Consider the following 57,671-nt stretch of genomic DNA (forward strand, 5'->3'; position numbering starts at 1 on the left):
ATTAGAGAGGCAGGATAACCCTTACTCTGAGTCAGATACATCAAGAAATTTTGACGCACCCATTCCTCCGGGGTAAGCACAACCATCTTTTTTCTGATGGGATCAAATATCATCCTTCGCCCATTTACCTGCTTAATCGTGAAATCAAAACGGGGCAGATTCAACTCCTGCATCATTTACTTTTTATGCAAATATAAATCAAAAACAACATTCTATCGCTATTTTATAAATCCCCCTAAAAAAACTATATTCGTAGTTATGAAAACTAAGCAAGATATTGTTAACAATTGGCTGCCCAGATATACAGGAAGGGCACTGAAAGACTTTACTTCACATGTATTATTAACCAACTTTCAGCACTATGTTGACCTGTTTGCCGAATGGCATAATGTACCCATCATAGGAGAAGATCACAACATGCCCAACGCAAGTGCCGATGGCATAACCATTATCAATTTTGGGATGGGTAGTCCAAACGCTGCCACTATAATGGATTTATTAAGTGCCATTCAACCCAGGGCCGTTTTGTTTTTGGGCAAGTGTGGCGGTTTAAAAAAGAAAAACCAGCTTGGCGACCTGATCATCCCCATTGCAGCCATCCGCAACGAAGGAACATCTGATGACTACCTTCCTGCTGAAGTTCCGGCACTTCCGGCATTTAGTCTGCAAAGAGCTGTTTCCACCACTATCAGGGACAATGCCCGTGATTATTGGACCGGAACGGTTTTTACCACAAACAAACGAGTTTGGGAATATGATGAACGTTTTAAAAAATATCTTGAAAAAACAAGGGCCATGGCCATCGACATGGAAACTGCCACCATATTTACAGTAGGATTTGCCAACGAAATACCAACAGGTGCCCTGCTATTGGTATCCGATCAACCTATGATTTCCAGCGGTATAAAAACTGATGCCAGCGATAAAAAAGTAACAAAGGAATATGTAGAGCAACACCTTCAAATTGGGATCGGCTCCCTAAAGGAAATTATTAATGGAGGGAAATCCGTGAAACACCTACTGTTTGATAATTAGCTATTAATTGTATTTTTGCAGCAAAGCAAATAAAATATGAACGAGTTTCAACAAATTATGGCGGGCTTAAAAAACCGCCAGTTTAAGCCCATTTACTTTTTAATGGGAGAAGAAACCTATTACATTGATGAAATAACCAATTACATCATAAACAACGTTTTAACAGAAGAAGAGAAAGGGTTCAACCAAACCATCTATTATGGCAAGGATGTGGACGCCTCAACCGTTGTTATGGCTGCGCGCAGATATCCTATGATGGCACAACATCAGGTTGTTGTTGTGAAGGAGGCCCAATATCTTGACAAAATAGAAGAACTTCAGCATTACGCAGCCGCCCCGTTATCGTCAACAATTTTAGTAATAAACTACAAATACAAAACGCTTGATAAAAGAAAAAAGCTAGGCACGATACTAAAAAAAGACAATTGTATATTCGAGTTTAAAAAGCTTTACGACAACCAGGTTTCAGCATGGATTACAGGATATTTGAAAGATAAGCAAATGACCATTGACTTGAAAGCCAGTATGCTTTTGGCTGAATCGTTAGGAACTGACTTATCTAAAATTGTTAAGGAACTTGACAAATTACAAGTTGCTATAGGTGCAGAAATCAAACATATTACACCGGAACATATTGAAAAGAACATTGGGTTAAGCAAAGATTATAATAGCTTTGAACTTCAAAAAGCCATTATCAACAAGGATATATTAAAGGCAAACAAAATAATCAAGGTATTTTCTAAAAACCCCAAGGACCACCCTATTCAGGCGACCATTACAGTACTCTTCAATTACTTTTCAAAACTAATGGTTTATTATTACCTGGCAGACAAAGGGAAAAACAACGTGGCCAAGGAATTGGGGATTAATCCATACTTTGTTCAGGACTATACACTGGGAGCAAGAAACTATTCGGCAAGAAAGGTTGTTTCTGTTATTTCCATTTTACGCGATTACGACATGAAGAGCAAAGGATTCAATAATGTTTCTGCCGACATGGGGGATCTGCTTAAAGAAATGCTCTTTAAAATCATGCATTAATACAATACTAACACCCCAAATATTAATTTTAATGAATGTATTAATTATACTTATCGCTGCTATTATCATTATCAGCGCTACCGCCTTTAGTCAAACCACCTTATTGTACCGCTATCAGTTTAACGCATATCAGATTATCCACAGAAAACAATATATCAGATTAATATCGCACGGTTTTTTACATGGAAGCTGGACACACCTTTTGGTAAACATGTTTGTTCTGCATTCTTTCGGCAGGGCAGTTATTTACCATCTGAACGATAACTTTGAAGGCAGAGGCATTCCCATGTTTTTGTTACTTTTCTTTTCTTCTTTGATATTTTCAAGCCTGTATTCCCTGATTAAAGAAAAAGACAATCCTCATTACAATGCCATCGGTGCCTCCGGAGCTGTATCTGCAGTAGTTTTCACTTCTATATTCTTTAGTCCGTACAGTTTGTTATATATCTTTTTTGCCATTCCTGTTCCAGGTATTGTATTTGGCGTAGCTTACCTTATTTATTCAAGAGTAATGGCCCAACGAAATGTTGATAACATTGGTCACGATGCCCATTTTTGGGGTGCCGTATTTGGTTTTATCTTCCCTATCCTTTATAAGCCATCATTATTTATTGACTTTATTAATAAACTGATGCCGTTTTTATAGAGATAAAAAGTGAGAGGTAAGCTCGAGTATAAAAGGTAATCTTAAGCAATGCAAAACAAACTGCACAATGAACAAAGCAATATATATTGACAGGGATGGGGTGGTTAATAGTGACGAAGGGCATTATTACGTATACAAAACAGAAGATTTTGTATTTAATACTGATATAGAAGAAGCTTTAGCCCTGCTGAAAAAGCATGGCTTTCTATTAATACTGATTACCAACCAGGGAGGAGTAGCCAAGGGGGAGTATTCAGAAGATGATGTAAAAAGTGTTCACCAACACATGCAAAAACACTTAAAGCAACATCAGGCTGATTTTGATGCTATTTATTATTGTCCGCACCATGATGCCGTTTCAACATGCCATTGCCGCAAACCCAAACCCGGAATGATCCTCCAAGCCCGGAAAGACCATGATATTGATATCAAAAAATCTTTTTTAATAGGAGATTCCCAAAGAGATATTGACGCCGGAATTGCTGCAGGAATAGAAACCTGCTACAAAGTACCTAAAAACACTTCAATTTTAAGCATTGCACAACAAATCATCAATAAAAAGCAATAATCAATGCATGACTTGGTAAACTATAACGGCAAGATATATCCCTCTAACCAGGTTCCTGTAAGCTATAAAAACAGGGCATTTAAATTTGGAGATTCCTTATTTGAAACCATAAGGGCAAATGGTCATTACCCACTTAGCTTCAACCTCCATTACAAAAGGCTTAGAAAAGCCATGCTTAGTTTAAAAATGAACCTGGCATCCATTCCTGCAGAAGAAGAACTTAATGACCAAATAGTAAAGTTATTGCAAAAGCAAAAATCATATGGTGCATCAAGAGTCCGTTTAGAGATATTTAGAAGTGGCGAAGGATTATACACACCTGCTACCAATTCTGCAGACTTTATCATAGAAACCTCTCAGCTACAATCCCCCAAATATAGTTTAAACAGCAAAGGGCTTTTAATATCCGTCTATCCGGAAATGAAGAAATCATATAATCCTATATCATTTTTTAAATCAGGGAATTCTTTACATTACATTCTGGCAGCCCTTCATAAAAAGGAGGAGGCGCTTGATGACTGTCTGCTTATTAACGAGAAAAACAAAATAATTGAAGCAACCAGTTCAAATATATTCTGGATTAAAAACGGCATTGTTTATACACCTTCTGTGTTTTCAGGATGTGTTGACGGGGTTATGAGACAAACAATTATTGCCCTGATACAAAAAACTAAAGATTTACAGATAGAAGAATGCAACGGAGCTACAGAAGAAGAGTTGCTTGATGCCGATGAAATATTTTTGACCAACGCCATTCAGGGAATCCAATGGGTAGTAGGATACAAAGACAGAAGATTCTTTAACTACAACACCAAACTGCTGTTGGATGCCCTAAACAAATATACTTTTGATTAGCTAATTTCTTGTGGGATCATTGGGAAACTTAGACCAGGTTTTATAAACACCACCCAGGTTTTTCAGGGTATCTTCCCATATATCTTCAACTCCTGATTCCATAATCACTTTATCGCCCAATTCAGCTACAATCCATGACTTTTCTTTGATTTCATTTTCAAGTTGACCCGGAGACCATCCCGAATACCCGGCAAAGAATTTCACCTGCTTAAAGGTTGCCTCATCATTGTTTATCATCTCCTTTAGCCTATCAAAATCACCACCCCAAAAAATATTTTCAGTTACCCTAACTGCCCCTGGCAAGGCCTCTCCTATGGTATGGATAAAATGCAAAGTATCCGATGCTACAGGGCCACCAATAAACAACTCCCCTTTAAATGAAAACAAGTCATCTATCACTTCATCAGGATACACATTGCTTGATTTATTAAGGACAAAACCTACAGCCCCCTGTTTACTATACTCTGTTAACAATACAATTGACCTGCTAAAATAAGGTCCCTTCAAAAAAGGCTCGGCAATAAGTATCCTACCTTTCGAAGGCTTGATAACAGGAACATCAGTCTCAAAAATATTAAAATCTAACTGCCTCATAATTGTGCTTTATTATAAACAAATTAAGCATTAATTGTTTTCAAAAAAAATAATTCAAATAATTTTTCACGAAACATGTGTCTATAGTAAACAATGCCATCCCAAAAGATTAAATTATATTTGCGGAATCAAATGCCTGAAAATATATACAATGAATTTAAAGAGTACACTGTTTTTAATAATCACACTCCTGTTTTTAAAGCCTTGCAGTGCAAAAAACACCTCTATTGAAGTTACATTCCCCGATTTGATTGTTTCTTCAATCAAGCATGAGTTCAAAATTAATTTAAACAGTACAGCACCGGACTATAAGGATATAAAAGTTTATCGAAACGATTCGGTATTAGAAACTACCTTTTCAAACAACTCGCTGCTTTTCGAAGCCTCTTTTAACAAAGGAGATACTTTGGAAGTTTATAAAGATAAAGAGGTTATCTATTCAAAAAAAATTGATCCGATACCTTTGTGGTTTTCAGTGCTACCCCCACTTATTGCCATTATTATGGCGTTAATAACCAAAGAAGTGTTTTCATCACTTTTTATTGGACTTTTAGTTGGTACTACCATCATATACAAATACAAAGGTTTCGGCCTGTTCATCAGTTTTTTCAAAGGTACTTTTGCAGTTGTAGATACTTATGCACTAAGCGCCCTAAACAATCCCGATCATCTATCCATCATTATATTTTCCATGCTTATTGGTGGAATGGTTGCGTTAATTTCTATGAACGGCGGTATGAAGGGAATCGTATCCCACCTGTCAAAATACGCCAAAAGCCCACGCTCCGGTCAGTTTATTACATGGCTCATGGGACTCATTATCTTTTTTGATGATTATGCCAACACCCTTGTTGTGGGCAATACCATGCGCCCCGTAACCGACAAATTAAAAATATCCAGGGAAAAACTGGCCTACATAGTTGACTCCACCTCAGCACCCATAGCCTCAATTGCATTTATCACCACATGGATTGGTGCTGAATTAAGTTACATAAACGAGGGAATTTCAAACCTGGGCATTAACCAGTCTGCCTACCAGGTATTTTTAAATTCGTTAAGCTACTCGTTTTATCCGGTTTTTACATTGTTTTTTGTTTTGATGCTTATTATCAAAAAACGGGACTTTGGCCCCATGCTAAAAATTGAAAAAGAAATCAGAAAAAATGGGATACCACAGGAAAACCTCAATACATTTAAGGATTCGAAAATCCCCGATGAGCTAGCCTTAAACAACAATATTGAAGGACGATGGCTAAATGCCTTTATTCCTGTAATGGTAGTGGTTTTTGGCACCCTTGCCGGCCTTCTATATACGGGATGGGATAACGAGTTATGGCAACAGCAACAAGTTAGCTTTGGGACTAAACTATCGCAAACCATTGGAAACGCCGATTCATTCAAAGCCTTAATGTGGTCCTCATTAACAGGTGTTATTGTTTCTTTAATATTAACAACCTCTCAAAGGATTATGGGATTCAGAGAGGCCATGGAAGGATTGGTAAATGGCTTTAAAACGATGTTCAATGCCGTATTGATTCTGGTTTTGGCCTGGAGCATTGCCTTAATAACAGAACACTTGCATACGGCAACATTTATAACAAACGTATTAAGAATTATTGAACTCAGCCCTTACTGGATACCTGTGATGGCATTTGTATTTTCGGCATTTATTGCCTTTAGCACAGGCTCATCATGGGGAACTATGGCCATCATTTATCCTCTGATACTTCCTGCCTCATGGAAAATTGCTGTAGAATATGGATTCTCAACAGATGAGATCCTACCCATTTTTTATAATGTGGTTTCAACTGTTTTGGCAGGTTCTGTATTGGGCGACCATTGTTCTCCAATATCGGACACAACCATATTGAGTTCGTTGGCCAGCTCGTGCAATCACGTAAACCACGTTAAAACACAGATGCCATATGCATTAATTGTAGGAGCTGTATCACTCATTGCAGGAACGATACCCGGAGCTTTTGGAGAACCAAACTGGATATTATTTATAGGTGGTTTTGTTATTTTATATTTAATTATCGTAAAAGCAGGGAAAAAAGTTGACTTATAAAACAATAGGGTGCTCTAAGATTTATAAAATACAAGAACACCCCATTTTGCTAAAATATCAAGTCATTTTTTGTTAGCCTACCTCTTAATAAGCTTTTTATATTGGGTTTCCCCGCTTTCGACAGAAATTTCCACAAGATAAATTCCTTTGGGTAACTGCCCCGTTTCAAAAACAGCTCCGTGTTCATTAATACGGTTACGGTGTATCAATACCACACCACGGGTATTAAAAACCTTAACTGAAATTATGCTATTATTGGCTTTTACATAAACCTTGTCTTGAAAAGGATTTGGATAAACACACACACCCACAGCATTCCTGTCTGAATTTGACGTTTGATTTCCCGCCGAACTGGCATTGACAACAATATTATCAATTGCAAACTCATCCCTTGAATCTGTACCTGAAACATCATCGCTGAACCACTTCAGGTAAACACATTGGTTATCTGCCACCAAAGCAGAAACAGAAACACTCACTGTATTTTTAGTCCAAACAGGTGTTCCGGCCTGTACTTCAGGTGAAATAAATTCACTTTCTGACAACACGGTATACTCAATATTATCTAACGAATAGGACATTGTCAGGCTATTACTTCGGTCCTGGTCATTAAAGCACCACAAATCATAAGTCACCCCAAACTCCCCAATATTTCCGGCTTCATTATTCATTACCTTCAATATAATTTCCCCTGGAGTAAAATCGGTTTCCCCGGGTTGAAAACCCAAGGCATAATTGCCCTCTTCAACTTCAAAGGCATATAATCCCCCATACCTGACACCCCCAACAGAGTTTCCCCTGGTCATGTCATTTGAAATATTTTCTTCTCCAAAACCAACATCCCCGTCACTAAATCCTTTTACGATAATTCCGTTTGAATTTAATTGACCTGTAGCCGGAACAGGAGAAAACCCGGCTGCACTAAAAACTTCATTATTAATCCCATCTACAGTATGATCAAAATCAATAATATAATCTGTATTAACATTAGCGATATTCAACTGTGCGTTCACAAAACAACACACACAGAAAGGTACTATGAAAAGTATCTTTTTCATGCATAAAAAATTTATAGGTTATAAAAAAATAAGAAGAGTAGTGTTGTTTGTAGTTTTAGTTTAGATGATAGATTTGTTCATTGGCAAAAATTTAGGAAACACTTGATATTTAACTCACGCTAATTTACCATACTAAATTGCCAATGTCAAGTTTGATTTTAAAATCTATCAAGTTTTTTAATTTTCTGGCCAATGGTATACTGATATTCCCCTTCATTCAGGGCCTTTGCTTTTTGTATCATTTCAGCACCCTTTAGGGTATCATTCCTGCTTAGATATATCTCTGCCGCATAAAGGGCAGCATAAGGTCTAAAATACCGCTTATCTTTATCTGGTAGCGCAATGGTCTCACTAAAACAATTTAGGGCATTTAAAGTATCTCCCATTGCATAAAAACTCCTCCCTAACCTATAATGGAATTCAGGATATTTTTTTACACTCCCATTATTCTGAGAATAACCAATCAACGCCTTTTGAGCTTCTTTATACGCTCCTATATCAAAAAGCATTCTTGCTTTAAGAAGTAAAGTATCCTGTTTACCATCAAGCTTTGCTTCATATCTTGCCTGACGATCCTCGCTTGTTGGAAACTCAGTTAACACTCTTATTGAATCCCGATAGTTTTCATATTTTATTGGCTGCCCATTCAAAAGGTAGTGCCACGACAAATAGCGATAAGCATCTGCCCTGAACTCCTCATTATGAATCATATTCAAATAACGATTCAAGATTTTGGGTGCCCCATCATATCCCTTTTGAACCGCATACTTTCCTTTCAGATATACGAGTGGAGGAAAATCGGATCGCTTTTCAAAAAAGGAAGCACATAAAAAAGGATCACGTATTTTATTTGCACAACGAAGCAGGATCGACTGCAAAAAATCGGGGATTTTTGTTGAAGCATATTTTTCCACAAAGGATTTAATGACCTTTTCATCCTGCCCGAATTTCAGATATGAAAAACTCAAATAAAGCAATGCTTCATATTGATCCCCGGTATTGGGATGTTGCCTTCTCAGGTAATTCTCCAGATACTCAAAACCCGTTTGGGTGTCCCCATTAAAACCAAACCAACTCACCCACTGGCTATATGGCTGGGGCAGGTTCCCAATCAATAAATTAAATATCCCGGCCAGCTTATCATATTCCGGCAAATCGTAAGACTTACTGTTACATTCTTTCCAATAACTATAGGCTGTTGAAAAATTACGAACTGCTTTAAGGGTGTTGTCGTGCTGGTAATCCACAATGCCTTTTTGCAGGTGCAGCTCCGATAAAAACAAAAGGGACTTATACGCCCTTTCTTTTTGATTAAGAAGTCTTTTTACTCCTTTATTAAATTTTGAGGTATAGGAGGCATAGTCTTCAGTATTTAAAACCATATTGGAAACAAAACTCCTGTATAGCCCCAAATATACTTTCTCTTCCTCCTTTTCAATGTGGCTGATACACGAATCTGCACCTTCCGGATCCAGTTCAAATATCAGCCTTTTGCATTTTTCATACCTATTGCTTTTAACCTGGGAAAAACAATCAATCCATAATACAACCAGGAAAAAAAACACCAATAATGTATTTAATGCAAAACGTACCATAGAACAAAGGCCACTCCGTTAGAAGCAGCCTTATTATGTTATAAAAACAGGTTTAATCTATTCTGCTGATTGATCCATCTCGTCATCAACCAATATTCTTCCACAATACTCACAAACAATAACTTTTTTGCGAGATTTGATATCCAATTGGCGCTGAGGTGGAATTTTATTAAAACAACCTCCACATGCATCACGCTCAACTGTAACCACAGCCAGTCCGTTAACGGCGTTTGACCTGATTCTTTTAAAAGCGGTTAATAAGCGCTCATCGATTGTGCTTTCGATCTGCGAAATTTTATCAACCATTTTCTCCTCATCAACCTGAGTTTCACCGATAATATCAGTCAGCTCCTTCTTTTTTGCAGCAAGATCTGCCTTTCTATCTTCCAGCAATTGCTTTGAAGAATCAATCACTTCCTGCTTATTGCTTAACTCAGCACTAAACTCTCTGATTCTTTTTTCGCTCAATTCAATTTCCAGTTTTTGAAATTCAATTTCTTTCGACAATGAATCAAATTCGCGGTTATTGCGAACATTCATTTGCTGAGCTTCATATTTTTTAATTAAAACGCCAGATTCTTTTATCTCATTTTTTTTACCTGTAATAGAATCATTTAATGTTTTAATTTCGCCTTCGTAATTGGAAATACGAGTTTCAAGACCTTCTATTTCGTCTTCCAAATCCTGTACTTCTAGTGGTAACTCACCTCTTAAAGTTCTAATCTTATCAACTTCAGTTGCCACTTTTTGCAAGTCGTACAATGCCTTTAACTTTTCTTCTACAGACATTTCAGCGTTTTGATTTGTTGTTGCCATTATGCTACAAATATTTAATAGGATTTGTATTTACTTTTGATAAACGAATCGCAAAATTAGGGATTTTTTTTGTAAGTAACTCAAAAAAAACTTCTTTAGTAAATTGTTCGCTTTCAAAATGCCCAATATCGGCTATTAAAATTTCATTTTCAGCATCAAAATATTGATGATATTTAAAGTCGCCGCTTATAAAAACGTCTGCCCCTGCGGCCTTGGCTTTTCCTAACAGAAAACTTCCAGCCCCCCCACAAACAGCAACTTTTTTGATTGGCCGGTTATTTAATGCAGTGTATTTTATTGTGCCACAACCAAACACTTCTTTTATCCTGTTTAAAAAAGAAAGCTCATCTTCCGGCTCCTCAAGATCTCCATACATCCCCGACCCTGCACTTTCAAAATTATTTGCCAAAGGGTAAATATCATAGGCAACCTCTTCGTATGGATGAACTTTAATCAGGGCAGAAATTACCTTACCCTTTAAATGCGAAGGAAAAATGGTTTCTATCCTTATTTCCTTTTCTGTATGCAATTCGCCTTTAAGGCCAACAAACGGATTGGTATTTTCCCCTCCCCTGAAAGTTCCATTGCCATTGATGCTAAAACTACAGGAATCATAGTTCCCGATATGACCTGCCCCTGCGTTAAATATTGCATTACGAACTTCGTCTGCATTTGCTTCGGGCACAAAGGTTACTATTTTAAATAAAGTATCTGTTTTAGGAGCCAGAATCCTGCAATTTGTTAATCCTATTCTTTTACAGATTTCTCCGTTTACTCCAGCCAATACACTATCGGCATTGGTGTGACAGGCATAAATCGCAATATTATTTCTAATTGCTTTGATAACGCAACGTTCCACATAATTTTTACCGTTCAGGCGCTTAATTCCTCCCATTACAATAGGATGGTGAGATACAATCAGATTATATCCAAGCGCTATCGCTTCGTCAACCACTTCTTCTGTCACATCCAGGGTAATCAAAACCCCGGTAACTTCATCACTTTGGGTTCCAATGATTAAACCTGAATTATCGTAACTTTCCTGATAAGCAGGAGGGGCAAACTCCTCTAATATTTGAGTAATGTTTTTTATCTGCATGCTAATTTTTGAACTAGTATTAAAATATAGATGATTAGCGAACTGCATACCAAATTGGTATTGATCGCAACACTTCAGGTTCCACACAAAAGCAATCCGCTATAAGCCATGCGCTATAAGCCATAAGCTATCAGTTATCAGCCATAAGCTATCAGCTATTGGCTATAAGCTATAAGCCTATTCCTCCTCTTGATTTTCAGATTCCAAACTTTCCTTCATTTCTAAAAGCATTTCCCGAATGCTCTTTAGTTTAGAAACCACTTCAAAGTTATTTACGGTATCATCATGATTCTCTTCCAGTTTTTTTTGTGCCCCTTTCAAGGTCATCCCCTTTTCTTTCACCAGATGAAAAATCAAATGGAAGTTTTCTACATCCGCAGGAGTAAAAAGCCTGTTGCCTTTCTTGTTTTTATGGGGTTTTATAATATCAAACTCCTTTTCCCAAAAGCGAATTAATGAAGTATTCACCTGAAACATTTCAGCTACCTCGCCAATGGTATAGTATAACTTCTCAATTTTTGGTTCCTTATAAGGCATTGCGCTTCTCTTTTTGTGAAATTGGTTTTACAATATTAAGTCATTTGGGTTAAAAACCCGCAATATACAACAGAAAATATAGTGTTTCAGACCATTCTATTGCTCGCTCTACTTATATTTGTAAAATGAAGACAACACTTTATATTATTCTGTCAGTATGCTTTTGTTTTTATGCTGAAGCACAGGAAAAGGATTCATTAATATCATTTATTGGGGTTGGAGACATGATGTTGGGAACTGATTTCCCAAAGAAAGAATATCTGCCCCCTGACAACAACCCTTTACCTTACTTATCGGAAGCGATTCCTTATTTAAAGGATGCTGATATTACTTTTGGAAACCTGGAAGGAAGTTTCCTTGACGAAGGACCTGTATTCAAAAAATGCAGGGACACAACCAAATGTTACGCATTTAAGATGCCCGAAATATACGCGCCCATTTTTAAAGAGGCTGGTTTTGATTTTTTGAATCTTGCCAATAACCACATCAGGGATTTTGGTCCTGCAGGATTAGAGACAACCCGTTACCATCTTAATAAACTGAATATTGCATGGGCCGGCTTATTGGATAAGCCCACAGACACGGCATCCGTAAAAAATCTGACAATTGGGCTGGCAGGGTTTTCACCCAATACCGGGACTGTTGACATCAACGATTTGCCAAACGCCATAAAAATTGTACGCGACTTAAAAAAGAAATACGATATAGTTATCGTTTCCTTTCATGGTGGAGCCGAAGGAGCAAAACACCAACACATCACCCGTGAAAATGAAATCTTTTATGGAGAAAATCGTAGCAATGTATATGAATTTGCACATGCCATGATTGATGCCGGAGCAGATATTATATTTGGTCATGGCCCCCATGTTTGCAGGGCCATTGAGGTTTACAAAAACCGTTTTATTGCCTATAGCCTTGGGAACTTTGCCACCTATTCGCGTTTCAACCTATCAGGTCCAAACGCTTTAACTCCAATTATAAAGGTGTACACCAATAAAAAAGGAGAATTTATTAAAGGCCAGATAATTCCTTTCAAACAAATTAAAAATGTTGCATTGACCTATGATAACAGTAACGCGGTTATACATAAGATAAAAGATCTCACCCGAATAGATTTTCCGGAACTAAACGACCGGCTGATGTTTGAAAACAATGGGTGGTTTAGTATGCCTTTTGAGAGAAAGATGAACTCAAAACCGATTGTCTCACCAGGCAAGTCATCTACTATCGACAGCAAAACTCTACATAAAATGGAGGAGCGATAATTGTAACTGCAATTGATGTTTTAAAACCCAGGTCAGAAAGCTGTCCTAATTTTTATACATTTGCAACAAAGTATTTGCCATGAGATTTTCAAAAATAAAAATTCCATCTTATTTGAAAAACAAATACATACTTACATTGGTTGTATTTGGTGTTTGGATAGGATTTTTTGATCAGAACAACCTATGGGACAGGAGCAAACTCTCATCACGTATCAATCAGCTTGAAAAACAAAAGCAACATTACGAAGTTGAGATAGAAAACAACCTTCGCAACCGAAATGAAATTGAAGAAAGCGCTGAGAGTCTGGAAAAGTTTGCCCGGGAACAATATTTAATGAAGAAAAAAAACGAGGATATTTTTGTCATTGTTGAAGAGGAGGAATAATGAATTTATATAAAACACTAAGCTTTACCTATTATTTGGGAATGGCCGGAATTATTTTAGGCGTATTTTTAAAACTGAACGATTCTTCTTTAGCATTACCCTTTTTAATTGGAGGCTTTATCCCATTTATGGGCATCCGCCTTTTCAACTTACTAAATGCCAAAGAAGACAGACGAAGATTGCATGCCATACTTACAGTCAGTGCCCTATTTTTAGCGGCCGCCATTGTAGCCATATATTTTCAACGTTCTTACTGGATCATAGGTATTTTACTCACTGCAACACTTGATTTTTATGTAAGTTTCAGAAAGTACTCGTGAGAAACTAGTGAATAGTTAAAAGTTGAAAGTTGAAAGTTGAAAGTAGGGAAGCTGAGTGGGGATTATTACCGTTTCTGGAATATTTAATGATGGAGCTTTTGCATTTCCCTGTATTTTAGCAATAATTCTTTCTCGTCAAAATAATCAGCGGTATCAACACCTAAGCGCTGCAGCAACTCAATAGCCGCATCAAAAGCTGTTGTTTTTTCAATAAAATGCTCATGAACATAGTTGAGATACTTTACAACCTTAAACGCGTTAAAAATATGGTAAAAACGCTTTTTAAAAACATCGGCCGTAGTACAGTTGTTATATAAATGATTCAACTCTTCCCAAAAATCAGAGTTTAGTAAAAAACTCCTGACAGCACCTGGTAATTTCAATATCTCCTCATGATAAACCTCTTTATCAATTTTATAGTATTTATCTGCATTCAGGAATAACTCTTTCAAATCGAAAAAAGCAGTAGGGTTATAAGTCAGATACTCTCCCTGCCCATCAACAATTTGTTTTACAGATGGCCCAGTACCAAAGGGAACCCTATCCGAGATCCTTGAAGAAGGTTTTATTGTGGTTGAGTTCAATTCCCCATATCCACCAAGCTGTATTAGTTTTTGAATAAAATAAAATTCTTCACCACCCTGACGGCGGTTCATCCCCCCTGCCCTGACATACGCATTGGCTGTAAAAGCAAAACAAGAGCCAACAGTATGATAAGCATATGGGAAACCAATGGAACGAAGAGACTCAACGTAATACCTCAAATGAAGTTCATATTGCGTTATGGCATCATAAATTTCTACAGCATACTCATCCCCATCAACAGGATGCTCGTAATAAATGGAACACGCATTATTTTTTTGACTAGCCCCAAACCACTGCCTTATTTCCTCAAAATAGTTTTTATCAACTAAAGTATCTGCGTCCAAAGATGCGATAATACCTTCCTGGTTTTCGGCATTGTAAAAATGCTGCACAGCCAGATCCATACCAATTTTCCGGGCCAGGCCAGCGCCAAAATGCTTTTGTGGAAGTTCTAATGCTTCAACAACATAAAAACTTAATGATGATGTATTATTCTTACCAGCAAATTCATTGAGCTCCCTGATGGTTTGCAACTGAAGACTTAAAACCTTTTCTGATGAACCTGCGGCCGCATTTATCACCAATATTACAGAAACATGGCAATCAATCTTATTACAGCTTCTTAACGAATCAAGAGTTGCCCTGATCGAGTCTTCTAAATAAACAGGAATAACCACAATCAAACCTGATTCTTTAATTTGCAGGACATCAAAGCTTGTAAAAGCCGGATGTCTCCTAAGATATTTACTGAACAAGTGATCCATTAGTTCTTCTTTGCAAAAAAGGCAGAACCCTTTTTAGGATTCTGCCTTGAATATTATAAAAAAATCTTTTGTTACTCTGCTGAAGCTTTTCCTTTGCTTACTTCATATCTTTTATTTAAAGCATCCGCAACACTTTGCGTAATATTAATACCCGGAGCGCTGTAAAGAACATTATCTCCCAAGGTATTACTTAAAATAAGCTTATAATTGCCTGCCTTATTCATTTCTTCAAGATAAGAAGTCAATGTATCTCTCAGCTGGCGGTTTAGCTTTTCCTGCTCAACCATTAATTCATTTGATAACTTGGCATTCAAACCTTGTAGTTCCTGCTCTTTTGACATCAAGTTTCTTTGCTCTTTTTCAGCTCTTTCTCTTGATAAGAAACCATTATTTTGAACCTTACGCTGAAATTCTGCCAGCTGGGTTTCTAATTTCTTAGCCTGTTCGTTAAAATCTGTTCTTGACTTTTCTTCTTTCTTTAATAGTTCTTCCTGTAAGTATATGGCGTACTGATACTGGCGTAATAATGAATCTGTATCTATATATGCAACAGGAAAAACATCTCCTTCGGCAATACTGCCTGAACCTTTCGGATTGCTTGCATTTGTGTCAGAATCAGCTTTTTCGTTACATCCTACTAATAATACCGAACTCAATCCTGCTAAAAAAACTAAATTAACTACCAGTAAAAATCGTTTCATACATTTAAAATTTACATTCTTGAACATATATCTAAATCCAATTATAACTGAATGTGATTTATTTATACGCCATTAATACTTTGAGACTATATCTTTGATTAACGCCTTATAAAACTAAACAAGCATTATAACAGCTTTTACTTAATCGGACAACAAATATAAATTAATAACAAATATTTAAAAATTTATTTTGGCTTTTTTGTCTAACCAAACCAAAATTGACGCCTTGTTTTAGAAAATACGCCTTGACCTGCCTCGATATTTACTTCTTGAAGGCCCTCCTCCAGAATATCCAGGCTGTGAACAAGGGATTGCATTCCTGTTAATTCTGGGTTTATTAGACGATGGTATTGTATACATCAGCGATACCTCATGCGCCCCCCCTGTATTTCCTGCCAGGTCGGATATGGTTAGATCATAGGAATAACCAACCCGGGTTCGGCCAAGATGAACACCAAATATTGCGATTATAGCATCTTTATTTGACAATTGTTCTTTATTTGAAGTGGGGATACCCCGGTACCAAAGCCCTAATTCAATTGGGTTATACTGCCAATATGCACCAACATCCAACTGGTTAAAGTCGTCTTGATTTCTGTAATTAAAAGCAAAGGTAACACTTTGATCAGGCTCCCTTCTCCTTCCTTCCTTATATACCCACTTAACGCCACCAAACATAGTCAGTTTTAAACCGCTTATGGGTTCTATATCGGTAAAGCTATTGTTATTCTTAACCAAATGGTCTACGGTTATCCCTCCCCAATAAAAATTACTATAAATCATTACAGATGCTGCAGCATCAAATTTATTGGTTTGATCCTGCGCCAGAACAAAATCTCCACTAGTTGCATCCCCCCCGGTATTTGGATCTATTTCACGACCAAAAGTAACTTTTGATAAGTCAAGGAAAGATTGGGCAAACTTAAATTGAATACCCGGACGAATCATAATTTTATCTGATACATAGACTTCATAAGCATACAACAGACCTACATTTTGATTTACCAAAGCACCCTTCTGTTGGTCATCACGAAAATATAAGAAGCCTAAACCGCTATTAAAATCAGAGAAGTAATGATCAAAAGAGAAAGAGAAAGAACTATATGTTTGCGGAATACTTGGCCATTGATCTCTGTAGTTTAATGCAAGCCTGCTCCCTTCTGTTAATCCGGTAAAAGACGGACTTAAATACAGCGGCGATGCATAATTTTGGGAAAACGATACATCCTGAGCATTTCCATTAATACAAAACACCAACAGAAACAAAACAAAATAATATGTTCTATTTATAAATTCTCTCATTTGGTTGTATATCCTTTAAAACGCCTCACAAAATAATAAAACTTTGTAAGACGTTTTAAATGTTTCATTAAATAATTTATCTGATCAACAATACACTTCCGGATTCCGAAAATACTTTTCCACTAATAAAAGTACCCGAAGCTTTCCAAACATAAGCACCCTGAGCACAAAGCTCTCCGTTATAGAATCCATTCCAGCCTTCTTCAACATCGGTACTTTCGTAAATAAGTTGTCCCCATCTGTTGAAAATTTGAAGCTTATAAGTGTCAACATCTCTTTTTACTGGTCTGAATACAGAATATTGTTCACCTCCACCAATAATGGCCGAAGTTTCTCCATCCGGACGAGGAGCAAATGCTGTTGGGAACCTGATAAACCCTTCTAAAACAGAGGTTATCACACCTGGCTTAACCAGTTCATCCACACATCCATGTGCACTTTCTACTGTCAGTGTTAAATCAAACACGCCTTCTTCCTGGTATTCATACAATGGGTTGGCATCTGTTGATGTACCTCCATCCCCAAATTGCCAGAAGAATTTCACAGCATCTTTTGATAAGGTGTTACAACTGAGTTTATCCCCTGGCACATATACCACATCCGGAGTATAACTAAACTCAGCTACCGGATGGTCATGTACCAGGATATCCCTGGTATACTCGCCATTAACTCCATCTGGTCCGGGAGCAATAAGTTTAACCGTATAGGTACCCGGATCCTCAAAAGTATGTACCGGGTTTCTGTCTGATGAAGTATATCCGTCTCCAAATTCCCAAATGAAGTTTGCTCCTCCATCAGAGTAATTTGTAAACTCAATGGTTAATGGATAACATCCTTGCGTTGTATCAACCACAAAGGCAGCATCCGGAACAACCCTATATTCAATACTAACATCATCGTATGTAATACAGCCATTAACGTCCATCAGCCATCTGTATGTATTAATACCTTCATTCAGGTTACGGACGGTTGTATTGAAATAGGTATCATCATCAAAATCACCAGCTCCTGCAACAATGCTCCATGTTGCACCCAGATTACCTGGATTAGATGCTTTCAGTTCGAATGACGACTCATAGGTAACTTCATCTTCTCCTGCATATGGATCAGCCTTATTGCTTACTACCTCAACAACATCTTCCGTAGTACACGACCCGTAAGCCACAGTCCATTTAAACCTGTTCTCGCCTAATCCTAATTCCCTGACAATAGTTGTTGGATCATTGGCATTATCAAAGGTTCCATTACCCGATAACACCGTCCATGTTCCAACCCCGGAGTCTGGATCGTTGGCATTTAATGTTAAGTAATCATCACAACTGGTTCTGTCGGTACCTGCTGCTGCCTGATCAGGGATCTGATTAAACACCGTAATCTGATCAGATGAAATACAGCCTCCTTTCTGAACATTCCACATCAGGATATTTTCACCAAAGGTTAATCCTTCAACACGCGTTTTGGCATCTTTATCATCAACAAAGGTGGCATTACCTGAAATCAGCGTCCAGAAACCTTCTCCTTGTGTTGGCAAATTGGCATCCAAAGTGGCGTAATCCTTGCAATCCTCAATATCAGGACCGGCATTTGCTGTGGTAGGCGTATTATTCAATACTTCAATATCACTTTGCTTGGTACATTGACCCTGAGTAATCGTCCATCTCAATACATTTACTCCTTCATTCAGATTAGATATTGTTGCATTCGGTTTAGTGGAATCATCAAAATTACCACCTCCTTCAATGATAGACCAGTTACCTGTACCAAAGTCAGGAACTGCTGCCTTTAAGACAACTGTTGGTGAACAATACTCTTCATTAGCACCTGCATAAGGATCAGAAGGCTCGTTATTTGTTACCCTAACCTCATCAACCGAAGTACACAGGTCATTATCACTGGTGACTGTCCATCGCATTACATTATCACCTTTCGACAAGCCTGTAATGGATGCTTTTGGATTATTAACCTGATCAGCAGGAATAGTTGCCGCACCAATAAGTACTTCCCATGCTCCGGTTCCTATATCTACCGGGGTAGCATCCAGGGTAGTATTATCAATACATATTTCCTGAGTATTTCCGGCATAGGCTGTACTTGGCGTATGGTTAATTACGGTAACTTCTGCCATAGTTATACATCCTTCATTATTGATAGTCCATCTCAACAGGTTGCTTCCTTTAGCCAAATCCAGCACTTCTGTTGTTGGATCATGCGTATCCTCAAAGCGTGCCTGACTGGAGCCTCCTATAACACTCCATGTCCCTACTCCGGGAGCTGCATTGTTTGCATCAAGGAAGGTATGGTCTGCACAAATTTCCTGTGTGCCACCAACAACAGCCTGAATAGTATTATAGCTGATTTCCACATCATCATATAAAGTACATCCATTGTTTTCCACTGTCCATCGGAAAACATTGGCTCCAAATTTCAGGTTGGTCACCTCTGTGGTGTTATCCAGATCATCTGCAAAAACGCCACCTCCACTTCGTATAGTCCATGAACCGTTTCCTACTTCCGGTTCTGCGGCACTCAATACAAAATGGTTTTCACAAGTTGCCTTGTTATCTCCGGCCAATGCCTTAGATGGTTCATTATTTGTAACCTTAACCTGGCTCACAGAACGACATCCCTTATAGTCAATAGTCCATGTAAGGATATTCTCTCCTTTATCCAGATTTTTCACTTCAGTATACGGACTTTCATTATCGACAAAATTAGCCGATCCGGAGCCTCCTACAATCCCCCAGGTACCTAAACCTGGTGATGGGTTGTTGGCTTCTAAAATAGCCGTATCAACACACAATACCTGTTCATATCCGGCATGCGCCTCTATTAAGTTGTTTGCTATTTCAACATCTGAAACGGAGGTACAGCCATTGTTATCGATTGTCCATCTGAATAAGTTCTTACCCTTGCCCAGATTTCTAACCAAGGTATTTGTCAACGATGAATCCTCAATTTCTCCCTGACCTGATATTAAAGTCCAGGTACCATCCCCGTAAACAGGCACACTTCCCGAAAGCGATACAGTATCGGTACAGATAGGCCTGTCGTGCCCAGCAAACGAAACAGAAGGCTGGTTATTTACAATGGTAATGGTGTCTCTCTTCACACAATCAGAAGAAGCCCCTTCTACCTGCACTTCCCAAACCAGCTTGTTGGTTCCCGGTGCAAGTGAATACACATACCCACTTGAAATTTCATCAATTTCATTACCACTAGCATCTTTACCTTTACCTGAACCCTCTATAATTCTCCATTTACCAATTCCATATTTAGGAATTTCCGGATTCAGAACAGCACTGTCTTTACATATAACCTGATCTTCACCCGCATAGGCATCAGAAGGTTCATAGTTGAAAATACTCACTGTATCATAAGAGAAACAAGCATCATTTTGGATTTGATACTTAATTACGTTCTCACCTTTTGCCAGTCCTGAAATTATTGTTTTCGGATCAGTATTATCATCAAAAACACCACCTCCTGATAAGATACTCCATGAAGGGGTTCCATAAATGGGCTCCCTGGCGTTTAGTGTAACAACATCTCCACATTCAAAAATATCTATTCCGGCATCAGCCTCTGTAGGCTTGTTGTTTATAACAATCACCGTATCGGTGGTGAAATTTTCACTACCTCCGGCAAAACGCAGTGTCCACCTAAAAATATTGCGTCCCGGGCGTAAACCGGATATTTTTGTTTGTGCTGAATTTGAATCTTCAAACACACCGGTACCCTCGGCAATGGTCCATTCTCCATATGTTCCTTCAGGATCATTAGCATGCAAGGTTGTATAATCCTCACATAGATGCAACTGATCAAGTCCTGCGTCAGCCTGTGCTAACACGCCACTCTGCACTGCCACATCTATATATTCAAAACAGTTCACGTTGGATACCGTCCACCTGAAATAGTTATAGTTTGGTAATAAATTGTTTACCCGGGTAGTTGCAGAAGATGGGTTTTCAATTTCCCCCCGTCCCTCAACCAAGGTCCACACTCCGGTACCAATATCAGGGATTTCAGCCCTTAAAGTGGTATAATTATTATCTGTATAGATATAACTGGAAGCATTTACTTCATATGGTTGATTATTAGAAATAATTACTGTATCTGATGATACACAACCATCCCTGGTCACGGTCCATACCAAGGCATTGGTGCCATGCCCCAGCGATGTAGCACTGGCATTGGCCTGGGAGTTGGATGGATTAAAGACCACTCCTGCTGATCCGCTCACAAGAGTCCATTGCCCAACAGCGCCCTCTGGCGCCGGGGTAGCCCTTAGTTCTGCTACCCTTCCACAAACAGCAGTATCTGCTCCTGCATAGGCGTCTACATGTAAATTGGTTACTGTAAAATCAACATAAGTAGCACAGGTATTATTGGAAACGGTCCACCTGAATACATTATCTCCATTGGCAATATTATAAACCCTGGTAGCAGGATCGGCAGGATTGTCGAACCTACCTTGCCCTGATACAACACTCCAAACTCCTGTTCCATAAACCGGAGCCACCGCATTTAAGTTATATTCATAATCACAAACTGAAATCGACCTGCTACCTCCTACAATCTCGGCAACTGAAGGCTGGTCGTTATAAACAGTTACTTCATCGTACGAAGTACAACCATTTCGGGTTATGGACCACCTAAACACATTTCTACCGTCGGGAGTGGATTGATCCAGGCCTGTTACTTCTGTTGAAGCCTTGTCTCCTCCATCCACAAAATTACCGGTTCCTTCAATGATGGTCCATTGACCAATGGCATCGGCAGGAACATCCGTACCTGAAAGCATTGTTGTTCCGCTACAAGTAAAGTGATCTTCACCGGCTGTAACATCCAAGGCATTGTTTCTGATGGTAACTAATGTTTTTAGATGACAATCTCCATTTAAAATATTCCAACTTAGTATATGGTCTCCTTTGGCAATATTTGTAATATTGATAGATGCACTGTTCATATTATTAATTGAAACAGCACCAGATTCTATTCTCCAGTAACCTGTTTCTCCTACAGCCGGCATACTACCCCTTAAAGAAGTAAAGTCAGTTTGACAAGGAAGATCCTGAAGTGTAATTACCACATCACTCGCATTATAAATAATTGGTTCTGTAGGCTGATTGTTGACCACATCAACACTGGCAGAGCTATAACACGATCCTTTCCTGATGGTCCATGTAAATGTATTTACTCCTGGATCCAGGCCTGAAACAACGGTATTATCACTAGTTGACCCGGCAATAAAACCACCACCAGTAGTTGACCACAAACCTTCATCTGCAGCGTCAACAGCATTCAGCGGAGTTCCAAATAATGTAACTTGCCCTTCACATACTTCATCGTCAGAAGCCGAAGCAGTAACTGTAACCTGATCATTATAAATAATAACTTCATCTGATGTTTCACAACCAGTTGCAGAGTTGGTTACTGTCCATACAAATATATTTGCTCCTTGTGACAGGTTCCATACATAGGCATTAGGCCTGGCCTGATCAACTGCTTTATTTCCGAACTGACCAGCCCCCTGAGTTATGGTCCAAACCCCTGTTTCTCCAGCATTCAATGGAGCTGCATTGAGCGTATAGGTTGTTTGACATATTCTGTCATCAGGACCTGCATCCGAAATTGGAAGCGGCGTAATATTAATGGTTAATCCTGGTGACCATGGCTCATCGGCACTACATGCATTTACAGGACGGACAAAAATTTCACCTGTTGTAGAAGGAATATCCGGATCCAGATCTACAATAATTGACGTTCCCGTACCATCACCCTGTAGTATTAACCCGGCAGGTAATGCCCACTCATAAGAAGTAGCATTATCAACAGGTGGAATACTATAAATAACTCCTGTTTCACTCTGACATAGGTTCTGATCGCCAGAAGGGGCTACCAATATCGGATCGGGCAATACTTTTGCATTGACCCATCTTTCAACAGTACTGTTTACCCCGCAAGAATTTTCCGGGTATACCCTGATATAACCACCAGGGAAGCTCCTGTCGAAGTCAACAGTAACATTTGCTGTACCATTACCTGATGTAATAGTCATGCCCGGATCTACGCTCCAAACATAATTTGTTGCATAAGTAACTGCATCAACAGAATAATCAATTCCTGAGGTACCCTGGCATATCTCACCGGCATCCAACGAACTCTTAATTACAGATAAGGCTTCAGGAAGCTGATCCACAATTACAGTCGCCTCAACAGGCACAATAATATCCATGGCACAGCCATTGGCATCAACAACTGATGTAATATCGTATGTTGTTGTAACCTTAGGATTCACATTCCAAGTGTATGTTAATGCTGCAGTAGGCGTCACCACCAAAGTTCCTTCAACACCATTGGCCTCATAAGTAATGGTATATGGAGCGTTGTTTTCATTAAATCCAATAGTCAATGGAGTGGTTTCATTAATACAAATATCAGTGCTACCACTCAAGGTAATTACAGGCTTGTTATTAATAGCCACATCAACCTGGCCATTTCCAACATTATTACATGCATAATCATCAGAAACACTCAACACAACATAACTAGCATCTGCAACTGGTGCATCTGTAAATGTATATGTATTGGAAGTTATTCCTGAAACAGTATTTGATGTACCATTATTCATATCCTGCCATGTAAAACTAAATGGCTGTTTCCCGGTAAAGGAAACGGTTAACTGAACAGTACCATCTTCACAAACTTCTGTTGGACCATTTATTGCCGCGGTAGGCAGATTGTGCACTGTTAACTGAACTTGATTTCCCGTAGTTTCACCTTGCAAACATGTAGCATTTGATGGACTGAAAACTCTGGTAATCTCATACGTCCTGCTGGAAGCAGGATTTACAGTAATCACATAAGGTGATCTATCAACCGTGTATTCAATAGTTGAGAAATCATCATAAACAGCAACCCTTAAATCACCTTGAGCAGTGAAATCCCAATTAGAAGTATTTATTGCCAAATCGTAGCTATCACCCACACAAATATCAGTTGCTCCACTAACCGAACTAATTTCAACTTCGGCAGCAGGTTCTGTAATTAAGGTAAAGTCGGAAAGCTCACAATTACCCCTATCCGGCACTTTGGTATCAAAATCTTCTGCATGATCTTTTAAAGTAACAGTATAGTTTCCTGCAGGAAGACCTGTAAAATCAAATGGTACACCAGATATCGCATCGTCTTTAAAATCATAATATCCTTCTGCACTGGTTATCTCTACCAAATAATGATTTGAAGCATCCGCTTTTCCACCACCAACAGAAACTGTTATAGCACCCGTAGACTCACCATAACAAGCAACTTGTGTACTAGCTGTTGTTGTGAGTGTTAATGGTGTATATTGTTTTATTTCAATATCTTCCTGATAAGTTACAGGGACATTATCGGTAACAATAACACGATATGTTCCCGGAGCTAATCCGGTTAAACTCAATTCTGTATCATTAACATCTTCATTTACTCCGGGACCTGTTACCTGAATTCGGTAATAAGAACCAGCAATAGCAAATCCACCAAACACCCGGTTGATATGAATTTCACCATTATCAGCGCCATTACAAGGACTAATCTGATGAACTGTTTTCTCAAAACCTAGTGCTTCGCCAGGTTCAATAACCCGTATTCCATCAATAGAAGCTGAACATCCATTATTATCTGTTGCGATCACTTTATAAGTACCGCTGGCAACCACTCCATCATCCAAAGGATTCAGTTTTCCTTCCGGATCTGCAAGCAATTGATATACATCAGAGGCATCCTGTTTAAACCACTGAACGCTTCTTGGAGCTACGCCGTCATATACATCAACTAAAATGACTCCATCACTACCCCCAACTACCGAAACATCGGTTATTTTCGGATTATCCACTTTTATATGAGAATCCGGTTGCGTTACTTCAATATTGCCTGATTCTACAGTACATCCATTATCATCTGTTACAGTTAAGTTGTATGTACCTGCAAAAAGGTTTATTGGATTACTTCCTATGGCAGGAGAAGCTCCTCCTGTCCATGTATAGATATAATCACCAGAAGCAGGCATGGTACCCCCCGAAACAGTTACCTGGATAGCACCCGTGTTCTCATTATGACAAAGCACATTGGTTACTACAATATTATCTATGGTTAATGGAGCTGATGGGCCTTTTATTTCATATGATTGGATATAATTGCATCCTAAAATATTATCAACTACTTCCAAACCATAAATACCCTGAACCAGATTATCAAGAACTGCTGTTCCCTCTACTCCATTCCAATAATATTTATAATCTCCTGATCCACCTGTTACTGACGCCTCCAGGCGTCCACCAGGTTCGCCAAAGCACATTTTTGAATCAGATACTGCCACATTTACTGATAAACCTGTTGCTGCCGGAACAATAAATATTTTTGTAATGGCACAATCAGTTCCACCTGAAGTGCGACCATCTGTGATTATGACCTGATATTCTCCTTCGCTCAAACCACTTTGGTTTTGATCTGTAGTAACAACCCTTGTCGGATCTCCGGAAATGGTAGTCCAGCTATAGCTATAATTGCCATCGCCACCTATTACATCAAAGTCTATAGAACCATCATCATTACCAGAACAAGTAACTGGTATAATCACATCATTAACCACCTCAATTTTATGGGTTAATGTAGCTGAAGCTGTTGCAGTACATGCCCTGCCATCACCTAAATCAGAAACTACAACGGTATAAGTACCTCCTGTTAATCCAGCCTGGTCTTCAGCACCCTGAACCAGACCTGATCCATCTGCGGAGTTCCAGTCATACGAAAATCCGGTTCCGGAACCTCCGGTTACCGTAATATCAATTTCACCTGCAGTTCCGTCACATTGTGTTTCAGTAGGTACTGCCGAAATTAAGATTTCATCATCCTCTTCAACCTCAATATTCCTGTTTGCCTTACAACCGTTGTTATCAGTTACACTCACGGTATATATATCAGCAGGTAAATTATACTGATCTTTATTCTGTGCTAAATTGGCACCAAACACAGGACTCCATTTATAAGAATATGGAGCTTTTCCTCCGGATACCTCTATTTCAATCTGCCCATCACTTAATCCAAAACAAGAAGTATGCACCACTGTTGGATCGATTACAATAGGTTCAGGATCTTCGATTTCAATATCAAATGATCTGAAACAATTGCCGGAACCATCATTCTCTTTGGTATCTGTAATAATAACCGTATAAGTTCCTGCATACAGGTTATCAATATTTCTATTGTTAGAGGTATAAGCTCCCGGACCAGTCCAGGCAAAAGTATAAGCTCCTGTTCCTCCGGAAACATTTAATACTATAGAACCACTGTTTCCTCCATCACATTTTACATGGTTCACAACAGGATTAATAGTAATTTCATTGGGCACAGAAAGTGACTTAGTAGCCTCACATTGATTCTCATCTTTAATGGTAATGCTATAGACTCCACCCTGGTAGATTTCTACATCGGTTGGATCAGCAGGGACAACAGGACTAAACGCAGGTCCATCCCACAAGTATGTATAAGCTCCTGAACCTCCTGTTACATTATCTAATTTCAAAGTTCTAACAAATGGATCACAGTCAGTATACTCATAACTGGCGTCATAAGTAATAGGATTTGGCTGAGCCACAGTATAAACTGCATCTGCCTTACATGTTTGTCCATCTATGATAGAAGTAACCTCAACTGTATAATTTCCTGCAGTAAGGTTTAGCTGATTTTGCAAATCATCAGTAACAATAGCAGGACCTGTCCATGAGTAAGTTGTTGAAGCAGAAATTCCTGTCACATCAAGTGTGATAGCTCCATCACCACCACCATTACAGGTAATATCCTTAATGGTTGGCATTATGGAAATTGTATTGTTTACATCTACATAAAACTCCTTGGTTACAGAACAGCCACCCCGGCCAGGATCTGTAATTTCGAGGATATAAGTACCTACAGATAAACCTGATTGATTTAAAGTACTATTATCAATACCAATACCTCCATCGGTTGTAGTCCAGTTATAAGTATAATTTGCAGAAGCTCCTGCTATATTAATACCTGTAATTGCCCCATTGTTTACCCCTTCACAAGTTGTATGAACAACCGGATTATTGGTGATTACAATATGTTCTAAAGTAAACTGATAGTCAACTGCGCATGAAGCCGGATCAGTAGAGTTCATATCCAGAACCGTAAGCGTATATGTACCGGCTTCAAGATTATTAACAGACTGCAAGCTTGTTGTATTCTCATTAATGGATAAAGGATATACCAACGAAGCTTCCGGTAATAAGATTTGATAATTATACTTTCCTCCGGAAACAACACCTCCAGTAACATTAAACGAGAAAGTTCCACTTGTTGATTGTGTTTCATCACAAGCTATATCATGAGCAAAGCCACTTACTTCAAATGCATGAACTGGCTCATCTATAGTAACATTTTGCGTAACTGTGGCACATCCAACACCACGGGCATCCGATACCTCGATCACATAATCTCCGGCAACAAGGTTTTCGAATACGAAGGCCTTGCTTCCATCTCCGGTTTTTGTTGGTTGACCTGTTACATCAACAGTATAGTTAGCTATTCCATCTTCTACGCTAACAGCAATAATCCCGCTATTATCACCAACACAAGTTGTGATATCACTCTTTGTGTAATTAATGGTAATAGCACTACCATCAACTATCTCAATATCAGAAAGCACGGCAGTACAACCATCAACAATACTTTCAACAGTAACCTGATATTCACCGGCATACAGATCTTTCAATGAAGCAGTAGCACCTGCATAAGCCTGATAAGTACCACTTGCATCCTTTTTCATCCAGGTGTAGGTATATCCGCCACCTGATCTTCCGGTAACTGAAATATCTATAGAACCATCATTACCTCCTGAGCATGTTACGTGTTCAACATCGTCCACTGAAATAACAATCTCATTTGGCTCTTCTACCTCAAAAGTACCGGTATACTTACACCCTTCAGCACTGCTAACAACTACATAAAATTCTTCAGGTGATGTAACCGGATCAATTTCATCATTACTTATGAAATCTCCGGAAACAAAAGTACCTTTTGAACCAGTCCATGAGATGTTATCAGTAGCTTCTGCAACCCTTCCATTAAGAGCAACAATAATACTTCCATCAGCATCTCCATAACAACTAATATCTTTAATAGTAACAGATAATGTTACTTTTGGCTCTTGTTCTATTCTGATATTATCTTCATGATAATGTGTTCCTTTACTGTCATAAGCATTAATTTCATAAGTACCAGCTTTTAAACCAGTAACAACGCTTGTAGCTAATACCGGATCTTTTAATCCTGAATCATAAGGATGTCCATCATCCGTATTTCCTGTAATCTGATAAGATAAACCTCCGTTATGTGAAGCAAATTCAACTTGTATCTCCCCATTGGCATCTCCATAACAAACAGCATCCTTTGGAGTAACATTTACAATTAACTCGTCAGGTTGACCAATAACAATATCGGTAATTGTTGTATCACAACCGTTTGGCGTATCAACAATAGTAAACGAATAAATACCTGCATCCAAATCATTTCTTAGGAAATCAGTTACAGAAGCATCATCTGCCCAACTTATTGTATACGGTACTCCATTACTTCCTGTAACAGTATGAACATCGATAATACCATCACCCTTTCCGAATATAGTTGCATCCTTTGAAGTATAATCAATTGTAAAAGCATCCGGTTCTGCTACCGTAATCGTGCCAGAAACAGGACAACCATTACCATCTGTAAAGATATATGTATAATCACCTCCCTCATAAACAGTAACCTTGTCAGTATCGATAGTATTATTTGTTGGTAAAACTCCATTGTCAATAATACCTTCAGGCCCTGTCCAAATCACTTTATCTCCTGCTACAAAATTTCGGTTCAACTGTATAGAAACTTCTCCAGCTCCTTTATCGGCAGCATGACAAGTTAAATGCGTCACACTCTCTGAAATAATATTCTGATCTGGCTGGCTAAGCAATATAGCTGATTGGGTATAAACATTACCAACAAAATCAGAAATCTGAATTTCATATTCTCCTGCCAGTAAATCACTCCACGTATGACTTCCTGTATTGGTATTTAGTGTATAACTATCATTATAAGCATTACCATCATATTGGTTTCCAACGATATTTATTGTATATGGCTCATTACCTGACAATACCGCAACAGAAATTCTCCCTTTGTTATCACCATAACAAAGAATATCTACATCTGAACTCGTAACATTGGCTGTAAGCGCTGTTGGTTCAGGGATAATAATATCACCTGAATCATAAATACAACCACTTGCATCCTCAATATGATAAGTATATGTTCCAGCAGGTAATCCTGTTTGCAAACGCTGATGGTCTACAAGTAGAGCTCCTGCCGGACCTGTCCATGTAATCGAATAATCTTCAGGATACAATGGATCAGAACTAAACGGAGTATTACCATTTAACACATCAATATTGATACTACCATTGCTAGCACCTGTTGGTGTAACAGCAGTAAAATCATGATGAACATCCCAGGCTGTTGGCTCTGTAATAGTATATTTATCAGTTACTATACAACCATGTTGGTTTGTAACAATAATATTATAATCACCAGGAAGTGCTGCAGGCTGAGTAGCACTTCCATTTAGAACACCGTTATAAACAGTAGCTCCATTAGGATCAATGACTTGCCATTCATCAACACCCACATTAACATTACCACTTAAAGACATAGATATTGTTCCATCCCCTTGCCCAAAGCAGGTAATATCCTTTAATGTTTCTGTAAGAACAGTCTCTGCATTCTGAGTAATTTTTATATCAGCCAAACTATAAGTTTGTGAGGCACCATCCTCAACATCAACTTTGTAAGTACCTGGTTTTAATCCAAGAAATACACTATTAGTTAGTGTTAAATTTTGCGCAGTAAAACCGGAACCATCATCCGGAATACCTGTAAGCGTAACAGAATAAGAAGCTGTTCCGGAAGTAATATTAACTGAAATTATTCCATTATCATCTCCATAACAATTGATATCAGTGTCTGAAACTGAAACAGATAAAACACCTGGTTCTGTAACATTAATATCTTCACTGGTATAGGTACAACCATTATCATCAGTGATAACAAACTGATAAACACCGGCTTCAATACCATTATTGTCATTTCCAGTAACCTGAACTCCACCTCCATCTAAATACGGATCGTAAGTTCCCGCTGCATTTTTCTTATTCCAAACAACCGACTGAACATTATTTTCAGAGACGATATTTGTAATCTGAATCCTTCCATCCGAAGCTCCAGCTATTGACACATGCGTTGGATTGTAGGTTGCTGTTATCGCTGCAGGCTCTGTAAGTACCTCTACTAAGGATGTAGCATCACAACCAAATTTATCCGACACATTAATGGTATAAGTACCTGCCTCTAAAATATTTTGAAGCTTAAGCGCATCTACAGATCCACTTGCAGACCAACCTGCAGGATTGGTACGTGTCCAATTAATTGTTGCAAGAGTTTCATCAATTACACGACCATCAATTTCAACTTCGATGCTTCCATCATCACCAGTATTACAGGTAATATTATTTGAGTCCACCAGTTTTACACTAAACTGAGCAAGCTGACCGACAGTTACTGACTTGGATAGATTTTCACCTTTATCATCAGTAATAGCCACTTCGTAACTTCCTGCTTTAAGATCAGTAAACTCATGACTGCCAGTAGTATTCCCATTTACGGTTACTGTCGTAAATACGGTACCATCATATTCAGTACCAGTTAATACCATTTTATAATTAGGGTTGCCAGATGTTACATTTACACCAATACTTCCATTATCATAACCATAACAAGTTGCATTGGTAGCAGTTAAATTAAACAATAGCTGATTTGGTTGAGTTACTGTAATTGTACCTGAAGTAGTACAACTTCCGGTAGCATCTGTAATCTCATAATCATAATCCCCTGCTACTAAACCACTTCTTGACCAAGAGGTTAATGTAGGATCATTATCCCATTCAATAGTATACGGAGCTGTATTTCCTGTTGGTGGAAAATCAACGGCAACAGCTCCATTGTTATTTCCATAACTGCTAACATGCGTAACAGAAGTTGTTACGTTCCAAGGAGCTGGCTCTACTATAGTAATTGGAGTAACACTTACCGTTGGACAACCATTATTATTGTTAACCGTAACTGTATAATTACCAGCTTCTAAGTTTGTTTTAGTCAATGCACCTACAGCAGTAACTAATTCCGGCCCTGCTGCATAACCAATATCTGAGGTCCATGAGATCGTTGCCCCAGCAACTTCGCCACTCAACGCAACCGAAATCTGACCATCTCCATTTCCTTCACAAGTAATATCCGTTGGAGTAGGAGTAACAGTCAGCTCGTCTGGTTGAGTAAGAATAACTGTTGAGGTATACAATTCTCCTGACGGATTATCTGTAAGTTCAATATAATATGAACCTGCTTCCAAAGCAGAGAAGACAAACGTATTGGTAGCCTGACTAAAACTCTTTGTATATGGAGCTCCTCCTTCTTCAAGCGTACCAACAACATCTATGGTATAATCACTATTTCCTTGAGTTACTATTACATTAATCTCTCCATCATTACCTCCATAACAACTTATATTTGAACTGGTTGTATTAGGATCAGTAACAGTAAAGTCAAATGGTTGAGTTAAAGTAATATCAATACTTGTATAAGTACAACTTTTACTATCTGTAATAATAAATCTGTATGTACCAGCATTAAAAGTAGTAACGTTCCATACATTATTATATGCAGGAAGCGGAGTACCATCCTGTTCTTCCCATCTTATAGAGTAGCCTCCATTACTTCCGTTACAAGTATGTACGTCAATAGCGCCATCTCCGCCATTGTATTTTGTTAAATTGGTTGGAGTAAAACCTACGTTCCATGGTAAAGGTTGGGCAACAATATAATCTCCTGAAGTCAGATCACATCCATTGTCATCCTTAACAACTACAAAATAAGTACCTTGACTCAAACCTGTTATATGATCTAAACCAACTCCCTGACCCTGAATTACATTTGGAGTTCCTTTTTTGTACCACGTATAAGTATAATCACTTCCTCCAGCTATTGTTCCACCATTTACATTTCCTTGTAAATCGATTTCACCATTAAGCTCACCATTACATTTAACATCAGTAATTAACTCAGCACCAATGGTTATCGGGGCAGCTGGTTGAGTTATAGTTGCATCTGCAGCCAATACCTGATTTGTTTTTTCACAACTGGTACTATTATCCTTAACATCAACAACATATACACCAGCAGTTAAACCGGTAAGTGGAGAAGATTTCCAAGTAGTTCCCCCATCAATACTATACACAAATGCTCCCGGGTCTCCATTTGAGTACTGTGTTGATAATGTTAAAACTCCTGTTGCATCACCAAAACAATCAATATTTGTAGCAACACAAGTTGTTGTAAAATTCATAGGTTCAGTAACCGTATGATTTACAGTCGCTACAGCACACCCTAATTCATCATGATCTCTAACCTGAAAATCATAAACGCCATCACCCAATAAATCAAATGTATGAGTTGCTCCAGTTCCTACGTACCAGTTTGCACCGCCATCTTTGGAGTAATCATAATTACCGCTTCCTCCTGTGGCTGAAAGTATTACTTCACCATCTTCAATATCAAAACAAGAAGCATCTGTTGAATTACTTATTGTTAAATTCAAAGGCAAAGGTTGATCTACATAGATAACAGGATGAAGTTTATATTCACAAGCAGTTGCTTTTGAGTCCCTTACCCATATAGTATGATTACCTGATAACAATCCGGCTTCTGTAAATAATGCAGCATTATCACCACCATTATATCCACCGTTATCCACATTAAATTGATAAGTCCCCGAACCTCCTGATGCTGTAACTGTTACAGAACCATTTGCAAGTCCAAAGCAAGTTGCATCGGAAACTAAATTAGTAGTAAGGTTGAGAGCAATAGGATCAACCAAGGCATAATTTCCTATTAAGTATTCACATGCAGTATTATTTTTATCTCTGACTTTTACATCATAATTTCCTTCAATCAATCCGGTAAAAGTAAAATCATCCATTGTGGCAGAAGTAGAATTGCCCCAGTCTTTTATAACCGGACCTTCCAATCTGAATTGGTAATCTCCAGAACCTCCATCTACTTTTACATAAATACTTCCGGAGTTTCCTCCATTACATGTGTTGTTAGTAATTATTGCTGCAGCCTCCAGGGTAATTGCAGAAAGTTGTCCCACAACCCAAGGTGTTGCCACATTATTATAATTACAAAGTTCTGAATCAACAATATTGATATTGTAATTTCCCGGTGCAAGACTGCCAATAGAAATTGTACCACTTGCTGGTAGTATAAATGGAGCGCCACCTGACCAAGTTACAGTATATGGTGCTGTACCTCCAACAACATCCAACTCTATTGACCCGGTATTTTGTCCTGCACAATCAGCATCCGTAACAGTTACATTCTGAACAGTTAACTCAGTAGGTTCAGTAATGGTAAAGGTTTGAACTACAGGACCACAACTATTTGGCACATCTGTAATAGTAACTGTATAAGGACCATCTGCTTCATTAAGATTTTCAGCAAAAGCATCGGTTGAAATAATAACTCCAGCACCAACACTATTCTTCCACTCATAAACATAATTACCGCTACCTCCTTGCCCTAAAACCTGAAGTCGCCCATCATTGCCAAAGTTACAAGAAACATTAGTATGTTCAATTAAGGTATAACTAAGAGCAGGAACATCGGCAATGATCACACTTACAGAAGTATAACCACAAGTAGGGTTAGCTAAATCCCGTACCCAAACTGTATATGTTCCTTCTCCTAATAAAGTTTCAGTATATCCATCAGCCCCACTATTACCTGCAATCCATGTAGGTACAGCAACAATAGCTGGATCATCGGTTGTAAATTCATATGTACCAGATTCACCGCCACTAGCTCTTACCACAAAACTACCATCAGTAGTTCCGTTACAAGTAATCCCAACTTGAGATTCTTCAACAAGACTTAATCCTGCTGGTTCTGTAATCACAATTGGAATAGCGATTTGTGTAATACATCTGTTATATAGCGGATTTGCATCACGTACCCAAATATTATAACTGCCATCTTCCAGCTTATTCAACTGGTATTGGTTTGCAGCAACATTTCCTGGCAACCATACTTCAGCTGTTGTAGCCGGATCGGTTAATGAAAACTCATAACTACCTGAACCTCCGCCTGCTGTAACAGTATAAGAACCATCTGCCCCGTCTTTACAAACATTATCATCATGATCAGCAGCATTTTCAGTAATTGTTAATGCCGGATTGGTCTCAATAAGAATTCCCAAATTAAATGTACAACCTTTTCCATCGGTAACAGTAACACTATGATTTCCAGCCGGCATATTGGTTTCTGTCAAAGCTGTACCTCCTGTTGACCAGGCAACTCCATAGCCTACTCCCGGATATGTTACATAATCAGTAGTACCTCCTGAAATAGTGATGGTTGAACTACCTTCACAAGTTCCTCCTGCAACAGAACAACCTGCACATCCCACTTTAACATTATCAACCTCAACAGCAGATAGGGCAGTTGGTTGAGTTATGGTAACTGTTAAAACATCAATTGCATCACAAGCTGCTGAGGACATATCTTTAACAGAAAAGCTATGCGGTCCCAAAGCCAAACCTGTAAAAGTTGGAGAAGCTTGCCACGAAGCACCACTATCATCCGAGTACTCATAACTTCCACTACCTCCTGAAGCCATTACCGTTACAATACCATTGCTCAAACCATTACATGTAATATTGGTTTGAGCATCTAGCTGTAGAACCAATTCGTATTCTTCAATATCCACAGAACCAGACATTGTAGAAATACATCCACCATAATCTGCAACTACGGTATAGGTACCTTCACCATCTTGCACAGGAGCAAAGTCAAAAGCCCCTCCCAAAACAACACCTGTATGAGTAATCCCTGCCCCAATAGCACCCCCGTTTAAAAGAAGTTCATACTCAACCCCTGCATCAGAACCACTTAATCCAACAATCACACCTTGAGGAGCCGGATCATCAATACAATAAGCCCCACCTCCTGTAACAGAATAAGTTGTAGTTGGAGTACTTACAATTTCAATATCTACTTCAAAAGATGAAAGACAACCATTTGTACTTTCATATTCATATCTAACAGTATAATTCCCTGGTGTCATTGTAGATGGAGACAACACTGCCAATCCATCATCAGCTGTAGCATCTGTTAAACCAACAGCCCCTCCAAGTAAAGAATAATTTCCATCTCCCCCATCAGGTAATGTACCGGTAAGATTTATGTCTGCCGAAGAAGTACAAATCTTATCTCCGTCAGACACGCCCCAAAACGAAACCGGTATTTCATCATATATTGTAACATTCTGAATTATTGTAGTATCACAGCCATCACCTGCTTTAGTAAAATACATTGATACTTCATATACACCTGATCCTACAGAAGGATCAATTTCGGCAGAATTATCACCAACACCACCATCCGTCAGGAACAATGTTGGATTTCCATTTATAGTAGCAGAGAAAGAAGCATCTCCTGCTGCGGCATCAGTACCACTAGCACTTATTGTCTGCTTTCCAGCATTTGTACAATAAGAGGCATTTAACCCACTTATAGCAACTTTTACTTCTGTTACATATATATTCCTGGTATCGGTTGTTGTACAACCTTTATTATCAACCGTATGTGTAATTACATTTGCTGTAGGGGATAAATTCACATTAGGATTACCAGGATAAAAATAATTACCAGCTACTCCTAGACCTGTATAAAAATGCGTAATTCCTCCAACTATAGAACCATTAGGTGTAAGTAAAACTTTAGAATCATTTTTACAGTATACAGTTTGTTCTGCAGTTCCCGCTGCATTATCAGGAAAAATGAAGCTGGCATCAATCGCCTCTACAATATCAAATGTTGACGTTAATGTATTGGTGCAAAGATTTGCATCCTGATATTCATATACCAATGTATAAGTTCCATCACCGTATATGTTGAACAAATTTAACGGATTTAACCATGCTGTACCATCTGCAATTCCCGAACCGATTACTCCTGATGCACCAGGTCCGGTAACGGTAAAAGTACCCCCATTAGGACTACCATCAAGGTTATATGTAGTATTGTCATCACTACAATATTGAGTATTTGCACCAACCAGCGCCAATGGTGTACCAATTGTGATTGTAATGGAGCCTGTACCAGTACAATTAGTAGCTGCATCTGTGTAATCAAAATCAATTATATGCACACCATTACCTGCATCTTTAGGATTAAAAGTACACACAGCATCTGTAGGATCTGCATCTGTAAAACCGGACGAAGTACTGGAAAAAGTACCATTTACTGCAACATTATTTAATTCTCCGGTTAAGGTATAATCGGTATCATCATCCTGACAGGGATTAGCTGGAAGAGTTCCTCTATCAATAGTTACTGCACCTCCATTTAAATCATGAACTGTAGTTGTTCCAAAATCTGTAACCACACAGCCATTACCATCTGTATAAGTATATTGTATTGTAAATAATGTTTCAAAAGCAGTATTTCCAGGATCAAACGAAAGTGTTCCGGCATTTGCATCAGCAACTCTTCCCGGATCAAATCCAGCACCTCCAATAATTTGATATAGTCCCGTACTAGAACCTGAAACTACTAATGGCGTAGCTGTAATCACAGATGGATTTGCATCATCAGAACAAAAATCCGTTGGAATATTTGCATTTACAGCAGCAACAGGGTGTTCTGTAATTACAATGCCTGTTTGCAAATCTCGAGAGCAAGAGTTTGTTGTAGCACGTACTGTATATACACCATCTGTTACACCATTAAAAGTAATGGCATTGCCTGTTCCCGAAATTGTTTGATCAACAACACCAGTCCCCTGATTATATAATTCGTACTCAACACTACCCTGGGTATCATCAACCTGAATTGACACAGCTGGTTCATTGGCACAATAATCATTATCTGCAACCGTAATTGTTTGTGGTAAAGGAATTGTTTCTACAACTAGTTGGTCGCTTAGAATTGTTGTACAAGTTCCATTATTGGCCAAAACTGTATATGTTCCAGGAACAAGACCATTAAACTGAATTGTATTTACGCCATTACCAGTTAAAGGAGCATATATCGGATCAGCTGCACCATTTTTATATAAAGTATATGTAACACCTGCCTCGCCTGGATCATCCAACACTACGTTTCCGGAGTTACAAACAAAACCATCTGTTACAAAATCAATATCAGTTGGAGCTGCTACAATAGTAATTATGTCTGAAATCCAGCTTGTACATGTTCCTGCTGTAATTCTGGCCATAACAGTATAATCACCTGCAGCTAAAGGCTGATTTAAAACGATATTCCTTGAATTACCAGTGAATCCCGCAACGGTACTCCCTTCCGCTACAGATCCTGTACCATCATCATAATACAATATGTATGTTACACCAGTTTCTGTATCCGAGATTGTTAGAGTTGTATTTATTCCTTCACATAAAGATGTAGCAGATAAAGTAACTCCAGTTACATCTGGAGAAGCATTAATCACATAAGTATTTGTCATTACTTTATCACAAACACCATTTTTTGTTGCTATAACAGAATAAGTTCCTGCAGTTGATTGAGGAGTAAATGATAATCCTGTTCCGGCTATATTTCCTGATAATGTTTCTATTAAAGTTTCACCAGCACCACCATAATCTCTATATAAAGTATAGTCAACCCCGTTTTCACTCGCATCTGTACTAAAAGTTATTGGATTTAATGGATCGGAACATAATGATCCCGCTACTGATGAACCCACATTTACCAAAGCAACGTCTTGCTCAATAACCACTGATCCTGACATTAAGATATCAGGGCATGTTGCTGTATTGGCATAAACTTGATAAGTACCCGCTGTATTATACGGCCCCCATGACAAAGCTCCTCCTGTACCAGCCTGAGAAACCTCTCCTAGGTCAACACCATCTCTATAAATTACATAATCAATACCTACCTCTGAATTTGGCAACTGCACCGTAGTACTTGAAGTTTCACAAATTGTACTAGAAGTTACAGGCCTGTCTGAAGGTGAAGTATATACACCAAAAGAAGCATAATTAGAAGAAGTTGCATCCTGCACCAGGGCTAAAGAACATCCTGTTGCATCTGTAATACTAGACACCCAATAATTCGTATTGTCAACTGATAAAGTATTTAAATCCAGGTTTGCATTAGCAGCTACATTGCTAAAAGCTTCTGCTGGCAACCCTCTGTCATTTGAAAAGGTAACATTATAAGGCGCTATACCTCCAGTAATTGAAATATTTAAATTTGGATCACCACTTAAACAAAATCTTGAAGGTAACCCATTGGTTGGGGTTAAAGAAACCCCTGTTACCCCATCCAGCGATACGGTGATGGAATTACTTTCCTTCCAACACTCTTCATTTCCTTGTTCCCTAATAATAGTTTTATAAGTTCCCGCTAATGGGGCAACTATATTAGTATAGTTGGTAGTACCTGTTATACCATCTGCCAATAAAGTTGTATTTCGAAACCAATCATACTCTACAGGAACAGATGGTGCTGCAACAAGTGAACTAGTAAGGTCAACCTGCGTAGCGTCACTACATATAGAAGAAGATGTACTAATTGTTACATCCGGCAACTCGTAATCCCGAACCGATACTACATTTGAAGTATATGTAGTAAGCACCGGAGGTGTACCACAAACACCCGTTACTTCCACATAATAATCTCCAGCCCCATCTGCTGGATTAATTGGATATATATCCACATCTGTATCCACATTTTGAACAGGTCCGGGAGCTACCGGATCAAAATACCATTCATATGTAAAACTCCCTGTATTAAAAGGGATAACTTCTAAATCTACACTTGGTATTGCAGCACCAACGCAAACTGAATAACCTCCTACAACCTGTACTTGAATTGTCGAAACATCAGAAATTGTTATCGTGTTAGATGGCTTCGTACATTTTGACGAAATATCTTGCACCATAACAAAAACCCCATCTAATAAGTCATAGTCTGCCGCCCCTACTGTATATTCTGGAGTAAACTTTACATTATTATCATCAACTAAAGTATTTAAACCCGTATTTGGATCCACAGTCCAGATCTGATATGTATATTTTGTCTCATTATCAGGAGATATCCTAAAGTCAACATCATCATGGGAACAAAGCAAAACATCTTCGGTTGAACCATCAGATTCCAAAATCGGATCAGTAGCATAAGACCAGGTATTGGAACTGATTGCCACATCATAACTATGCTGACTGGTACCATTCTTATATGTCCAAACAATAGTAACTGTTGTTGGTGCAACGATACTTGCCGGGACTGTTATTAATGCATTTGGATCATTTATATTGGAAAACTGCAAGCCTCCTGTTGAAGTCCATTCTCCCTGTGATCTATGACCATTGGGGGTATTGTCTGCTTCAAACAAATCATACCCCGTAAAGGTACTTAAATCACAAACCGTCATAGTTTGCGAATTTATTAATGTTGAATAACCCAAAAGTATAAACACAACAAAGCTCAACCGCATAATAATCCGATTGAGCACATCTCTTTTGTGTTGAAAGTGTGTGTTAAGATGCATCATACTATATATAGTTTAAGTCCCCTATTAGGTATTGCTCCCCAATTAAATTAGCTGGCCTTGCTCTTTAACTGGATCTAAAATTTGGTCCTTTTCACAACACCTGGAACTGTATACGCTTATTTTTTTAAAATGTTTTTAATCCTAACCGAAAAATAATCAAGTAATTAAATGCCTGATTTATTAAGGTGTAATAAGGTTTATTTTCAACACATAGAAATGCAATAATGCTAATAATAAGAAATCCACTTCATGGAATTCTTATTATTGGGACGTTGTCCCAAACCCTACTCACTTTTTGTCATTGCCACAAAAAGTAAGCAAAAAAGTCTAGAGCAAAAGAATCCTTCCTCCCACATCACCCTTCAATTCCATCCGGCACACATCCTCCTCAAGTGCGCCCTTGAAGGCCTCACTCCATCCCCGGCCCGGACTCTTGCTCAGGCCTCCCCACTTTGATTTACAGCTCCAAACACTTCTAGGCTAAAAAATACATTCTACTACAAACACCTATATACATTTCCCGGTAAACTTTTTACCAGACCATCAAACTCCAACTGGAGCATGAGGGATGATATTTTATTAACCGGCATTCCGGTTTTTAAACTTACTAAATTTAATGTGGCTTCTTTTTCCTGTCGTACCATATTATATACAATACCGGCGTCCCCTTCCGGTTGCACAAACATAGTTAATTGTTTGGCATCTGCCAAGTCTTCTTTTCGCTCCCAACCCAAGGCATACTCAACGTCTTCAATTTTCTCAATCATGGCTGCCACATTGGTCTTTATCAACTTATTGCACCCCCTACTAAACTCATCATCAATCCTTCCCGGAAATGCTAACACATCACGGTTATAGGATTGTGCCAAATGTGCCGTTATCAAAGAGCCTCCTTTTTCGGCAGATTCCACTACCAAAGTTGCATCTGCCAATCCGGCAATAATCCTGTTTCTTTTCACAAAATTCTGCCTGTCGGGATTGGTGCCACTCATAAACTCCGTAACCAAGGCCCCTTTTGCTAAAAGGTTTGCCGCCGTATCGCGATGCATGCCCGGGTATATACGATCCAACCCATGTGCCAATACAGCTATTGTTGGCAAACCAAACTCCAAAGCTGCTTTATGAGCACAAATATCAACTCCATAAGCCAAACCACTCACTATGGTTGTATTAGGATAATAACGTGATATATCCCTAATTAAATTTCTACAGTTCTCTTTTCCTGCTTCCGTTACATTCCTCGTCCCCACAACGGCAAGCAATTTTTGTCCCTCCAGGGAATGGTTTCCTTTATGGTAAATCATTACCGGTGCATCTTCGCACTGGTTTAAACGAACCGGAAAAGTATCATCTAAAAAGAAACTGGCTTTCAAATTATTCTTTTCTATAAACTCAAGTTCTTTTTCTGCACGCTCAAGGGTATTGGATTTTGTAATTAACGAGGCTGTGATCGCTCCCACACCCGGAATTTTACCAAGCACCCCTTCCTTCTCCCTGAAAACAGCTTCTACATCGCCCAAATAGGCTATGATATTTCTTATTAATACAGGTCCGATACCTTTTATTAAACTGATTGCAATCTGATACTTTAAATCGGTTTGGTTCACTTTTACCATATTATTTTTTAAACATGAGTAAAAATATGTATTCTTATTGACTTGACACAATCGACCCAATGGTCAAATACAAACATTCAGCCTTACTTTTAAACATCTTATCCACATGGTGGAAAACGAAGACACAATGAACAATGAGCAATCAACAATGAACAATGAACAATGAGCAATGCACAATGAGACAATCAACGATGACAATGACATCTAGCTATAGGCGCAGCGTCCTAAAAACCAAAGGCGAAGCCGTCCTAAGAGCTAATCATTAATGTAATTTATTCGAGATAATATTAAAGAACTCCTCACGGGTGGCCTGGTTTTTCATAAAGGCACCAGTAAAATCTGATGTGGTAGTAACAGAGTGCTGCTTTTGTACACCACGCATTTGCATACACATATGCTGTGCTTCAATCACAACAGCCACTCCCAATGGGTTTAAAGTATTCTGGATAGCGTCTTTAATTTGGGTAGTTAAGCGTTCCTGCACCTGCAAGCGACGGGCAAAAGCTTCCACAACACGAGCAATTTTACTTAATCCGGTAATATGGTGGCGGGGAATATAGGCTACGTGAGCCTTCCCAAAAAACGGTAACATATGGTGTTCGCATAACGAATACAATTCAATATCCTTTACTATCACCATTTGCTGGTAATCTTCGCGAAACATAGCTGATTTGATGATTTCTTCCGGATCCATATCATACCCCTGGGTCAGAAATTGAAAGGCTTTAGCCACACGCAAGGGGGTTTTTTCTAATCCTTCGCGCTTTACATCTTCTCCTAAAAGGGTAATTACTTCTGAGAAATTATCGGATAACTTTTCTGTTGTTTCGTCATCGTATTTCTCAACTTTGCTGTACCGGCTGTTGTTTCCATTTAAAGTAAATTCCATTTCAATACTGAATTATATATTTTTCTCTCACTTACCGGCTACAAAAATCATAAAAAAAAATCAGCTAAACACTGACTTTTGTGATTTTTATTAATCCAACAGTCTTAAACAGATTATTAGTCCCGATAGCTTCAGGAAGACATGAGAATGATTTACAAAGCCTGCTCCGTCCTTGTGGAGGCGCTTGACACCAACATGTTAACAAACAACAACCTACTTTACTAACAAATTCACTATAAATACAATACAAAAGTCTTAACAAAATATTGCAACCTATTACTCTTTAAACAAAATGGCTTTTATGGAACAGATCTGATTTGCAGCTTGCTTATACAGATCTGATCCATGCACTTTGGAATGCTTTAGAATTGCAAGATATCGTACACGAACCTGCCCGAAACCGAAGACGAGATAAAGTCAAATTTAACACTGTTATAAGTCATATTAAACTCAGACCAAACTCACTGTTTAGTGAGTTTGGTCTGAGTTTAGTCTGAGTTTTATCTGTGTAAAGTGTGAGTTCCTTACGCAAACATCAGGTTGACTTCTCCCAATAATCACCGGTTAATACCGATTATATAATGAATATAGCGTCAAGTTCACTGCGTTCCTTTACACTAACCATTATTATCCCGACATAAAGTTCGGGACAGGTTATCGTCATTTGTTCACATCCCTCCTTAGCGGGGATCCCAAGTGCTAATCCCATTGCACAAATGGTATAACACACTTATTATCAACACAAACACATAGCGAAGTGATATTAATTTACACTGCTGGTTTTATGGAACAGATCTGATGTGCAGCTTGCTTATACAGATCTGATCCATTGGATCCCGCAAAAAGAGGATACCTTGTCTTCATTAGGTACCCTCTTCAAATATTTTGATTATTTCTTTTAATTATAAATTCCTGCCAGCTGCAAACAACATAATCATTCTTAATCAGGGAACTTTACCCTTAAAAACATTTAATACTTAAAACATATAATTCAGGTCGATATAAAAACCGCTGTTACCATCTCTTTTATCCATCACCCTACCATAGGATGTAGACACAATAAAATTATCGTTCAGAACAAATTTTAATTCTGCACCATAGCTGGCATGAATACTCTCCTGATCTGTTTCAGGCTGTACCATCAGCCTCACATCTGCCGGCAATAAGGAATAATCAACATCTACTTCATTGGTAACCATACCCATATCAACAAAGGGAACCAATCCCAGATAAAAATTCTGCTTTTTTATCACCGTGCGCAACAGAATAGTTCGGAGCTCAAAATTGGCAAATGCCACTCCATCTCCCACTATCCGATTTCGCACTATACCCCTTAAACTATAAACGCCGCCCAACCCATAACGATCGCGACGAGAATTATAAATATTGGGTCGCATATACCAGGGTATATCACCAAAAACTTTAGGCTGGTATGAAAGACGATATGCAAAATTTACATAATCAGGCACCACTGTGTTATATTGGTGCCAGTTAACAACCACTTTGACATAAGCAGATCCATCAAACCCGGGATTTGCCAACAAAAAAGCTTCAGCCCAGACACCCTTGCCGGGGTTTGCCTCAACATCTCTCGTATCAAATATCCCACCAATTTTTATAAGACCATTGGCACCACCTTTTTTCTCCTTAGCAGGAATGATTCCCGCATCCACATAATATCGGTACAACCCAGGCTGTTCTTCATGCTCCGGAAGCTTATCTTCTTTGCTCAGCCCTTTATTTAGTTTATCTATATCAACCTCTTCTGTTTTAATATTAACAAACGAAACGCCTGCCAAAGCCCTAAGTTTTGTACCTATAAGGTTTATATGAAAATCGCTTTTTACCACAAACCGGCTACGGTCTATCCTATAAAACATCCGGCTCAGGTAGGACGAATGATCCTGGTCTTCATAGTCTGGATTATAAAAAGCCCCATACCCGTTAAACCCATAAAAATCCAGGGCTTGTTCGGTTTTATAGCTTATTTCGGCAATTAACCGTGTATTAGGAATCAAAACCTTGCTATCGTAAATCATCTGATTAATCCCACTCCCTTTAGTGGTTCTTGACCACTCAACATATAACGACCGGTTATAATCGGGATATCCGACACCATCACCATAATCAAAAAAATTGACCAATCCCCCATATTTAAAACCTTCATCAGAATTAAATGCAATAACAGGCAAGGCCCCAAAAGTCCACCCCTGTTTATTCACAACCTCTCTTTGTGCATGTTTTTCCTGCGCACAAACACACAAGCAAAGCCCCAACAAAATATTTGTGCTATAAAATCCCTTCAAATACTTTTTTATCATCTTTGTTCAAATAAAATACAGGTATAAAGAAAGCAAAATTTAAACATTATAGATCGTTAGATTTGAGACAAAAGATAAAAGACTAAACAGCTACTAACTACAACTTACGCCTTACATCTAAATGAGGCATTAACAATCTAAACAATAATTACTTAATAAAACACCCCCATTATCTAAAAAAACTCTATTTTTGCGCAAAACAAAAAGTTGCAATGCTCAAAAAAATACTATACATATTCCTTATCGTCATGCTCCCACTTCACGTTTCAGGAGAAGAATATGAAATAGGCTTTAGCAACTATTACCCTCCCTACAATTACCTTAACGACGATGGTGAATTGGTAGGTTTTAATGTTGACATCTTAAACGCCATAAAAAAACTATATCAGATAGATATAAAAATAAACGTATCAGATTGGAGTACAGCAAACAAAAACCTTGAGGAAGGAAAACTAGCCGGCGTTGCAGGAGCACATTATTCAGGAAGCCATGACAACAACTATATATATTCCCGTTCGATTGTAAATACCGAACATTGCTTTTTATACAACCGCAATTATCACCCTAATTTTTCCATCGAAAAGTTCAGATCCATGAGAGAACCAACTGTTGCCTTATGGAAAAGCGACGTATTGGTTGGCTACATAAAATCGATAAACCCCACTACCAAATTTAAATTTGTGAATAGTTATGGGGAACTGATTACGATGTTAGACAGAACAGAAACCACCTGCATCTTTGCGCAAAGGGTTATCAGTATCTACCATGCACAAAAAGCCGGAAAAGATTACATACTCAACCTGAACCACAGGATACTGGAAAGAAATATGGGATTTAAGATCTCTAAAAACAATCCCGACCTTGCCCAAATTATAAACAACGGTCTTGAGGTAATTTTTGCTACCGGCGAATATCACAAAATATATGAAAAATGGATTGCCCCCTACGAGCACAACGACAATTACTGGGGGCGCAATATAAGATACATCATTACGGGAAGCTCCCTGATTCTTGGACTCTTTTTACTTTCACTAGGAGTTAATTATATATTAAAATCAAGGATTAACAAAAAAACCCTTGACCTTCAGCAACAACTTGAACTGAACTCTAAAATTGTAAAAGAACTTGAAAAACAAAAGATAAAGGCCATTGAAAGCGAGAAGATAAAAACGGCATTTTTAGCCAACATGAGTCACGAAATCAGAACGCCTATGAATGGTATAATCGGGTTTACCGACCTCTTAAAAAACTGCAACTATTCCGAAAGCGAACACAAGCATTTTATTGACCTTATACAACAAAGCGGATACCGAATGATGGATACAATCAACAATATTATTGATGTATCCAAACTTGAATCGGGATTAGAGCAAACCAAACACGCCAAAGTCAACATACAAAAAATTGTTACTGAGCTACATTCCTTTTTTCTTCCTGAGGCAAAAAACAAGGAGCTACAATTATTTTCAGAAGAAATATGCACTGCACCTGTAGAAACATTTATTTCGGATGAATACAAAATAAACTCCATACTGACAAACCTGATCAAAAACGCAATAAAATTCACCAAAACCGGTCATATAAAGATAACTTACTGCATAAGCAACGACTATGCTGACTTTTGGATAGAAGATACCGGGATTGGCATTTCAAAAGCAAAGCAAAGTACCATATTTGATCAATTTGTTCAGGAAGACCTGTCTCACTCCAGAGGTTTTGAAGGTTCCGGACTAGGGCTATCCATTTCCAAGGGCTATGCCACACTGCTAGGCGGTTCCATATCTCTCGAATCGGAAACACAAAAAGGATCGAAATTTCATGTTCGAATCCCTAATCTGGACAAGACTACCATTTGTTAAGAAACAAACTACAGATAAATAAACTATATAATTTTACAACTATGGATGGCAAAAACAGGAAATTCATTTCCGCGGGTATAGAAGTTTCCATCGTACTGAAAGAAGACCAGCGATCAGGCAACCTAACCCAAGGAATTGTGAAGCGAATTTTAACCAAATCATCACATCACCCACATGGCATTAAGGTAATGCTGGAAACCGGAGAAGTAGGTCGTGTAAAGATCATCCATCATTAACGCTGTTTAATTAGCTTATAGCTTATAGCTGATAGCTAGTAGCTAGTAGCTGATAGGACGGCTACGCCTTTAGGACGCTTCGCTTTAGCTTAACTACTTGCCATTACAGCATCTATGATTCAGTAAGATAATTGTATAACACAAGAAGCAAATAATCTTAAATAGCTGATAGCTGACAGGACGGCTGCGCCTTTAGGACGCTTCGCTTTAGCTTAACTTCTTGCCATTACAGCATTTATGGTTCTGTAAGATAATTGTATAATATAAGAAGCAAATAATCTTAAATAGTTGATAGCTTATAGCTAGTAGCTGATAGGACGCTTCGCTTTTGCTTAACTACTTGCCATTACAGCATCTATTGTACAGTAAGATAATTGTATAACACAAGAAGCAAATAATCTTAAAAGCTGATAGCTCATAGCTTATAGCTAGTAGCTTATAGGACGCTTCGCTTTAGCCTGATTGCTTGCCACCAATACAACTTTTGCTCAGATAGAATTATAACATCACAAGAAGGGAATTATCTTGATACTTGATACTTGATACTTGATACTTGTGTCTTGTATCTTAATACTTGTGCCTTGACACCTAAGAATTGCTACTGTTCCGTTTTATCCAGATTAGGGTTTAGGCTGCTTCATTTTTAACCTTTCATGATAAGTGGCAATCAGGAATTCCCATTCTGATAAGGTGATATAGCTTTGGGATGGTTTCTTTTTTTTGCTCAATTTTACCCTTTCAATCTCCGCCTGAACTGCTACATTACCAATCCCAACCATTTGACCAGGCTGCACCTGACCTTTATACACCACATCATTAGTTCGTGCCTGAATAAAGTTTTTTTGGTTCATTTCAGCATCCCACTCTTTTACCGGTTGGGTTATAGCCTGATAGGTTGACACATCGACATTGTGCTGTGCCACCGCTTCTTCTTTTGTACTAAGCAATGGCATATTACGGGCATAGGCTCCGGGACTTATGGTTTGTGGAATGATTACAACCTCAGACAACACTATGGTATCCCGGCTTAAAAACACCCCCATCAAAAAATTATCATTGGCCAGGGAATCGTGAATCGCAACATACAAAGACTCAAAACCAACATAAGAAAAGTGAACCACATCCCCATTCTTACCCCAGAAAGAAAACTGTCCCAATTCATTAGAAACATAACTCCGATCCGAATTAATGGTATATTTTGCATAAGGCAAAGCAAACAGGCTATCCCCTTCCATAACAACGCCCCTGAACAATAACGAATCGGACACCTGGGCAGACAAGCTTCCCAATAACAAACATAGTACCAGCGCTAAAACATAAATCCTTTTCATAACTCCCGGTTTTAAAGATTATGCCAAAAACAGCTTGCTTAATTGGCAAAAAAGTATCTACCTGAGTTTGATTACAACAAAAGAGCTCAGGTTATTATTTTAAAGGTACACAGTTTTACCATGGAAGGCAAGACTAAAAAAAGGACTATCCTCAAAAGTTATTTAAAATTCCCTTAACTCCTGAAGATGTCCTTGATGTCAGATTGTTATTTCTGCAGTTTCAATATAATGTCTGCAAGACTTCTTTTAGGCACATGGTGCACCTCCTGCATATCTCTCCAGTATTTATGGTCCTTATCAAGCTCTTCAATTACCACCTCTTCTTTTGGTACACCCAAGGCAATAACCTGAACTATTTTATATTGTGCCGGAATATCCAATTCTCTCTGTATCTGCAATCGCTCTACAGAACCAATGATACATCCCCCATAACCTTTTTCAACTGCCCCCAGCAAGATACTTTGTGAAGCAATTCCATTATCGCTAAAGAAATTAGAAGTAATTGAGGTGTCATTAACCATGATAATATAGGCAGAAGGTCTTTCCCCTTCTTCCGGCCCGCTCCATTGGGGTAAATATCCGGCCCACGACAAGTGTTTAAAAATAATGCTATTTATTTCCGGCGTATTGGAAAGGATATACTTTAGTGGCTGAGCATTACGTGCCGAAGGCGACAACCTGGCCAAATCAACCAATTCTGAAAGTTCATCAAGGCTAATTGTTTTATCCTGATAAAAGCGCCTATAACTACGATTTTTTAATATAAGATCTTTAAGCATAATGTTAAGGGAATATAATTAATGATAATGTAGATTTCTGCTCACAAAACAAAGGGGCAGCCTCAGAATCAACTTAGCTCCCTGAAACGCCCCCTTGAAATATAAATTAATACCGCTCTGAAACGATGTTCCAATCAATCAGTTTCCAAAAGTTTGCAATATAATCCGGACGCTTGTTTTGATAATCCAAATAATAGGCATGTTCCCACACATCACAAGTTAAAACAGGAGTCAGCCCTTCTGTCATTGGATTTGCCGCATTACCTGTCTGTACAATTTTCAACTCACCGGCTTCATCTTTTACAAGCCATGCCCACCCGGAACCAAACAGTGTAGCTGCCGCTTTTCCAAACGCATCTTTAAAAGCATCAAAACTCCCAAATGCTTTATCAATAGCTCCGGCCAAAGCTCCTGTTGGCTCACCTCCTCCATCAGGAGAGAATGATGTAAAATAAAAAGTATGGTTCCAAACCTGGGCTGCATTATTAAATATTCCGCCTTCAGCCTTTTTTATGATAGTCTCTAAATCTGCTTCGGCAAACTCAGTGCCTTCAATTAAGTTATTCAGGTTATTTACATAAGCCTGATGGTGCTTTCCGTAATGGAATTCAATTGTTTTTTGTGATATAACAGGCTCTAAAGCATCCGCTGCATAAGGTAACTTGGGTAATTCAAATTTCATGATAGTTTGTTTTAAAAAATTAAATAATACAGACTAGTAAAGATATTCGACGAAAAAATGTTCAACACATCCTTAACAAATTTAAAAAATACTGAATGAATTCCTAAGAAAATTGTAATGAATTAGATTAGCAAGCCTTAAAAACAATTATATAACCACACAAAAAAAGCCACTGCATTTCTGCAATGGCTTTTATATTATTGAAGTATATCAGCTTCTGTCACCCGACTTCTGCATCAAACTTTTCTTACATCATTCCGGGCATACCTCCGCCCATTCCGCCCATTCCGGCACCTGGCATAGCTGGCTCATCCTCTTCTGCATCAACAATAACACATTCTGTTGTTAAGAACATACCTGCAATTGAAGCAGCATTTTCCAGGGCAATACGAGTTACCTTAGCAGGATCAATTACTCCGGTTGCAAAGAAGTTTTGGTACTCATCAATACGGGCATTGTAACCAAAATCACCTTCTCCCTCTTTTACTTTTTGTACTACAACTGCACCCTCTTTACCGGCATTTGCAACAATCTGACGCAATGGCTCTTCAATTGCTCTCTTTACAATTTCGATACCTGTGTTCTCATCTTCTGTTTCTCCCTTTACACCATCCAGAGCAGCAATAGCACGAATCAAAGCAACACCACCTCCCGGAACAATTCCTTCTTCAACAGCAGCACGGGTTGCACTTAAAGCGTCATCAACACGGTCTTTTTTCTCCTTCATTTCCATTTCAGAAGCAGCCCCTACATATAGTACAGCAACTCCACCGGCCAATTTGGCCAAACGTTCCTGAAGTTTCTCTTTATCGTAATCAGAAGTAGTATTTGCAATTTGAGACTTGATTTGCTCAGCTCTTTCGTTGATTACCTCTTTCGCACCAGCACCGTTTACGATAGTGGTATTCTCTTTATCAAGACTTACTTTTTCTGCTTCTCCCAACATCTCTAAAGTAGCTTGCTCTAATGACAAACCTACCTCTTCAGTAATTAATGTACCGTTGGTTAGCACTGCAATATCCTGCAACATCTCTTTTCTTCTGTCGCCAAAACCAGGAGCTTTAACCGCTGCTACTTTTAATGAACCACGAAGACGGTTTACTACTAAAGTAGCTAATGCTTCACCATCAACATCTTCAGCAATAATCAACAAAGGACGACCTGTTTGAGCAGTAGCTTCCAATACAGGAAGAAGATCCTTCATGGTAGAAATTTTCTTGTCGTGGATTAAGATATATGGGTTCTCCAACTCAGCCGCCATTTTTTCAGTATTGGTTACAAAGTAAGGAGAGATATATCCTCTGTCGAATTGCATACCTTCTACTACTTCAACAGTAGTTTCAATACCTTTGGCTTCTTCAACAGTAATTACACCTTCCTGTCCAACTTTTTTCATTGCCTCAGCAATCAAACGACCAATTTCAGCATCGTTGTTGGCAGAAATTTTTGCTACCTGCTCTATTTTTTCAGTATGTGTACCAATTTCCTGAGACTGTGCTGTAATACTTTCTTTTACTGCAGCCACAGCTTTATCGATACCCATTTTAAGCTCCATCGGGTTAGCTCCGGCAGTAACGTTTTTAAGACCTACGTTTACAATAGACTGAGCCAAAACCGTAGCAGTAGTTGTTCCGTCACCTGCGTTATCTGCAGTTTTTGAAGCAACTTCTTTTACCATTTGAGCACCCATATTTGCATAAGGATCTTTCAACTCAATTTCTTTAGCTACAGAAACACCATCTTTAGTAATAGCAGGTGCACCAAACTTTTTATCAATGATAACATTTCTACCCTTAGGCCCTAATGTTACTTTTACTGCGTTAGCCAACTCGTCAATACCTTGTCTTAATAAATCGCGAGCTTCAATATCGAATTTAATTTCTTTAGCCATTTTCTTTAAAGCTTAATAGGTTCTTAATTATTTAATAAACAATACGTCTGTTTGAGAAATCAATAAGTAGTCAGTTCCGTCAATATTTAATTCTGTTCCTGCATACTTTCCGTAAAGAACAACATCACCAACGGCAACTTCCATTTTCTCGTCTTGTTTTTCAGCACCAACTAATACAACTTCTCCTTGTAGAGGTTTCTCTTTAGCTGAATCAGGAATAATGATCCCACTTGCAGTTTTTGTTTCTGCCGCCTGAGGCTTAACCAAAATTTTTCCGGCAAGAATCTTTCCTTGTACTTGTGACATATTTATAAGTTTTAAAAGTTAAACTATTTTATAATTACGGCTTCTGCCAGTCATAAACTGTGCCATTTATAATTATGGCCGTTTTTACATGTCGGGACTGACATTTTTGCACCATTTGTGCCATTGACTGTCAGGAAACAGATTTAAAGCAACAGTATATCAATAAAAAAAAGCCGGCATGCAATGCATACCGGCTTTCAATATTTTTATAAGGCAATCCTTATTCCTGAGTTTCTGTTGAAGTTTCCTCTGTAGCAGGAGCTTCTTCTCCAGTAGCTGAAGGGAAAGAAGGCATTGCATTCTGAGGCTGTTCAATTTGCTCTAATTTCTCATCAAGCGCAGCATTTTCACCTACTCCTGGTCTTTCAAGAACCATAACGGCAACTAATGACAATACTAACAAACCACCAGCTAAATACCAGGTAGCCTTACCTAAAAAATCGGTTGTCTTTCTCACGCCCATTATTTGGTTTTGCGAAGAAAAGTTAGAAGCCAAACCTCCTCCTTTTGAATCCTGAACCAAAACAATAAGTATTAACAAAATACTTACAATAATTACCAGTATAGATACAACTGAATACATACTCTTTATTTTATAAGATTTTTAATTTTCTTTTAACTCGCTAATTCGCCGTGCAAAGTAAACACTTTTTTCAGGATATTTCAAGCGCAATTTCTCGAAAATTGATATCGCCTTTGATTTATGCCCTTGCTTGATATAAATACCTGCCAATGTTTCTGATAATATATCCTCATCTTCATCATTTTTTTGCTCCGATAAATCCACATTTTTATGCTTCCTTGCCGTATCGGGTATTATTTTAGGTTCGGAGTTCAGGAAGTTATCTATTAAATCCATGCCTGAATTCTTTTTCTCCCCTTCACTTATATCGGTTGGATTGGAATAACGCATAATGTGCAACCAATCAGAAAATGACCTGTTCTCATTGGAATCAACATCATTTATCTCGTCAATACCTGGTAGTAAATACCCCGTTGAACTACTCGTTTCATAATCCAGCAAATCGGCTGCAGGCAATACTATGTCATCAAATTCTTCTTTAGGTTCTGTATCACTTTGCCCCGTGCTAAAAGTAAAGTTATACACTTCCCCTGATTCATCTGCCAGTTCATCCGAAGCCCCCAGATAATTATCCGTTATGGTTACTTCTTTAGGAGTGCTGGCAATCTTGTTTTCCTCTCTACTTACAGCAAACCCTTCATTTTTTGCCTCCTCTGCATGCTGTGTATTTCCCGCAATCCCACCGGATAAATGCATCAACTCCGGCTGTGTTTTTGATTTTTCATCTCCAATATTATTGAGCAAAAAAAACAATTTGCTCCTGTCCGGGATATAAACTGAAGAGTGCTTCAATTCACTATTGTATCGAATATGATCCACTTTATGCATATTCTTTAACAACAGCATTCTTCCGGCTTGAAAAAAGGGATATTCATCAACTATTTCTTTCAATGCCGCAAGCGTATCCTCATCAACCAAATCCGGACTTGTCAATATTTCACTAAAACCACGTTTGTTCATATGGTTGTTTTTTTCTTTCACAGGCCCAATGCCTTTCCATTTTTTTTGCATACGAGTCCCTAACCTGGAAAAAGCGGAACAGCAGCAATTCTTATGTGTCAAGACACAAGTATCAAGTATCAAGTATCAAGATAATTCCCTTCTTGTGATATTCTTATTCTATCTGAGCAAAAGTTGTATTAGTAGCAAGCAATCAGGCTAAAGCGAAGCGTCCTAAAGGCGCAGCCGCCCTATCAACTACTAGCTATTTAAGATTATTTGCTTCTTGTGTTATACAATTATCTTACTGAACTATAGATGCTATAATGGCAAGTAGTTAAGCTAAAGCGAAGCGTCCTAAAGGCGTAGCCGTCCTATCAGCTATCAGCTATTGGCTATTTGCTATTTAAGAATATCTCTTCATGTAATTCTCAACATTCTACCAATCCGAAAATGCCTTATTAAAAATATCTTGCGTTATCTTTTCTATGATAAGATCCGTTAACTCCTTTTCAATATCATTAATATTCTGATTACTGTCAAAATCTTCATAAGCACTAAAAGAAGATTCCCAATTCTTTTTAGGATCCTTAAAGTTACGATATCTTACTTTAATGGAGACGGTTAACCTGGTTTCTGCAGAAACAGCATCTGCCTGAATGGCCATAGGCCTTACGTTATAGCCTGTGATCTGTCCCGAAAAATCAATATCAGCATCCCTGTCTTCCAGTGTCAACTTTGACTCACTGGTAACCCTGTCTTTCAGGGCCTCTGTAAAATCCTGACTAAGCGTTGGGTTAATCAACGGCGCCCTGTTTTCAAAATACTGTACCGAAAATGTTTTCCATTCTTCAGGTACTGAGGCCCCATTAAGGGTAAACTCAACCTTACAAGACACCATTGCAAACAAAACTACCAAGCTTGCAATCACTTGTTTTATTGTATTATTTAATATCATATTCTTTAATCTTCCTATATAATGTTCTTTCCGAAATACCTAAATCTCTGGCTGCATATTTCCGCTTCCCGTTATACTTATCCAAAGCCTTTTTAATCAATTCAATTTCTTTTTCCTCTAACGACAAGGATTCCTCAACAAACTCCTCCGTGTCTTCAATGCTATCATGAGCACTACTATGACTGGAAGAATTATTGATGATTACAGGTGATGGGTTTGAATCTTGCTTTGAGAAGACTTCAACATCTTCATTATACAATTTTTTTATAATATGGGCATGTTCGCTGTCCACATTAATCGTTCCATCGTGTTGCAACATCTCGAGCACAAGCTTTTTTAGGTCGCCCATATCCTTCTTCATATCAAACAGCACCTTATAAAGAATCTCCCTCTCATTTGAAAAGGAACTTTCGCCTGTAGCACCCCCTTCAACCACAGCAGGCAGATTGTCGCCAGCATGATATGGAATATAGTTTTGAAGAGTAACTGCAGATATGATTCGCTCGCCTTCAATAACTGAAATTTGCTCAGTAATATTTTTTAGCTGACGAATATTTCCCGGCCAGCGGTAACGGGTAATCAAGTCAACAGCATCCGGCTGAAGCTTTATGGATGGCATTCTGTACCTTTCCGAAAAATCGTGGGCAAACTTCCTGAACAACAAATGAATATCCTCAGGCCGCTCCCGTAATGGAGGAATAGCGATAGGCACACTACTAAGCCGATAAAATAAATCTTCCCTGAACTTACCCTCTTTAGTTGCCTTTTCCATCATTACATTGGTGGCAGCCACAACGCGCACGTTTGTTTTCAGCACCTCCGATGAACCCACTTTTATAAATTCACCTGCCTCCAATACTCTCAACAATCTAACCTGGGTTGCCAGGGGCAGCTCTCCTATTTCATCGAGGAAAATGGTACCATTATCAGCTTCTTCAAAATAACCCTTCCTATCTGACATAGCTCCGGTAAAAGCGCCCTTTTTATGACCAAAAAGCTCAGAATCTATTGTGCCTTCCGGGATGGCCCCACAGTTTACGGCAATATACGGCCCATGCTTCCTTGAACTATATTGGTGAATAATCTTCGGAAAAACTTCTTTCCCAGTTCCACTTTCACCTGTAATCAACACAGATAAATCGGTGGGAGCAACCTGAACCGCAATATCTATTGCCCTGTTCAAGCCAAAAGAGTTTCCGATAATTCCAAACCTTTGTTTTATTTTTTGAATTTCCATATTGTTCTTTAAACCCCTGCTAAAAAACCCATAACAAACTACAACACTACACCTTACTTCAGTACAAAAATATCGCAATTTAGATACAGACTGCAATTTTTACAGTAAACACTGACAAAGTTACAATTCTATCTATAAATAAATATTTAATTCTATATCAATTTTCCTGATTTTATGATTTGTTTAAAAATAGTGTTGGTATATTAGTATTTCCTATTACAAATAAATTCTCAACACCTAAATTTATGGATACACCTGTTTTTGTAAAAAATGATCCATGGCTACAACCTTTTGAGCCAGCTATAAAAAAAAGAATTGACCATTACAACAATAGACTTGAAGATATAAAGGCAATATTTGGAGATCTTGACCAGATGTCGGATGGATATGACTTTTATGGTTTAAAAGATCTTGGAGATAAATATCAACTAAGGGAGTGGGCTCCCAATGCCACCGAAATATTTCTGGTTGGAGATTTTAACGATTGGAAACCCAATGAAAAATTCAGGCTCACAAAAATGGATTTTGGCAATTGGGAAATCACCATTTCTAAAGAACTGCTAAAGCACGGAGACTTATTTAAACTGCATATTTTTTGGCAGGGAGGAGATGGCATGCGGCTTCCATCATATATTAACAGGGTAGTTCAGGATGAACACACAAAAATATTCAGTGCCCAGGTCTGGACCCGGCATGGAGAATTCAAATGGGAAGATCAGGATTTTAAACCCTCTGTAGATCCCATTTTAATTTACGAAGCTCATGTTGGGATGTCCTCCGAAGAGCACAAAGTAAATTCATTCACTGAGTTTAAAAATGATGTGCTACCCCGGATTGCTAAAGCCGGATACAACACCATACAATTAATGGCCATCCAGGAACATCCTTACTATGGAAGCTTTGGATATCATGTCTCCAATTTTTTTGCCGTATCCTCGCGCTTCGGAACTCCTGAAGAGCTCAAAGATTTAATCAACGAAGCCCACAAAAATGGCATTGCAGTTATTATGGACATAGTTCATTCACATGCTGTAAAAAATGAAATTGAAGGACTTGGCCGTTTTGATGGTACATCATATCAGTATTTTCATGATGGTGGGCGCGGGGAACACCCTGCCTGGGACAGCAAGTGTTTTAATTACGGAAAAAACGAAGTACTCCGCTTTTTGTTATCCAATTGCAAATACTGGATCCAGGAATTTCATTTTGACGGTTTCCGGTTTGATGGGATAACCAGCATGTTATACCTACATCATGGACTGGAATATTCATTTTCGTCGTATAGCGATTATTTTAATGGCACAGAAGACTACGATGCCCTTACTTACCTCACCCTTGCCAACAGGTTGATTCATCGCATCAATCCCAATGCAATTACCATAGCTGAAGACATGAGCGGATACCCCGGTCTATCCGATAAGATAGAAAACGGGGGCATTGGATTCGATTACAGGCTATCTATGGGCGTTCCCGACTTTTGGATAAAGATGATCAAGGAACATAGTGATGAAAACTGGAATGTTTCCCGGATTTTCCATGAACTGATGCAACATAGGGCCGCAGAAAAAGTGGTGTCGTATGCCGAATCCCATGATCAGGCGCTGGTTGGTGATAAGACAATCATATTCAGGCTGGTTGATAAAGAAATGTACGACAAAATGGATCTGGCATCCCAAAGCCTTGTTATTGACCGGGGAATCGCCCTGCATAAGATGATCAGGCTGGCTACCATCACAACATCTCATGGAGGATATCTAAACTTTATGGGGAATGAATTTGGACATCCGGAATGGATTGACTTTCCGAGAGAAGGCAACGGGTGGTCATACAAACATGCAAGAAGACAATGGGGGTTAATGGATCATCCTGATTTGAAGTTTAAATACCTGGCAAATTTCGACAGAGCGATGGTTCATCTGGCCAAAGATGGGTTTCTTTCGAACAACGAGCCTTGTTACGGGATAGCGATTAACGAAGCAGACCAGGTGATGATTTTTAAGAGAGGAAATTACTATATGGTTTTTAATTTTTCTCCAACTAATTCGTACACCGACTATGGTATTTTTGTAGACCCCGGAAAGTTT

Annotated in this window: 35 protein-coding genes (2 of these 35 cut by a window edge); 12 read left to right on the forward strand and 23 right to left on the reverse strand. The window is 38.5% G+C overall.

The window, feature by feature from the left end; genetic code table 11:
• Positions 1–176 carry the beginning of a type I restriction enzyme HsdR N-terminal domain-containing protein gene (locus tag OM074_RS05235; protein ID WP_301198240.1) on the reverse strand. The gene continues 286 nt to the left of window position 1, outside the view, so only the first 176 of its 462 coding nucleotides appear in the window; it begins with the start codon at positions 174–176; the stop codon falls past the left edge of the window.
• 82 nt (positions 177–258) lie between these two features.
• Here OM074_RS05235 and OM074_RS05240 point away from each other — a divergent pair, with 82 nt between their 5' ends.
• The 5 genes from OM074_RS05240 to OM074_RS05260 all read left to right on the forward strand — a co-directional run bounded on the left by OM074_RS05240 (position 259) and on the right by OM074_RS05260 (position 4,145).
• Entirely contained in the window at positions 259–1,035 is a 777-nt protein-coding gene (locus OM074_RS05240; protein ID WP_301198241.1) for an AMP nucleosidase, read from the forward strand.
• Between the two features lie 36 nt (positions 1,036–1,071).
• Entirely contained in the window at positions 1,072–2,076 is a 1,005-nt protein-coding gene (gene holA, locus OM074_RS05245) for a DNA polymerase III subunit delta (RefSeq protein ID WP_301198242.1), read from the forward strand.
• 31 nt (positions 2,077–2,107) lie between these two features.
• Positions 2,108–2,722 (forward strand): rhomboid family intramembrane serine protease, encoded by a 615-nt coding sequence (locus OM074_RS05250; RefSeq protein WP_301198243.1) that lies wholly within the window; start codon positions 2,108–2,110, stop codon positions 2,720–2,722.
• A gap of 67 nt (positions 2,723–2,789) precedes the next feature.
• Positions 2,790–3,290: a D-glycero-alpha-D-manno-heptose-1,7-bisphosphate 7-phosphatase gene (locus tag OM074_RS05255; protein ID WP_301198244.1), complete on the forward strand. Its 501-nt coding sequence runs from the start codon at positions 2,790–2,792 to the stop codon at positions 3,288–3,290.
• 3 nt (positions 3,291–3,293) lie between these two features.
• Positions 3,294–4,145: an aminotransferase class IV gene (locus tag OM074_RS05260; RefSeq protein WP_301198245.1), complete on the forward strand. Its 852-nt coding sequence runs from the start codon at positions 3,294–3,296 to the stop codon at positions 4,143–4,145.
• Here the strand turns inward: OM074_RS05260 and OM074_RS05265 are convergent, their stop codons facing one another.
• Positions 4,146–4,739 (reverse strand): YqgE/AlgH family protein, encoded by a 594-nt coding sequence (locus OM074_RS05265; protein WP_301198246.1) that lies wholly within the window; start codon positions 4,737–4,739, stop codon positions 4,146–4,148.
• Between the two features lie 151 nt (positions 4,740–4,890).
• On the opposite strand from OM074_RS05265, the gene OM074_RS05270 reads away from it, so the two are divergent.
• Positions 4,891–6,807, forward strand: coding sequence for a Na+/H+ antiporter NhaC family protein (locus OM074_RS05270; protein ID WP_301198247.1), 1,917 nt, complete (start codon positions 4,891–4,893; stop codon positions 6,805–6,807).
• Between the two features lie 77 nt (positions 6,808–6,884).
• Here OM074_RS05270 and OM074_RS05275 read toward each other — a convergent pair whose 3' ends face one another.
• The 5 genes from OM074_RS05275 to OM074_RS05295 form a co-directional block, all read right to left on the reverse strand.
• Positions 6,885–7,865, reverse strand: coding sequence for a T9SS type A sorting domain-containing protein (locus OM074_RS05275; RefSeq protein ID WP_301198248.1), 981 nt, complete (start codon positions 7,863–7,865; stop codon positions 6,885–6,887).
• 158 nt (positions 7,866–8,023) lie between these two features.
• Complete coding sequence (locus tag OM074_RS05280) at positions 8,024–9,430, reverse strand: tetratricopeptide repeat protein (protein ID WP_301198249.1); 1,407 nt, start codon at positions 9,428–9,430, stop codon at positions 8,024–8,026.
• Positions 9,431–9,517: 87 nt separating this feature from the next.
• The gene (locus OM074_RS05285; protein WP_301198250.1) at positions 9,518–10,276 is read right to left on the reverse strand and encodes a zinc ribbon domain-containing protein; all 759 of its coding nucleotides are present in this window, start codon (positions 10,274–10,276) and stop codon (positions 9,518–9,520) included.
• Positions 10,277–10,280: 4 nt separating this feature from the next.
• Positions 10,281–11,375: a Nif3-like dinuclear metal center hexameric protein gene (locus OM074_RS05290; protein ID WP_301198251.1), complete on the reverse strand. Its 1,095-nt coding sequence runs from the start codon at positions 11,373–11,375 to the stop codon at positions 10,281–10,283.
• 177 nt (positions 11,376–11,552) lie between these two features.
• Positions 11,553–11,912, reverse strand: a complete 360-nt coding sequence (locus OM074_RS05295) for a MerR family transcriptional regulator (RefSeq protein ID WP_301198252.1) — start codon at positions 11,910–11,912, stop codon at positions 11,553–11,555.
• Between the two features lie 125 nt (positions 11,913–12,037).
• Here OM074_RS05295 and OM074_RS05300 point away from each other — a divergent pair, with 125 nt between their 5' ends.
• The 3 genes from OM074_RS05300 to OM074_RS05310 all read left to right on the forward strand — a co-directional run bounded on the left by OM074_RS05300 (position 12,038) and on the right by OM074_RS05310 (position 13,882).
• Positions 12,038–13,177, forward strand: coding sequence for a CapA family protein (locus OM074_RS05300; RefSeq protein WP_301198253.1), 1,140 nt, complete (start codon positions 12,038–12,040; stop codon positions 13,175–13,177).
• Between the two features lie 79 nt (positions 13,178–13,256).
• Positions 13,257–13,562, forward strand: coding sequence for an FtsB family cell division protein (locus OM074_RS05305; RefSeq protein WP_301198254.1), 306 nt, complete (start codon positions 13,257–13,259; stop codon positions 13,560–13,562).
• Positions 13,562–13,882: a hypothetical protein gene (locus OM074_RS05310; RefSeq protein WP_301198255.1), complete on the forward strand. Its 321-nt coding sequence runs from the start codon at positions 13,562–13,564 to the stop codon at positions 13,880–13,882. Before OM074_RS05305 ends, OM074_RS05310 begins: the two co-directional genes overlap by 1 nt.
• Before the next feature lie 83 nt (positions 13,883–13,965).
• Here the strand turns inward: OM074_RS05310 and OM074_RS05315 are convergent, their stop codons facing one another.
• The 7 genes from OM074_RS05315 to omp85 form a co-directional block, all read right to left on the reverse strand.
• Positions 13,966–15,231: a glycosyltransferase family 2 protein gene (locus OM074_RS05315; RefSeq protein WP_301198256.1), complete on the reverse strand. Its 1,266-nt coding sequence runs from the start codon at positions 15,229–15,231 to the stop codon at positions 13,966–13,968.
• 71 nt (positions 15,232–15,302) lie between these two features.
• On the reverse strand, positions 15,303–15,932 hold the full coding sequence (locus tag OM074_RS05320; RefSeq protein ID WP_301198257.1) for an OmpH/Skp family outer membrane protein: 630 nt from the start codon (positions 15,930–15,932) through the stop codon (positions 15,303–15,305).
• A 231-nt stretch (positions 15,933–16,163) separates the two neighbouring features.
• A complete protein-coding gene (locus tag OM074_RS05325; protein WP_301198258.1) occupies positions 16,164–17,234 on the reverse strand; it encodes a PorP/SprF family type IX secretion system membrane protein in 1,071 nt (356 codons plus the stop codon).
• A gap of 76 nt (positions 17,235–17,310) precedes the next feature.
• Entirely contained in the window at positions 17,311–39,960 is a 22,650-nt protein-coding gene (locus tag OM074_RS05330; protein WP_301198259.1) for a PKD domain-containing protein, read from the reverse strand.
• A 497-nt stretch (positions 39,961–40,457) separates the two neighbouring features.
• Positions 40,458–41,576 carry a DNA-processing protein DprA gene (gene dprA, locus OM074_RS05335; RefSeq protein WP_301198260.1) on the reverse strand — a complete coding sequence of 373 codons (1,119 nt, stop codon included), beginning with the start codon at positions 41,574–41,576 and terminating at the stop codon, positions 40,458–40,460.
• A gap of 262 nt (positions 41,577–41,838) precedes the next feature.
• Positions 41,839–42,465, reverse strand: a complete 627-nt coding sequence (gene folE / locus OM074_RS05340) for a GTP cyclohydrolase I FolE (protein ID WP_301198262.1) — start codon at positions 42,463–42,465, stop codon at positions 41,839–41,841.
• Positions 42,466–43,442: 977 nt separating this feature from the next.
• Positions 43,443–44,786 carry an Omp85 family outer membrane protein gene (gene omp85, locus OM074_RS05345; RefSeq protein WP_301198264.1) on the reverse strand — a complete coding sequence of 448 codons (1,344 nt, stop codon included), beginning with the start codon at positions 44,784–44,786 and terminating at the stop codon, positions 43,443–43,445.
• Positions 44,787–45,034: 248 nt separating this feature from the next.
• Between omp85 and OM074_RS05350 the strand changes: the two genes are divergently transcribed.
• Together OM074_RS05350 and OM074_RS05355 are read left to right on the forward strand one after the other, a co-directional pair.
• The gene (locus tag OM074_RS05350) at positions 45,035–46,645 is read left to right on the forward strand and encodes an ATP-binding protein (RefSeq protein WP_301198266.1); all 1,611 of its coding nucleotides are present in this window, start codon (positions 45,035–45,037) and stop codon (positions 46,643–46,645) included.
• Positions 46,639–46,881 (forward strand): YwbE family protein, encoded by a 243-nt coding sequence (locus tag OM074_RS05355; protein WP_363320228.1) that lies wholly within the window; start codon positions 46,639–46,641, stop codon positions 46,879–46,881. Before OM074_RS05350 ends, OM074_RS05355 begins: the two co-directional genes overlap by 7 nt.
• Positions 46,882–47,501: 620 nt before the next feature.
• Here the strand turns inward: OM074_RS05355 and OM074_RS05360 are convergent.
• The 9 genes from OM074_RS05360 to OM074_RS05400 all read right to left on the reverse strand — a co-directional run bounded on the left by OM074_RS05360 (position 47,502) and on the right by OM074_RS05400 (position 55,587).
• The gene (locus OM074_RS05360) at positions 47,502–48,212 is read right to left on the reverse strand and encodes a peptidase associated/transthyretin-like domain-containing protein (RefSeq protein WP_301198268.1); all 711 of its coding nucleotides are present in this window, start codon (positions 48,210–48,212) and stop codon (positions 47,502–47,504) included.
• 206 nt (positions 48,213–48,418) lie between these two features.
• Positions 48,419–48,991 carry a nitroreductase family protein gene (locus OM074_RS05365; RefSeq protein ID WP_301198270.1) on the reverse strand — a complete coding sequence of 191 codons (573 nt, stop codon included), beginning with the start codon at positions 48,989–48,991 and terminating at the stop codon, positions 48,419–48,421.
• Between the two features lie 106 nt (positions 48,992–49,097).
• Positions 49,098–49,673 (reverse strand): superoxide dismutase, encoded by a 576-nt coding sequence (locus tag OM074_RS05370; protein ID WP_301198272.1) that lies wholly within the window; start codon positions 49,671–49,673, stop codon positions 49,098–49,100.
• 247 nt (positions 49,674–49,920) lie between these two features.
• The gene (groL, locus tag OM074_RS05375; protein ID WP_301198273.1) at positions 49,921–51,564 is read right to left on the reverse strand and encodes a chaperonin GroEL; all 1,644 of its coding nucleotides are present in this window, start codon (positions 51,562–51,564) and stop codon (positions 49,921–49,923) included.
• 27 nt (positions 51,565–51,591) lie between these two features.
• Positions 51,592–51,870 (reverse strand): co-chaperone GroES, encoded by a 279-nt coding sequence (locus OM074_RS05380; RefSeq protein ID WP_301198275.1) that lies wholly within the window; start codon positions 51,868–51,870, stop codon positions 51,592–51,594.
• 220 nt (positions 51,871–52,090) lie between these two features.
• On the reverse strand, positions 52,091–52,453 hold the full coding sequence (secG, locus tag OM074_RS05385; protein WP_301198276.1) for a preprotein translocase subunit SecG: 363 nt from the start codon (positions 52,451–52,453) through the stop codon (positions 52,091–52,093).
• A gap of 21 nt (positions 52,454–52,474) precedes the next feature.
• Positions 52,475–53,413, reverse strand: coding sequence for a DUF8458 domain-containing protein (locus OM074_RS05390; RefSeq protein WP_301198277.1), 939 nt, complete (start codon positions 53,411–53,413; stop codon positions 52,475–52,477).
• Between the two features lie 418 nt (positions 53,414–53,831).
• Positions 53,832–54,350 (reverse strand): LptE family protein, encoded by a 519-nt coding sequence (locus OM074_RS05395; RefSeq protein WP_301198279.1) that lies wholly within the window; start codon positions 54,348–54,350, stop codon positions 53,832–53,834.
• Complete coding sequence (locus OM074_RS05400; RefSeq protein ID WP_301198281.1) at positions 54,337–55,587, reverse strand: sigma-54 interaction domain-containing protein; 1,251 nt, start codon at positions 55,585–55,587, stop codon at positions 54,337–54,339. Before OM074_RS05400 ends, OM074_RS05395 begins: the two co-directional genes overlap by 14 nt.
• Positions 55,588–55,832: 245 nt before the next feature.
• Here OM074_RS05400 and OM074_RS05405 point away from each other — a divergent pair, with 245 nt between their 5' ends.
• Positions 55,833–57,671, forward strand: partial view of an alpha amylase C-terminal domain-containing protein gene (locus OM074_RS05405; protein ID WP_301198282.1) — the 5' portion only. It continues 177 nt past the right edge of the window; only the first 1,839 of its 2,016 coding nucleotides appear in the window; the start codon lies at positions 55,833–55,835; its stop codon lies beyond the right edge, outside the window.

The organism is Plebeiibacterium marinum (assembly GCF_026013615.1).
GTDB lineage: Bacteria > Bacteroidota > Bacteroidia > Bacteroidales > Marinilabiliaceae > Saccharicrinis > Saccharicrinis marinus_A.

Bases quoted from the DNA above. Each gene is read 5' to 3' on its own strand.
- OM074_RS05240 (WP_301198241.1), top strand. From the start codon at position 259: ATGAAAACTAAGCAAGATATTGTTAACAATTGGCTGCCCAGATATACA.
- holA (WP_301198242.1), top strand. From the start codon at position 1,072: ATGAACGAGTTTCAACAAATTATGGCGGGCTTAAAAAACCGCCAGTTT.
- OM074_RS05250 (WP_301198243.1), top strand. From the start codon at position 2,108: ATGAATGTATTAATTATACTTATCGCTGCTATTATCATTATCAGCGCT.
- OM074_RS05255 (WP_301198244.1), top strand. From the start codon at position 2,790: ATGAACAAAGCAATATATATTGACAGGGATGGGGTGGTTAATAGTGAC.
- OM074_RS05260 (WP_301198245.1), top strand. From the start codon at position 3,294: ATGCATGACTTGGTAAACTATAACGGCAAGATATATCCCTCTAACCAG.
- OM074_RS05265 (WP_301198246.1), bottom strand. From the start codon at position 4,739: ATGAGGCAGTTAGATTTTAATATTTTTGAGACTGATGTTCCTGTTATC.
- OM074_RS05270 (WP_301198247.1), top strand. From the start codon at position 4,891: ATGAATTTAAAGAGTACACTGTTTTTAATAATCACACTCCTGTTTTTA.
- OM074_RS05275 (WP_301198248.1), bottom strand. From the start codon at position 7,865: ATGAAAAAGATACTTTTCATAGTACCTTTCTGTGTGTGTTGTTTTGTG.
- OM074_RS05285 (WP_301198250.1), bottom strand. From the start codon at position 10,276: ATGGCAACAACAAATCAAAACGCTGAAATGTCTGTAGAAGAAAAGTTA.
- OM074_RS05290 (WP_301198251.1), bottom strand. From the start codon at position 11,375: ATGCAGATAAAAAACATTACTCAAATATTAGAGGAGTTTGCCCCTCCT.
- OM074_RS05295 (WP_301198252.1), bottom strand. From the start codon at position 11,912: ATGCCTTATAAGGAACCAAAAATTGAGAAGTTATACTATACCATTGGC.
- OM074_RS05300 (WP_301198253.1), top strand. From the start codon at position 12,038: ATGAAGACAACACTTTATATTATTCTGTCAGTATGCTTTTGTTTTTAT.
- OM074_RS05305 (WP_301198254.1), top strand. From the start codon at position 13,257: ATGAGATTTTCAAAAATAAAAATTCCATCTTATTTGAAAAACAAATAC.
- OM074_RS05310 (WP_301198255.1), top strand. From the start codon at position 13,562: ATGAATTTATATAAAACACTAAGCTTTACCTATTATTTGGGAATGGCC.
- OM074_RS05315 (WP_301198256.1), bottom strand. From the start codon at position 15,231: ATGGATCACTTGTTCAGTAAATATCTTAGGAGACATCCGGCTTTTACA.
- OM074_RS05320 (WP_301198257.1), bottom strand. From the start codon at position 15,932: ATGAAACGATTTTTACTGGTAGTTAATTTAGTTTTTTTAGCAGGATTG.
- OM074_RS05325 (WP_301198258.1), bottom strand. From the start codon at position 17,234: ATGAGAGAATTTATAAATAGAACATATTATTTTGTTTTGTTTCTGTTG.
- OM074_RS05330 (WP_301198259.1), bottom strand. From the start codon at position 39,960: ATGATGCATCTTAACACACACTTTCAACACAAAAGAGATGTGCTCAAT.
- dprA (WP_301198260.1), bottom strand. From the start codon at position 41,576: ATGGTAAAAGTGAACCAAACCGATTTAAAGTATCAGATTGCAATCAGT.
- folE (WP_301198262.1), bottom strand. From the start codon at position 42,465: ATGGAATTTACTTTAAATGGAAACAACAGCCGGTACAGCAAAGTTGAG.
- omp85 (WP_301198264.1), bottom strand. From the start codon at position 44,786: ATGATAAAAAAGTATTTGAAGGGATTTTATAGCACAAATATTTTGTTG.
- OM074_RS05350 (WP_301198266.1), top strand. From the start codon at position 45,035: ATGCTCCCACTTCACGTTTCAGGAGAAGAATATGAAATAGGCTTTAGC.
- OM074_RS05360 (WP_301198268.1), bottom strand. From the start codon at position 48,212: ATGAAAAGGATTTATGTTTTAGCGCTGGTACTATGTTTGTTATTGGGA.
- OM074_RS05365 (WP_301198270.1), bottom strand. From the start codon at position 48,991: ATGCTTAAAGATCTTATATTAAAAAATCGTAGTTATAGGCGCTTTTAT.
- OM074_RS05370 (WP_301198272.1), bottom strand. From the start codon at position 49,673: ATGAAATTTGAATTACCCAAGTTACCTTATGCAGCGGATGCTTTAGAG.
- groL (WP_301198273.1), bottom strand. From the start codon at position 51,564: ATGGCTAAAGAAATTAAATTCGATATTGAAGCTCGCGATTTATTAAGA.
- OM074_RS05380 (WP_301198275.1), bottom strand. From the start codon at position 51,870: ATGTCACAAGTACAAGGAAAGATTCTTGCCGGAAAAATTTTGGTTAAG.
- secG (WP_301198276.1), bottom strand. From the start codon at position 52,453: ATGTATTCAGTTGTATCTATACTGGTAATTATTGTAAGTATTTTGTTA.
- OM074_RS05390 (WP_301198277.1), bottom strand. From the start codon at position 53,413: ATGAACAAACGTGGTTTTAGTGAAATATTGACAAGTCCGGATTTGGTT.
- OM074_RS05395 (WP_301198279.1), bottom strand. From the start codon at position 54,350: ATGATATTAAATAATACAATAAAACAAGTGATTGCAAGCTTGGTAGTT.
- OM074_RS05400 (WP_301198281.1), bottom strand. From the start codon at position 55,587: ATGGAAATTCAAAAAATAAAACAAAGGTTTGGAATTATCGGAAACTCT.